Source organism: Streptomyces achromogenes subsp. achromogenes (genome assembly GCF_000720835.1).
In the GTDB taxonomy this organism is placed as follows: domain Bacteria; phylum Actinomycetota; class Actinomycetes; order Streptomycetales; family Streptomycetaceae; genus Streptomyces; species Streptomyces achromogenes.
In genome coordinates, this window is sequence record NZ_JODT01000055.1 from 1 (window position 1) to 56,374 (window position 56,374).

48 protein-coding genes, 1 tRNA gene and 5 pseudogenes (1 of these 54 cut by a window edge) are annotated in these 56,374 nt (G+C 70.7%); 21 read left to right on the top strand and 33 right to left on the bottom strand.

Annotated elements, in window-relative coordinates; genetic code table 11:
* Positions 1-719: 719 nt before the first annotated feature.
* The 11 genes from IH25_RS0135330 to IH25_RS40995 all read right to left on the bottom strand — a co-directional run bounded on the left by IH25_RS0135330 (position 720) and on the right by IH25_RS40995 (position 11,169).
* The gene (locus tag IH25_RS0135330; RefSeq protein ID WP_030620578.1) at positions 720-1,625 is read right to left on the bottom strand and encodes an alpha/beta hydrolase; all 906 of its coding nucleotides are present in this window, start codon (positions 1,623-1,625) and stop codon (positions 720-722) included.
* A 181-nt stretch (positions 1,626-1,806) separates the two neighbouring features.
* Positions 1,807-2,991: a kynureninase gene (gene kynU, locus IH25_RS0135335; protein ID WP_030620581.1), complete on the bottom strand. Its 1,185-nt coding sequence runs from the start codon at positions 2,989-2,991 to the stop codon at positions 1,807-1,809.
* Entirely contained in the window at positions 2,984-3,832 is an 849-nt protein-coding gene (locus IH25_RS0135340) for a tryptophan 2,3-dioxygenase family protein (protein ID WP_030620583.1), read from the bottom strand. Before IH25_RS0135340 ends, kynU begins: the two co-directional genes overlap by 8 nt.
* A gap of 155 nt (positions 3,833-3,987) precedes the next feature.
* The gene (locus tag IH25_RS0135345) at positions 3,988-4,401 is read right to left on the bottom strand and encodes a DUF3151 domain-containing protein (RefSeq protein ID WP_030620585.1); all 414 of its coding nucleotides are present in this window, start codon (positions 4,399-4,401) and stop codon (positions 3,988-3,990) included.
* A gap of 170 nt (positions 4,402-4,571) precedes the next feature.
* Positions 4,572-5,594, bottom strand: coding sequence for a class II fructose-bisphosphate aldolase (gene fbaA / locus IH25_RS0135350; protein WP_030620589.1), 1,023 nt, complete (start codon positions 5,592-5,594; stop codon positions 4,572-4,574).
* 141 nt (positions 5,595-5,735) lie between these two features.
* Complete coding sequence (pyrE, locus tag IH25_RS0135355) at positions 5,736-6,287, bottom strand: orotate phosphoribosyltransferase (protein WP_030620592.1); 552 nt, start codon at positions 6,285-6,287, stop codon at positions 5,736-5,738.
* A gap of 10 nt (positions 6,288-6,297) precedes the next feature.
* Positions 6,298-7,086: an aldose epimerase family protein gene (locus tag IH25_RS0135360; RefSeq protein ID WP_030620593.1), complete on the bottom strand. Its 789-nt coding sequence runs from the start codon at positions 7,084-7,086 to the stop codon at positions 6,298-6,300.
* A 41-nt stretch (positions 7,087-7,127) separates the two neighbouring features.
* Positions 7,128-8,006, bottom strand: a complete 879-nt coding sequence (locus IH25_RS0135365; protein WP_030620595.1) for an SRPBCC family protein — start codon at positions 8,004-8,006, stop codon at positions 7,128-7,130.
* Between the two features lie 183 nt (positions 8,007-8,189).
* On the bottom strand, positions 8,190-9,824 hold the full coding sequence (locus IH25_RS0135370) for a polyamine aminopropyltransferase (RefSeq protein WP_030620596.1): 1,635 nt from the start codon (positions 9,822-9,824) through the stop codon (positions 8,190-8,192).
* Positions 9,825-9,935: 111 nt separating this feature from the next.
* A complete protein-coding gene (locus IH25_RS0135375; protein ID WP_030620599.1) occupies positions 9,936-10,478 on the bottom strand; it encodes a DUF2617 family protein in 543 nt (180 codons plus the stop codon).
* 325 nt (positions 10,479-10,803) lie between these two features.
* Positions 10,804-11,169 (bottom strand): hypothetical protein, encoded by a 366-nt coding sequence (locus IH25_RS40995; RefSeq protein WP_037656274.1) that lies wholly within the window; start codon positions 11,167-11,169, stop codon positions 10,804-10,806.
* Positions 11,170-11,311: 142 nt separating this feature from the next.
* Between IH25_RS40995 and IH25_RS0135385 the strand changes: the two genes are divergently transcribed.
* The gene (locus IH25_RS0135385) at positions 11,312-12,496 is read left to right on the top strand and encodes a pyridoxal phosphate-dependent aminotransferase (protein ID WP_030620605.1); all 1,185 of its coding nucleotides are present in this window, start codon (positions 11,312-11,314) and stop codon (positions 12,494-12,496) included.
* A 66-nt stretch (positions 12,497-12,562) separates the two neighbouring features.
* Here the strand turns inward: IH25_RS0135385 and IH25_RS0135390 are convergent, their stop codons facing one another.
* Both IH25_RS0135390 and clpB read right to left on the bottom strand, forming a co-directional pair.
* Positions 12,563-13,096, bottom strand: coding sequence for a YbjN domain-containing protein (locus IH25_RS0135390; RefSeq protein WP_030620608.1), 534 nt, complete (start codon positions 13,094-13,096; stop codon positions 12,563-12,565).
* A 198-nt stretch (positions 13,097-13,294) separates the two neighbouring features.
* A complete protein-coding gene (clpB, locus tag IH25_RS0135395) occupies positions 13,295-15,892 on the bottom strand; it encodes an ATP-dependent chaperone ClpB (protein ID WP_030620611.1) in 2,598 nt (865 codons plus the stop codon).
* A 113-nt stretch (positions 15,893-16,005) separates the two neighbouring features.
* On the opposite strand from clpB, the gene IH25_RS0135400 reads away from it, so the two are divergent.
* On the top strand, positions 16,006-16,419 hold the full coding sequence (locus tag IH25_RS0135400; protein WP_030620614.1) for a pyridoxamine 5'-phosphate oxidase family protein: 414 nt from the start codon (positions 16,006-16,008) through the stop codon (positions 16,417-16,419).
* Between the two features lie 145 nt (positions 16,420-16,564).
* Here IH25_RS0135400 and IH25_RS0135405 read toward each other — a convergent pair whose 3' ends face one another.
* Positions 16,565-16,900: a Rieske (2Fe-2S) protein gene (locus IH25_RS0135405; protein WP_030620617.1), complete on the bottom strand. Its 336-nt coding sequence runs from the start codon at positions 16,898-16,900 to the stop codon at positions 16,565-16,567.
* 346 nt (positions 16,901-17,246) lie between these two features.
* Between IH25_RS0135405 and IH25_RS0135415 the strand changes: the two genes are divergently transcribed.
* Entirely contained in the window at positions 17,247-18,251 is a 1,005-nt protein-coding gene (locus tag IH25_RS0135415) for a helix-turn-helix transcriptional regulator (RefSeq protein ID WP_078844586.1), read from the top strand.
* Between the two features lie 15 nt (positions 18,252-18,266).
* Here IH25_RS0135415 and IH25_RS0135420 read toward each other — a convergent pair whose 3' ends face one another.
* Together IH25_RS0135420 and IH25_RS0135425 are read right to left on the bottom strand one after the other, a co-directional pair.
* Complete coding sequence (locus IH25_RS0135420) at positions 18,267-19,307, bottom strand: helix-turn-helix transcriptional regulator (protein WP_030620626.1); 1,041 nt, start codon at positions 19,305-19,307, stop codon at positions 18,267-18,269.
* Between the two features lie 205 nt (positions 19,308-19,512).
* Positions 19,513-20,619 carry a sugar ABC transporter substrate-binding protein gene (locus IH25_RS0135425; protein WP_030620629.1) on the bottom strand — a complete coding sequence of 369 codons (1,107 nt, stop codon included), beginning with the start codon at positions 20,617-20,619 and terminating at the stop codon, positions 19,513-19,515.
* 291 nt (positions 20,620-20,910) lie between these two features.
* On the opposite strand from IH25_RS0135425, the gene IH25_RS42910 reads away from it, so the two are divergent.
* On the top strand, positions 20,911-22,359 hold the full coding sequence (locus tag IH25_RS42910; RefSeq protein ID WP_051754364.1) for a PA14 domain-containing protein: 1,449 nt from the start codon (positions 20,911-20,913) through the stop codon (positions 22,357-22,359).
* 54 nt (positions 22,360-22,413) lie between these two features.
* Here IH25_RS42910 and IH25_RS0135435 read toward each other — a convergent pair whose 3' ends face one another.
* From IH25_RS0135435 to IH25_RS0135455, 5 genes and pseudogenes are all read right to left on the bottom strand, one after another.
* Positions 22,414-22,881 (bottom strand): heat shock protein transcriptional repressor HspR, encoded by a 468-nt coding sequence (locus IH25_RS0135435; RefSeq protein WP_030620635.1) that lies wholly within the window; start codon positions 22,879-22,881, stop codon positions 22,414-22,416.
* Between the two features lie 5 nt (positions 22,882-22,886).
* The gene (dnaJ, locus tag IH25_RS0135440) at positions 22,887-24,053 is read right to left on the bottom strand and encodes a molecular chaperone DnaJ (protein WP_030620638.1); all 1,167 of its coding nucleotides are present in this window, start codon (positions 24,051-24,053) and stop codon (positions 22,887-22,889) included.
* Between the two features lie 33 nt (positions 24,054-24,086).
* Positions 24,087-24,758 carry a nucleotide exchange factor GrpE gene (grpE, locus tag IH25_RS0135445; RefSeq protein WP_030620640.1) on the bottom strand — a complete coding sequence of 224 codons (672 nt, stop codon included), beginning with the start codon at positions 24,756-24,758 and terminating at the stop codon, positions 24,087-24,089.
* A pseudogene (locus tag IH25_RS38130) lies at positions 24,755-26,252 on the bottom strand (Hsp70 family protein). Before IH25_RS38130 ends, grpE begins: the two are co-directional and overlap by 4 nt.
* A gap of 94 nt (positions 26,253-26,346) precedes the next feature.
* The gene (locus tag IH25_RS0135455; protein WP_030620643.1) at positions 26,347-27,372 is read right to left on the bottom strand and encodes an MraY family glycosyltransferase; all 1,026 of its coding nucleotides are present in this window, start codon (positions 27,370-27,372) and stop codon (positions 26,347-26,349) included.
* A gap of 200 nt (positions 27,373-27,572) precedes the next feature.
* Between IH25_RS0135455 and IH25_RS0135460 the strand changes: the two genes are divergently transcribed.
* Positions 27,573-29,855 (top strand): (Fe-S)-binding protein, encoded by a 2,283-nt coding sequence (locus tag IH25_RS0135460; protein ID WP_030620645.1) that lies wholly within the window; start codon positions 27,573-27,575, stop codon positions 29,853-29,855.
* A gap of 149 nt (positions 29,856-30,004) precedes the next feature.
* Here IH25_RS0135460 and IH25_RS0135465 read toward each other — a convergent pair whose 3' ends face one another.
* Complete coding sequence (locus tag IH25_RS0135465) at positions 30,005-30,343, bottom strand: antibiotic biosynthesis monooxygenase family protein (RefSeq protein ID WP_030620648.1); 339 nt, start codon at positions 30,341-30,343, stop codon at positions 30,005-30,007.
* Positions 30,344-30,510: 167 nt separating this feature from the next.
* On the opposite strand from IH25_RS0135465, the gene IH25_RS0135470 reads away from it, so the two are divergent.
* On the top strand, positions 30,511-31,491 hold the full coding sequence (locus IH25_RS0135470; protein ID WP_030620651.1) for a Yip1 family protein: 981 nt from the start codon (positions 30,511-30,513) through the stop codon (positions 31,489-31,491).
* Between the two features lie 74 nt (positions 31,492-31,565).
* Here IH25_RS0135470 and IH25_RS0135475 read toward each other — a convergent pair whose 3' ends face one another.
* A complete protein-coding gene (locus tag IH25_RS0135475) occupies positions 31,566-32,069 on the bottom strand; it encodes a phosphoribosyltransferase (protein WP_030620654.1) in 504 nt (167 codons plus the stop codon).
* A gap of 13 nt (positions 32,070-32,082) precedes the next feature.
* The gene (gene dcd, locus IH25_RS0135480) at positions 32,083-32,658 is read right to left on the bottom strand and encodes a dCTP deaminase (protein WP_030620657.1); all 576 of its coding nucleotides are present in this window, start codon (positions 32,656-32,658) and stop codon (positions 32,083-32,085) included.
* A 508-nt stretch (positions 32,659-33,166) separates the two neighbouring features.
* Between dcd and IH25_RS0135490 the strand changes: the two genes are divergently transcribed.
* A tRNA-Gly gene (locus IH25_RS0135490) sits at positions 33,167-33,240 on the top strand.
* 89 nt (positions 33,241-33,329) lie between these two features.
* Here the strand turns inward: IH25_RS0135490 and IH25_RS43330 are convergent.
* A pseudogene (locus IH25_RS43330) lies at positions 33,330-33,728 on the bottom strand (tyrosine-type recombinase/integrase); the annotation flags it as partial.
* Positions 33,729-33,983: 255 nt separating this feature from the next.
* On the opposite strand from IH25_RS43330, the gene IH25_RS0135500 reads away from it, so the two are divergent.
* From IH25_RS0135500 to IH25_RS0135510, 3 genes are all read left to right on the top strand, one after another.
* The gene (locus tag IH25_RS0135500) at positions 33,984-36,182 is read left to right on the top strand and encodes an MMPL family transporter (RefSeq protein ID WP_030620664.1); all 2,199 of its coding nucleotides are present in this window, start codon (positions 33,984-33,986) and stop codon (positions 36,180-36,182) included.
* 94 nt (positions 36,183-36,276) lie between these two features.
* Positions 36,277-37,479, top strand: a complete 1,203-nt coding sequence (locus IH25_RS0135505) for a sensor histidine kinase (protein ID WP_030620667.1) — start codon at positions 36,277-36,279, stop codon at positions 37,477-37,479.
* A gap of 21 nt (positions 37,480-37,500) precedes the next feature.
* The gene (locus IH25_RS0135510; RefSeq protein ID WP_030620670.1) at positions 37,501-38,178 is read left to right on the top strand and encodes a response regulator; all 678 of its coding nucleotides are present in this window, start codon (positions 37,501-37,503) and stop codon (positions 38,176-38,178) included.
* A gap of 320 nt (positions 38,179-38,498) precedes the next feature.
* Here the strand turns inward: IH25_RS0135510 and IH25_RS40305 are convergent.
* Positions 38,499-38,726, bottom strand: a pseudogene (locus IH25_RS40305) (tyrosine-type recombinase/integrase); the annotation flags it as partial.
* A 392-nt stretch (positions 38,727-39,118) separates the two neighbouring features.
* Between IH25_RS40305 and IH25_RS38140 the strand changes: the two are divergent.
* The 4 genes from IH25_RS38140 to IH25_RS0135530 are packed head-to-tail and all read left to right on the top strand — an operon-like array spanning position 39,119 to position 42,617.
* Positions 39,119-40,816 (top strand): YwqJ-related putative deaminase, encoded by a 1,698-nt coding sequence (locus tag IH25_RS38140; protein ID WP_037656277.1) that lies wholly within the window; start codon positions 39,119-39,121, stop codon positions 40,814-40,816.
* A 19-nt stretch (positions 40,817-40,835) separates the two neighbouring features.
* The gene (locus IH25_RS0135520) at positions 40,836-41,312 is read left to right on the top strand and encodes an SUKH-3 domain-containing protein (protein ID WP_030620673.1); all 477 of its coding nucleotides are present in this window, start codon (positions 40,836-40,838) and stop codon (positions 41,310-41,312) included.
* Positions 41,313-41,322: 10 nt separating this feature from the next.
* The gene (locus tag IH25_RS0135525) at positions 41,323-41,694 is read left to right on the top strand and encodes a YwqJ-related putative deaminase (RefSeq protein ID WP_342447394.1); all 372 of its coding nucleotides are present in this window, start codon (positions 41,323-41,325) and stop codon (positions 41,692-41,694) included.
* Positions 41,691-42,617 carry an SUKH-3 domain-containing protein gene (locus tag IH25_RS0135530; RefSeq protein WP_030620678.1) on the top strand — a complete coding sequence of 309 codons (927 nt, stop codon included), beginning with the start codon at positions 41,691-41,693 and terminating at the stop codon, positions 42,615-42,617. Before IH25_RS0135525 ends, IH25_RS0135530 begins: the two co-directional genes overlap by 4 nt.
* Before the next feature lie 354 nt (positions 42,618-42,971).
* On the opposite strand, the gene IH25_RS0135535 is transcribed toward IH25_RS0135530, so the two are convergent.
* Together IH25_RS0135535 and IH25_RS0135540 are read right to left on the bottom strand one after the other, a co-directional pair.
* Complete coding sequence (locus IH25_RS0135535; protein ID WP_051754365.1) at positions 42,972-43,376, bottom strand: hypothetical protein; 405 nt, start codon at positions 43,374-43,376, stop codon at positions 42,972-42,974.
* A gap of 151 nt (positions 43,377-43,527) precedes the next feature.
* Complete coding sequence (locus tag IH25_RS0135540) at positions 43,528-43,971, bottom strand: DUF7144 family membrane protein (RefSeq protein WP_037656279.1); 444 nt, start codon at positions 43,969-43,971, stop codon at positions 43,528-43,530.
* A 792-nt stretch (positions 43,972-44,763) separates the two neighbouring features.
* Between IH25_RS0135540 and IH25_RS0135545 the strand changes: the two genes are divergently transcribed.
* Positions 44,764-46,377 carry an RICIN domain-containing protein gene (locus IH25_RS0135545; protein WP_030620684.1) on the top strand — a complete coding sequence of 538 codons (1,614 nt, stop codon included), beginning with the start codon at positions 44,764-44,766 and terminating at the stop codon, positions 46,375-46,377.
* An 84-nt stretch (positions 46,378-46,461) separates the two neighbouring features.
* Here IH25_RS0135545 and IH25_RS41845 read toward each other — a convergent pair.
* Together IH25_RS41845 and IH25_RS42695 are read right to left on the bottom strand one after the other, a co-directional pair.
* Positions 46,462-47,589: pseudogene (locus IH25_RS41845) on the bottom strand (non-reducing end alpha-L-arabinofuranosidase family hydrolase).
* 63 nt (positions 47,590-47,652) lie between these two features.
* Positions 47,653-48,624: pseudogene (locus IH25_RS42695) on the bottom strand (endo-1,4-beta-xylanase); the annotation flags it as partial.
* A 387-nt stretch (positions 48,625-49,011) separates the two neighbouring features.
* Here IH25_RS42695 and IH25_RS0135555 point away from each other — a divergent pair.
* The 3 genes from IH25_RS0135555 to IH25_RS0135565 all read left to right on the top strand — a co-directional run bounded on the left by IH25_RS0135555 (position 49,012) and on the right by IH25_RS0135565 (position 51,228).
* Positions 49,012-49,365 carry a hypothetical protein gene (locus tag IH25_RS0135555; protein WP_030620687.1) on the top strand — a complete coding sequence of 118 codons (354 nt, stop codon included), beginning with the start codon at positions 49,012-49,014 and terminating at the stop codon, positions 49,363-49,365.
* Between the two features lie 163 nt (positions 49,366-49,528).
* On the top strand, positions 49,529-50,374 hold the full coding sequence (locus IH25_RS0135560) for an RNA polymerase sigma factor SigF (protein WP_030620689.1): 846 nt from the start codon (positions 49,529-49,531) through the stop codon (positions 50,372-50,374).
* Between the two features lie 350 nt (positions 50,375-50,724).
* Positions 50,725-51,228: a MarR family winged helix-turn-helix transcriptional regulator gene (locus IH25_RS0135565; protein ID WP_030620692.1), complete on the top strand. Its 504-nt coding sequence runs from the start codon at positions 50,725-50,727 to the stop codon at positions 51,226-51,228.
* Positions 51,229-51,461: 233 nt separating this feature from the next.
* Here IH25_RS0135565 and IH25_RS0135570 read toward each other — a convergent pair whose 3' ends face one another.
* Positions 51,462-51,908, bottom strand: a complete 447-nt coding sequence (locus IH25_RS0135570; RefSeq protein ID WP_030620695.1) for an anti-sigma regulatory factor — start codon at positions 51,906-51,908, stop codon at positions 51,462-51,464.
* A 239-nt stretch (positions 51,909-52,147) separates the two neighbouring features.
* Positions 52,148-53,320 (bottom strand): PP2C family protein-serine/threonine phosphatase, encoded by a 1,173-nt coding sequence (locus IH25_RS0135580; protein ID WP_030620698.1) that lies wholly within the window; start codon positions 53,318-53,320, stop codon positions 52,148-52,150.
* A gap of 200 nt (positions 53,321-53,520) precedes the next feature.
* Here IH25_RS0135580 and IH25_RS0135585 point away from each other — a divergent pair, with 200 nt between their 5' ends.
* The gene (locus tag IH25_RS0135585; protein WP_030620700.1) at positions 53,521-53,955 is read left to right on the top strand and encodes a MarR family transcriptional regulator; all 435 of its coding nucleotides are present in this window, start codon (positions 53,521-53,523) and stop codon (positions 53,953-53,955) included.
* A gap of 346 nt (positions 53,956-54,301) precedes the next feature.
* Here IH25_RS0135585 and IH25_RS0135590 read toward each other — a convergent pair whose 3' ends face one another.
* Complete coding sequence (locus IH25_RS0135590) at positions 54,302-54,514, bottom strand: hypothetical protein (protein WP_030620703.1); 213 nt, start codon at positions 54,512-54,514, stop codon at positions 54,302-54,304.
* A 496-nt stretch (positions 54,515-55,010) separates the two neighbouring features.
* Between IH25_RS0135590 and IH25_RS0135595 the strand changes: the two genes are divergently transcribed.
* Positions 55,011-55,214 carry a cold-shock protein gene (locus IH25_RS0135595; protein ID WP_030620706.1) on the top strand — a complete coding sequence of 68 codons (204 nt, stop codon included), beginning with the start codon at positions 55,011-55,013 and terminating at the stop codon, positions 55,212-55,214.
* Between the two features lie 179 nt (positions 55,215-55,393).
* Positions 55,394-56,374 carry the 5' portion of a DEAD/DEAH box helicase gene (locus IH25_RS0135600; protein WP_030620710.1) on the top strand. Its footprint extends 513 nt past the window's final position, so only the first 981 of its 1,494 coding nucleotides appear in the window; its start codon is at positions 55,394-55,396; its stop codon lies off the right edge, out of view.

Sequence of the window (56,374 nt, forward strand, 5' to 3'; positions counted from 1 at the left end):
GGGGGGGGGGGGGGGGGGGGGGGGGGGGGGGGGGGGGGGGGGGGGGGGGGGGGGGGGGGGCCGCGCCGGTGAGGGGGAGGACTATGGCGGCGGTGAGGAGGGCGGGAAGCAGGACGCGGAGGAGGGTGCGGCGGAGGGGGTGGGGGTTGCGGTGCGTTTCCCCGTGCGGGTGCGTTGTGGGGGTGTTCCCCGCCCGCACGACCCGTGCGGGTTTCGTCGCCGGATGCGGGTGGCCCCCGTGAGGGGCGTTCGCCTCCGGCGGCTGCGGGTCCGTCGTGGGAGGAGTTCCCGCCCGCATCACCCGTGCGGCAATCGTCGTCGCGTGCAGGTGGCCGCCCTGGTGAGCGCTCGCCGTCGGCGGCTGCGGGAGCGTCGTGTGCTTGCCCTCCGGGCGGGCCGGCCGTGCGGGAATCGGTGCCGGGCGCGGTACACCCCCACGGAACCCCACCACCATCGGCGGCTGCCGCAAGGCTGTCGGCTCGCCCTCCGCCCGCACCGGCCCTGCGGCAAACGGCGTCAGACGCGGGACGCCCCCGCACAGCCCCATAACCGTCAGCGGCTGCGCGAGCGTGGTGGGTCGCGGGCGGGTCCCCATGGTGGCTTCCTTTCCGGTCGCCCGGCCATCGGGCTCGACTGGGAAGGAAATTACGGAGCGGGGGGTGTCGCCGGCGTCCCGCCAGGGAGCTGTTGTGGCGCGTAGCTCTCAGGTACTACGGGTATCACCAGGCGAGTTGGGCGATCTCCTCCGCCACCACCGCGCAGGCGTCCGCCGCCGGGTCGATCAGCGGGAAGTGGCCCACGTCCTCCAGCAGCGTCAGCCCGACCACCTCCCCCGCCTTGGCCGCCGCCTCCGCGTACGACTCGGCCACCTGATGCGGCACCACAACGTCGGACCGCCCCTGCACCAGCGTCGTGGCGATACCCGTCGGCAGCAGCAGCGCCGGATCCGCGTACCGGACGCGTTCCGCGAACGCGCTTTGCCCGCCCAGCAGTTGCCGCGCCGCGTGGTCGCACACCTCCAGCTTCTCCGCCACCTCGAAGTCCGCGATCGGCGCCAGCGCGACGACACCGCGCAACGGCGCCGGACCCTCGGTACGCCATGGCGCGTCCGCCGGGAGCACATGCCGGGCCGCCGCCCACAACGCCAGGTGGCCGCCCGCCGAGTGCCCGGTCAGCACCGTACGACCGGTGTCCACCTGCGGAACCGCCTCACGGGCCAGCGAGGGCAGGGCGTCCAGGGCCGCCGCGACATCGTCGAACGTGTCCGGCCAGCGCCCGGCGGGGGGCACACTCCCCTCACCACCGGCACCGCCCCCGCCTTCCTCGCCGCCCCTCCGGTACTCGACGTTGGCCACCACGAACCCCCTGCGGGCCAAGTAGGCCGCGAACGGAGTGACATGGCGCCGGTCGTAGCGCGCTCGCCACGCACCGCCGTGCAGGACGACGACCAGCGGGGCGGGGGTCGCGGGGGCGGTGGCCTCCCGGCCGGGACGGGGAGCGTAGAAGTCGATCACCTGGTCGGGGTGGTCACCGTACGCGGCGGTGACGTCGGGGTCGACCGGCGGGTGCGAGAAGGCCGACTCCTCTTCGGCGGCGGCGCGGGCTGCTGCGGCGTCGTCCGGCATGCTCCAACCTCTCAGCTACGGAACGGGGGTGGCGGACCAGGTGGGAAACGGCCGTTGGCCGGGACGGTATCAGGCCGGTGACGTGCGGGGACACGGGCATTTCCCCCACGTCGGCGGGAGGCGGAGGAACCGGTTCGCGCCCCGCACCCGGGTCCCCGAACCCGTCACCCCGCCCGCGTCCCTAAGCCAGCTCCTCCCCCAGCACCCGCGCCGCCCGCTCCACATCACGGAATCCCACATACAGCGGTGTGAAGCCGAAGCGGAGGATGTCCGGGTGCCGGAAGTCGCCCACGACACCCCGGGCGATCAGCCGTTTCATCACCTCGCCCGCGTCCGGGCAGCGCAGGGCGATCTGGCTGCCCCGCTCCGCGTGCCGTTCGGGGGTCACGCACTCCACCCGGCCCGGCTCGGTGTACGCGCCCACGCACCGCAGGAAGAAGTCCGTCAGCGCCAGGGACTTGGCGCGGACGGCGGTGACGGACACCCCGTCCCACACGTCGAGCGCGGCCTCCAGCGCCAGCAGGGAGAGGATGTCCGGCGTGCCGACCCGCCCCCGCACGGCGCCCGGTGCCGGGGCGTACTCGGGGCTCATCCCGAACGGCTCGGCGTGGGAGTTCCAGCCGGGCAGCGGGGAGTCGAAGCGGTCCTGCAACTCCTCGCGGACGTACAGGTACGCCGGTGAACCCGGGCCGCCGTTCAGGTACTTGTAGGTGCAGCCGACCGCGAGGTCCACGCCGTGCTCGTCCAGGCCCACCGGCAGGGCGCCCGCGCTGTGGCACAGGTCCCACACCGCGAGGGCACCGGAGGCGTGGACCGCGGCGGTGAGCGCCGGGAGGTCGTGCAGCCGGCCGGTGCGGTAGTCGACATGGTTGAGCAGTACCGCGGCCGTACGGCCGGACAGCGCGCCCGGCACCTCGGCCGGGGTGACCGGGCGCAGGGTGCGGCCGGTCAGCCGGGCCGCCGAGGCGGCGATGTAGCCGTCCGTCGGGAACGTCGTCGCGTCGACCAGGAGCTCGTCACGGCCGTCGCCCGCCATGCGGACCGCCGCGACCAGCGCCTTGAAGACGTTGACGCTGGTCGAGTCGCCCACGACGATCTGGCCGGGCGCCGCGCCCACCAGCGGGGCGATCCGGTCGCCGACCCGCTCGGGCGCCGTCCACCAGCCGCTCTCCTCCCAGGAGCGGATGCGCAGCTCGCCCCACTCACGGCGGACGACGTCCGCCAGCCGGCCGGGCACGTGCGCGGGCAGGGCGCCGAGGGAGTTGCCGTCCAGATACACGACGTCGTCGAGGACGAACCGGTCCCGCAGGGAGGCGAGTTCGTCCTCCGCGTCCAGCTTCTCCGCGTGCAGGGGCAGCTCAGACATGGGACCTCGCCGTCCACAGCTCGGGGAACACGTTCTTGCGGGCGCGCTTCTCCAGCCAGGCCACGCCGGCCGAGCCGCCCGTGCCGGGCTTGGCGCCCATCGCGCGCCGGGTGGCCACCAGGTGGTCGTTGCGCCAGCGCCACACCAGCTCCGCCACGTCCGTCAACGCCTCGCCGAGCCGGGCGAGTTCGCCGTTCTGGTCGCCCGCGTAGACCGCGGTCCAGGCGGCCTCGACGGCCTCGGAGGGCTCGTACCGGGCGGAGACGTCCCGGTGCAGCACGGAGTCCGGGATCGGGTGGCCGCGGCGCGCGAGGAGCCGTAGCACCTCGTCGTACAGGCTCGGCTCGTGCAGCGCCTTCTCCAGTTCCGCGTGGACGCGCGGGGCGCCCTGGTGCGGTACGAGCATGGAGGCGGACTTCTCGCCGAGCAGGAACTCCAGGCGCCGGTACATCGCCGACTGGAAGCCGGAGCCCTCGCCGAGCGCGCCGCGGTAGGCGTTGAACTGCGCCGGGGTGAGCTGGCCGAGCGGCTTCCAGGAGGCGTTCAGAGCCTCCAGCTCCCGCACGGAACGTTTCAGCGCGGCGAGCGCGACCGGTACATCGTCCGAACGGAGCGCATGGGCGGCCGTCTCCCACTCGTGCACGATCACGGTGAACCACAGCTCCATGACCTGGGTGGTCACCAGGAAGACCATTTCGCCGGGGTCGTCGGAGAGGGTGTGCTGGAGGTGGGTGAGGACGTCGGCCTTGACGTAGTCCTCGTACGGCGTCGTCCCCGCGAAATCCAGGTTCGGGGTCTCGGGCTCAGCGGCCTGGTGAGGGTGGTGAGCCTGTTGGGACATCGCTGTCTCCTGTGTCACTCCGGGTAGCGGTCCGCCCCTGCCGATGCCGGCACGGGGGCCCCGGTCCCCACCCCGCCATCCTCCGCAATGCCCCGGAGGACGGCAAGGCCCGCCTGCTGCCAGACGGGCCACACCGGTGACGTGCGCGCCGCCGGTCAGCCCAGGGTCTGGGCCGCCGTCGGCGAGGAGTCCTTCAGGAACTGGGAGCAGCGCTCGTACTCCTCCTGCTCGCCGATCGCCTGGGCGGCGCGGGCGAGGGCGTGCAGCGCGCGCAGGAAGCCGCGGTTCGGCTCGTGCTCCCACGGGACCGGGCCGTGGCCCTTCCAGCCGTTGCGGCGCAGGGCGTCCAGGCCCCGGTGGTAGCCGGTACGGGCGTAGGCGTACGACTCCACGACCGAGCCCCGCTCGAACGCGTCGTCGGCCAGCTGGGCCCAGGCGAGGGACGAGGTGGGGTGCTGGGCGGCGACCTCCGCCGGCGCGGTACCGGCCGCGAGGGCCTCACGGGGCTCCGGGTCGTCGGGAAGGTGGGTCGGGGGCGGTCCGCCGAGAAGGTTCTGGTGAATCGTCATGGGTTCAGTGTGGCCCACGGGGGCGTACGGGGGCGCGCCGCAGGGGGTACGGAGAGCTGCCGCACCCGGACCTCCCGGCGCCCCCTCCGGCGGCGGAGCCGTCACCCTGCCGTAGGCACACGACGGGCCCGGCGGCAAGGACAGCCGCCGGGCCCGCCATGGGGTACCGCTTACTTGATCTTGTTGCCCGCCGAGCGCAGGTGCTGCGTGGCCTGCACGACGCGCGCGGCCATGCTCGCCTCGGCCAGCTTGCCCCAGGTGCGCGGGTCGTAGGCCTTCTTGTTGCCGACCTCGCCGTCGACCTTCAGGACGCCGTCGTAGTTCTGGAACATGTGGGCGGCGACCGGACGCGTGAAGGCGTACTGGGTGTCCGTGTCGATGTTCATCTTTACCACGCCGTTCTCCAGCGCGGTCTGGATCTCCTGCTCGGTGGAGCCGGAGCCGCCGTGGAAGACGAAGTCGAACGGGGACTCCTTGCCGAACCGGGCGGCGACGCCCTCGTTCAGCTCCTTCAGCAGCTCGGGACGGAGCACGACGTTGCCCGGCTTGTACACGCCGTGCACGTTGCCGAAGGACGCGGCCAGCAGGTAGCGGCCCTTCTCGCCCAGGCCCAGGGCCTCGGCGGTGCGGATGGCGTCGTCGACGGTGGTGTACAGCTCGTCGTTGATCTCGTGGGTGACGCCGTCCTCCTCGCCGCCGGTGGGGGTGATCTCCACCTCGAGGATGATCTTGGCGGCGCGGGCCTGCTCCAGCAGCTCCTGCGCGATCTCCAGGTTGTCGGCGAGGGTCTCGGCGGAGCCGTCCCACATGTGCGACTGGAACAGCGGGGTGAGACCGGCGTCGACGCGCTTCTTGGACAGCGCGATCAGCGGACGCACGTACCCGTCGAGCTTGTCCTTCGGGCAGTGGTCGGTGTGCAGGGCGATGTTGACCGGGTACTTCTCGGCGATGACGTGCGCGAACTCGGCGAGCGCGACCGCGCCGGTCACCATGTCCTTGCTGTACTGGCCGCCGAGGAACTCCGCACCGCCGGTGGAGATCTGGACGATGCCGTCGCTCTCGGCCTCCGCGAAGCCGCGCAGCGCCGCGTTCAGGGTCTGCGTGGAGGTCACGTTGATGGCCGGGTAGGCGAACTTGCCTGCCTTCGCCCGGTCGAGCATCTCGTTGTAGACCTCGGGGGTTGCGATGGGCATCTGTCCGCTCCTTGTGTTGCGGGTAGGGGTTCTGCGTTACGGCCCTGACCTAGACCTGGGGGGCGACATCATCGTCGGCCCCATCTTCCCAGACATGACCTCATGGTCCACGCGCCGGTCAAGACCGGAACGTCCGGATCGTCAGTCCAGCCCCAGTTCGTCCTTCGAGAAGGCGAAGCGGTAGGGAACACCAGCGCCCGCTTCGATCTTCTCTGCGGCTCCCGTGGCCCGGTCCACGATCGTGGCGACGGCGACGACCTCCGCGCCGGCCTCCCGCACGGCCTCGACGGCGGTCAGCGGAGAACCGCCGGTGGTGGAGGTGTCCTCGACCACCAGGACCCGGCGGCCCGCGATGTCCGGGCCCTCGACGCGCCGCTGGAGCCCGTGCGCCTTGGCCGCCTTGCGGACCACGAACGCGTCCAGGCGACGGCCGCGCGCGGCGGCGGCGTGCAGCATGGCGGCGGCCACCGGGTCGGCGCCCATGGTGAGCCCGCCGACCGCGTCGAACTCCAGGTCCGCGGTCAGGTCCAGCAGCACCTGGCCGACCAGCGGGGCGGCCTCGCCGTCGAGGGTGATGCGGCGCAGGTCGACGTAGTAGTCGGCCTCCAGACCGGAGGAGAGGGTCACCTTGCCGTGCACCACGGCCTTGTCCTTGATCTGCTGCAGCAGCGCGCCGCGCACGTCGTCCGTCATGCCGACCAGCTTAGAGCCGACGCCAGCTCCAGGTCGTACTCGCCTCCAGCGGCTCCAGCGGGGTGACCAGGCGCGGGAGGGTGTTCAGGCCGTTGGGCGGACCGGTCTGCGGTTCCACGCAGACGGCCTCGGCCTGCTCGTCGTAGACCACCACCCACTCCTCGCGGCTCGCCACCTTCAGCTCCAGCCGGTCCGGCCAGGTGAGGGTGACGTCCACGCCGCCGGGCATGCCGAAGCAGTCGTCCCAGGGGCCGGGCCGGGGGTCGGTCCGGTTGCCGGTGGGCAGGTGGTCGGCGCCGCGCTCCTCCTGCCAGGCGGGCGCGAAGTCCAGCCGTACGTCCGCGCCGTCGAGGTTCCGGTTGAACCACGGGTGCCAGCCGAGCTGCGCCGGGAAGGAGTCGCCGTACGCCTCCACGGACATGGTCAGGGTCAGGCCGTCCCCGGTGAGCGCGACGACCTGGGTGACGCGCCCGGGGTGCGGCCACGGGTCGGTCAGCTCGTACGTGATCACCGCCTCGTCCGCCGAGACGCGCGCGGTGCGCCAGGCGGCGTCGCGCGCGGTGCCGTGGATGGCGTGCGGCGGGGAGTTGAGCGGCATCTGGCGGACGGTGCCGCCGTCCAGGAAGCGGCCGTCGCGGATCCGCCCGCACCAGGGCACCATCGGGAAGCAGCCGTAGCGGGGGCCCTGCCGCAGCAGTTCCAAGGAGCCGATCCTGAGCCCGCTGATCCGGCCGCCGTTCGCGGGGCTGACGCGCACTTCCGCCTCACCTGCGGTCAGCGTGATGTCTTCGTTGCTCACGGGACGACACTACTGGGGCGCGGCGGGTGTGGGGGTGCCGGTCAGCGTCGTCGGCGCAGGGCGCGGGTGACCACGATCGCCGAGGCCACGGCGAGGGCCGCGGCGGGGGCCGCCCAGCGCAGCGCCGGGTTCCCCACGACCGTCTGGGGGGCGGGCACGGGGGCGTACCGGCCGCGCGGCGGGGCGTGGTCGACCTCCTCGGCGCTGCGCCCGATCATCGTCCGCCGCGCGTGCGCCGCCTCGGCGGGCGGTTCCCCGGTATCGGCGAAGCCCTCGGCGAGCACGTCGGGGTGCGCGGGGCCGGTGCCCTCGGGGTCCACCGTGTCCTCGGTGCCTTCGGTGTCCTCGGTGCCTTCGGCGTCACCGGTCCCGGTGGTGTCGTCGTCCGCGTCCCGGTCCAGGGAGGGCGGCGGGACCTCGGTGTCGAAGACGGAGCGGCGGGGTTCGCCCGCCGGCACGGACCCGTCACCCGCCCCCTCGGACTCGTCACCCGCCGACGGCTCGTCCGCCGCGAGCGCCTCCAGGAAGCGGCTCAGCAGCCTCGTCGTCGCCGACGTGACCGTCTCCGCGGGGAGTTCCGTGATCCGGCCGGACGCGGTCGCCGTGCCCTCGGCCGTGACCGTGCAGCCGTCCTCGGCGGCCACGAGGCGCAGGGTCAGGGACAGCTTGACCGCGCCGGAGCCCCGGGCCTCGGTGGCGTCGGCCTCGACACCGTACGTACCGTCGCCGCGCGGGGTCACCCGGGCCGTGCCCCGGTAGGTCACGGAGTGTCCGCCGACGCGGAGCTTCAGGCGGCCGGTGACGGGTTCGGCACCGGCGTCCTGTTGCAGCCCGGGGACGGCGCGGGCGACGCGAGCGGGGTCGGTCAGGGCGGCGCCGAGCCGGTCGGTGGAAGCCTGGACGAAGACCTGGTGCTCCATGGTCCGGGAGCCTACCCACTCGCGGCCGGAACTCACCCGGGCAGGCGGACGGCTCCGCGCCCGGCCCCCCGTTTGCCCACGCGCCACCGGTCCACCCGGCGGGAAGGCCGCCGCCGGCCTCCCTGGACGGCGTCTCAGTACGGCTCGGTACGGCGGCCCGGTAGCGCGTCTGCGTGCGGCGGCTCAGTACCGCGGATGCACCAGCGTGGATGCCCGCAGCCCGTCGATCCGGGTGCGGTCGGCGGCCCGCGCGGCCTCCGTCAGCCGGGCCTGGGTCAGCGTGCCCGGCCGCCAGGTGCCCAGACTCAGGGGCGGCGGGGTGCGGCCCGGGGCCGCCAGCAGGAAGCCCCAGTCGTGCGGGGCCCGGGACGCGCCCGCCGGGCGGTCGGGGCCGGGCGCGAAGCCGCTGTCGTGGCCCGGCACCCGGTACGGGGACACGCCGAAGCCGGCCGCGCGGAGGGTCGCGGCGACGGTCCAGTAGGCGCGCGGCCGGGTGGTGACGGGACCGGCGTGCACCACCAGGCGGCCCCGCGGGGCCAGCACCCGGCGCGCCAGGCCGTAGAACTCCTGGGAGTACAGCTTGGCGCTGGCGGTGATGCCGGGGTCGGGCAGGTCGGCGACCACGACGTCGTACGCCCGCCCGCGCGCCCCCCGCAGCCAGGTGAGCGCGTCGGCGGTGGTGACGTGGAGGCGCGGGTCGGCGAAGGCGTGCGCGTTGGCGGCGGCGAGGCCGGGGTCGTGGCGGGCCAGCTCCACCAGGCCCGGGTCCGGCTCGACGAGGTCGAGGCGGTGTACGTCGCGGTGGCGCAGCACCTCGCGGGCGGCCAGTCCGTCGCCGCCGCCGAGGATCAGCACGCGCGCGTGCGGGCCGGTCAGGGCCGGGTGGACCAGGGCCTCGTGGTAGCGGCGCTCGTCCCGGCCGCCGACCCGGAGCCGGCCGTCCAGGAAGAGGTCGAGCGGCCGGCCGCGGGTGCCGCCGGCCAGGACGATCTCCTGCACGCCGGTCCGCACGGCCACCCGGACGTCCCCGCCGTACACGGCGTGCCGGGCGGCCCGTTCGAAGTCGCCGGCGAGGGCGGCGGCACCGGCGAGGACGCCGAGGACGACCAGGCCGGTGCACAGCAGCAGGCGGCGGGCGCGGCGGCCGAGGTCGCGCCGGAACAGGCCGAGGACCAGGGCGCCGCCCGCGACCACGTTGACCGTGCCGGTCAGCAGCGCGCCGGTCAGCTGGCCGAGGAACGGCAGGAGCAGGAAGGGAAAGGCGAGGCCGCCGACCAGGGCGCCGACGTAGTCCGCGGCGAACAGGTCGGCCACCGCGCCGCCCGCGTCCTGCCGCCGGACACGCTGGATCAGTTCCATCAGCAGCGGCACCTCGGCGCCGATGAGCAGGCCGATGGCCAGGGAGAAGGCGACCAGCAGGCAGCGCGGTCCGGCGGCCCAGACCCCGCCCCAGCCGGCGGTCCAGGCGAACACGGCGTACAGCGCCATGGCGCTGCATCCGCCGACCAGGGCGAGGACCGCCTCGACCGCGACGAAGCCGGCCGCCGCGTGGCAGCGCAGCCGTTTGGCGCCGAGGGAGCCGATGCCCATGGCGAACACCATCACGGACAGCACCACGGACGCCTGGGTGACCGAGTCGCCGATCAAGTACGAGGCGAACGCGACGAGTTCGAGTTCGTACACCAGTCCACAGGCCGCGCAGACGAAGACGCACGCGAGGACCAGGAACCGCCCGGTGCCGGGCCGGACGGGCAGCCGTGCTGGGCTCGTCCAGGGGGGCGGGGCGCCCGGGGGCGCGGGGGCGTGCGGTTCGATCACGCTGCGACGTTACGTCACATCCCGGGCACGCTTCGTCACCCACACGTGTGGATCCGGGGGCGGTTGACGCATTGCGGGTTTATGTCGCCGGAGAAGGCGTAAGCCCGGCGTTCAGTTCTGCCGCGCCACCCGCGCCCGCCCGCCGGCCCGCGCCCGCTCGCCGACCCGGGTCCGGGTGGCCACCAGTTGCCCGTCCTGGGGATAGGCGTGCCAGGTGCGCCAGTGCACCTGGCCCTCGTGCCGCTGGGCCAGCATCGCGGTGAAGGCGTGCGGGCTGCCCGGGAAGACGCCGGCGAGGCCGTGCGGATGGTCGGAGACGAGGGCCAGCAGTTCCTGGGCGCGGCCTGCGAACGAACCGGGGGTGAGCACCTCGACCCGGGCGGCGAACTCGTACTCCCAGTCGCCGACCCGCTTGGCGACGCCCAGCGGCAGCGGGGTGCTGGAGCCCGGGATGCACGCGACCGTCTCCGAGCAGATGCCGCGCTCCTCCTCCAGGAGCACCTGGTGGGAGGCGCCGAGCAGCCGCAACTGGAGCTTGGAGCCGGTGAGTTCGAGGTCGAGGGTGGCCAGGGCGGGCAGCGGTTCACGGCCCAGCGCCCAGGCGAGGTCGGCAGCGCGCGTATCGGTATAGGAGGTGTTCAGGGTCGTGAGCATGAATCGGCTCCGCTAACACGCAATGGGGGGAAATCGGCCAATTTCAGCCCAGCCGACCCGGCCGGATTGGGGAGTCAGGGGGCTTTCGAGGGGCTGCGTTGGCGTTTAGAGGGAACCATGAACATGGCTGCCGCCACAGGGTTTTTACCCAACTTCGTTGGGTTTCCATCCCTCGGGGGGCTCACAGCTCACGTGTTCCACTACGGCGTGCGCCGGTCGTGAATAAGACACGCCGGGCGCCTACCGGATCTCTGTCCGGCGGACGCCCGGCGCGGTGCGGCCCGGATGCGCTTCCCCCTCGCTCCGGAAGGCCGGCTGCCCCGTGTCAGCCGCCTCCCCCGCATCCGCCCCCGCCACCGCCGCACGACGAGCCGCCGCCGCAGGACGAGCCGCCGCCGCAGGACGAGCTCCCGCCACAGGAGTGCCCGCCGTGCCCGTGTCCCCCGTGGTGCCCGCCGTGGTGCCCCGACGAGCCGGAGTCGCCGCCGGCCCACCAACTGCCCGACGCCGAGCCGCCGTAGGCCGCGGCCGACGACGAGGAGGCCGACGAGGACGACGACGCCGACCCGCGGTACGCCCGGTTGCGTCCGCGGCCCCTGCCGGGCGCCGGCCTCGTCCGCCGGTTCCCGCCGGCCCGGCCCAGCGCGATGAACGCCACCAGGATCACCACCAGGATGATGCCCACGATCATGGCGTCACCCTCCTTCCGTTCCCCCGAAGCGGCCCCCCGTGGGCGCCTCGCCGTGTCACCGCCTCTCGCGCGGTGCCGGGGAGATGCCCGGCCGTGCCGGCGGCCAAAGCGGAGTTGAGGAACTCCAGAGCTTGAGCGCAGGATGACGGGCATGACCTCCAGCGCACGCCCTCACCTCAACCGCCGGCTCGCCGAGTTCGGGACCACGATCTTCGCCGAGATGTCGGCGCTCGCCGTGGCGACCGGGTCGATCAACCTGGGCCAGGGCTTCCCGGACACCGACGGTCCCGAGGAGATCCGGGAGGCCGCCGTGCGGGCGCTGCGCGACGGGCGCGGCAACCAGTACCCGCCGGGCCCCGGCGTCCCCGAGCTGCGCACCGCGATCGCCGCGCACCAGCTGCGCCGCTACGGACTGTCCTACGACCCCGACACCGAGGTGCTGGTCACGGCGGGCGCGACGGAGGCGATCGCCGCCGCGCTGCTGGCGCTTGTCGAGCCCGGGGACGAGGTGGTGGCGCTGGAGCCGTACTACGACTCGTACGCGGCGAGCATCGCGATGGCGGGCGGCCGGCGGGTGCCGGTGACCCTGCGGCCGCACGAGGGCCGCTTCCGGCTGGACCTGGACGAGCTGCGCGCGGCCGTCACCGACCGCACCCGGCTGCTGCTGGTCAACACCCCGCACAACCCGACCGGCACCGTCCTCACCCGCGCCGAGCTGGCCGCCGTCGCAGAGCTGGCGGTGGAGCGGGATCTGCTGGTGGTGACCGACGAGGTCTACGAGCACCTGGTCTTCGACGACGCCGAGCACCTGCCGCTCGCCACGTTCCCGGGGATGCGGGAGCGCACGGTGAGCATCGGGTCGGCGGGCAAGACCTATTCGTTCACGGGCTGGAAGGTCGGCTGGGTGACGGCCGCGCCGGAGCTGGTCGGCGCGGTCCGCTCGGCCAAGCAGTTCCTGACCTACGTCGCCTCCGGCCCCTTCCAGTACGCCGTCGCCGAGGCGCTCGCGCTGCCCGACTCCTACTACGAGGAGTTCCGCCGGGGCATGCTGGCCCGCCGGGAGATCCTCGCGGAGGGGCTCACGGCGGCCGGGTTCGAGGTGTTCCGGCCGGCCGGCACGTACTTCATCACCACCGACATCCGGCCGCTCGGCGAGAAGGACGGCTTCGCCTTCTGCCGGGCCCTGCCGGAGCGGGCGGGCGTGGTGGCCATCCCGAACGCGGTGTTCTACGACGACCGGGAGGCGGGGGCGCCGTTCGTGCGGTTCGCCTTCTGCAAGCGCGAGGAGGTGCTGCGCGAGGCGGCGGAGCGGCTGCGGGCCATGTGAGCGGCCATGCGGACGCGGCGCCGCGTCCGGCCGGGAGCGTGGCCCCCGGCCGGTGCGGGGACCGCCTTACTCGGCGTCGCCCTCGGACTGCTCGCCCTCGGCGCCCTCCGGGTCCAGGCCGAGCTGCTCCACCAGCCACTTGTCGAACTCGATCGCGGCCCGCACCCAGCTGACCGTGGAGGAGACGAAGTGGTTGATGTCGACGCCCGTGCCGATCAGCATCTGGGCCTCGCCGATCAGCCGGACGGTGCCGTCCTCGTGGGTGTGGGTGTACACCTTGGGCCACAGGGTGCGGCGGTTCCACTCGTCCACGGTCTCCAGCAGCCGCGGCTTGTCCTCGATGGCGTGCGGGCGGTCGAAGAAGGTCCGCACCGAGAAGATCGCCTGTTCGGGCTCGTCCCCGCGGAACATGAAGTAGGTGCGGAACTGCTCCCACGGCGCGACGAGGTCACCCTCCTCGTCGACGACGTACTTCAGCTCCATCTGGTCGAGAAGCTGCTTCACCAGGTCCTGATCCGGGAGGACGGGGCCCGCCGGTCCTTGGGGCTGCGGTTCGGGCTGGCCCCCGAAGTTCGGAATCGAGGACGGGTCGATGCTCACCGTGTTTTTCCCTTCATGCGGATGCCGCCATCCTCCCCCATGCGGGGAGGGGCGTGGCAAGCCCCGACCCACCGCTCAGCCCTGAGCTGAAGGGCCGTGTCCGACACGCCCGGTCCGGGGCCGATGGATCGGGTGGGACCGCCCGGCCCCGGACCGAGGGGCCGGGCCGCATCCCTCGGCCCCGGGCCGGAGGGCGCGTCAGAGCGTCTTGCCGGTGGCCGGGCCCACCAGCAGTCCCTCGCCGAAGCGGTCCACGCGGACCGTGTCGCCGTCCTTGACCTCGCCGGACAGGATCTCCTTGGCCAGCCGGTCGCCGATGGCGCTCTGCACCAGACGGCGCAGCGGGCGGGCGCCGTAGGCCGGGTCCAGGCCCTCCTCCGCGAGCCAGGCCAGCGCCTCGGGGCTGACCTCCAGGGTGAGCCGTCGCTCGGCCAGCCGCCGGGCGAGCCGGTCGATCTGGAGCCGGGCGATCCGCTCCAGCTCGGGCTTGGTCAGCGCCGAGAAGACCACCAGGTCGTCCAGCCGGTTGAGGAACTCGGGCTTGAACGAGGCCCGCACCACCTCCAGCACCTGCTCCCGCTTCTGCTCCTCGCCGGTCAGCGGGTCCATCAGGAACTGGCTGCCCAGGTTGGAGGTGAGCACCAGGATCGTGTTGCGGAAGTCGACGGTGCGGCCCTGGCCGTCGGTGAGCCGGCCGTCGTCCAGCACCTGGAGCAGGACGTCGAAGACCTCCGGGTGGGCCTTCTCCACCTCGTCCAGCAGCACCACGCTGTACGGGCGCCGCCGCACGGCCTCGGTGAGCTGGCCGCCCTCCTCGTAGCCGACGTAGCCGGGGGGCGCGCCGAGCAGCCGGGCCACGCTGTGCTTCTCGCCGTACTCCGACATGTCGATGCGGACCATGGCCCGCTCGTCGTCGAAGAGGAAGTCCGCGAGCGCCTTGGCCAGCTCGGTCTTGCCGACACCGGTCGGGCCGAGGAAGAGGAAGGAGCCGGTGGGGCGGTCGGGGTCGGCGATGCCGGCCCGGGAGCGGCGCACGGCGTCCGAGACGGCGCGCACGGCCTCGCCCTGGCCGATCAGCCGCTTGCCGATCTCCTCCTCCATGCGCAGCAGCTTCTGCGTCTCGCCCTCCATCAGCCGGCCGGCCGGGATGCCGGTCCAGGCGGCGACCACGTCGGCGATGTCGTCGGCGCCGACCTCCTCCTTGACCATGGTGTCCCGGGCGGCCTCCTCCTCGGCGGCGGAGGCGGCCTCCAGCTCCTTCTCCAGCTGCGGGATCTCGCCGTAGAGCAGCTTGGCCGCGGTGTCGAAGTCGCCGTCGCGCTGGGCCCGCTCGGCCTGTCCGCGCAGGTCGTCCAGCCGCTCCTTCAGCTCGCCGACCCGGTTGAGGGACTGCTTCTCCTTCTCCCAGCGGGCGGTGAGGCCGCGCAGCTCCTCCTCCCTGTCGGCGAGGTCGCGGCGCAGCTTCTCCAGCCGCTCGCGGGAGGCCGGGTCGGTCTCCTTGCCGATCGCCAGCTCCTCCATCCGCAGCCGGTCGACGGAGCGCTGGAGCTCGTCGATCTCCACCGGGGAGGAGTCGATCTCCATGCGCAGCCGGGAGGCGGCCTCGTCCACCAGGTCGATGGCCTTGTCCGGCAGGAAGCGGGAGGTGATGTACCGGTCGGACAGGGTGGCGGCGGCCACCAGCGCGCTGTCGGCGATCTGCACCTTGTGGTGGGCCTCGTAGCGGCCCTTCAGCCCGCGCAGGATGGCGATGGTGTCCTCGACGGACGGCTCGGCGACCAGGACCTGCTGGAAGCGGCGCTCCAGCGCGGGGTCCTTCTCGATCCGCTCCCGGTACTCGTCCAGGGTGGTGGCGCCGACCATGCGCAGCTCGCCGCGGGCCAGCATGGGCTTGAGCATGTTGCCCGCGTCCATGGCCGAGTCGCCGCCGGCGCCGGCGCCCACGACGGTGTGCAGCTCGTCGATGAAGGTGATGATCTGGCCGTCGGAGCCCTTGATCTCGGCGAGGACGGCCTTCAGCCGCTCCTCGAACTCGCCGCGGTATTTGGCGCCGGCCACCATCGCGCCGAGGTCGAGCGCGACCAGCCGCTTGTCCTTCAGCGACTCGGGCACGTCGCCCTTGACGATCCGCTGGGCGAGCCCCTCCACGACGGCGGTCTTGCCGACGCCGGGCTCGCCGATGAGGACCGGGTTGTTCTTCGTACGGCGGCTGAGCACCTGGACGACCCGCCGGATCTCCTGGTCCCGTCCGATGACCGGGTCCAGCCGGCCCTCGCGGGCGGCGGCGGTGAAGTCGGTGCCGAACTTCTCCAGGGCCTTGTACTGGCCCTCGGGGTCGGCGGTGGTCACGCGGCGTCCTCCCCTGGCCTTCTTGAAGGCCTCCAGCAGCTTCTTGGCGTCGGCGCCCTGCCGGGTGAGCAGTTCGCCCGCGGCACCGCCCTGCGCGGCGATGCCGATCAGCAGGTGCTCGGTGGACAGGTACTCGTCACCCAGCTCCCTGGCGCGCTCGCCGGCGTCGGCGATCACGGCGAGCAGCTCGCGGTTGGGCTGCGGCGGCGCCACGGTGGACCCGGTCACGCTGGGCAGCCCGGCCAGGATCCGCTCCGCGCCGGAGCGTACGGCGGCCTGGTCGGCGTCGGCCGCGGCCAGCAGGTCGGTGATGTTCTCGTTGTCCTGCCCCTGGAGCAGAGCCAGCAGCAGGTGGGCGGGGGTGAGGTCCGGGTGCCCCCCGGTCACGGCGCGATGGCTCGCGGCGTTGATCGCGTCCCGGCTCCTGTTGGTCAGCTCGGCGTCCACGTCTGCGTTCTCCTCCTCGACCGCTTCCCAGTGCTGACTTAACCAGCGTACACAAAGTTGAGTCTATTCCACTCAAGCTTCGAACGGGAGTACCGAGGGGCTAGGTTGCGCGCATGACCAGGAACTCCATGGACCCGACCGCGCCCGCCGAGTCGTACGCCGCCTTCTGGCGCGAACGGCATCTGTGCACCCTGACGACCCTGCGCCCGGACGGCAGTCCGCACGTGGTGCCGGTGGGGGTGACGTACGACGCCGGGGCCGGGCTGGCCCGGGTGATCACCAGCGGGACCAGCGCGAAGGCCCGGTACGTGGCGGCGGCCGGCGAGGCGGGCGCCCGGGTCGCGGTGTGCCAGGTGGACGGCCGGCGCTGGGCGACGCTGGAGGGACGGGCGCGGGTGCGGACCGAGCCGGAGCGGGTGGCCGAGGCGGAGCGGCGCTACGCCGAGCGCTATCAGCGCGCACCCCGGCCGAATCCGGCGCGCGTGGTGATCGAGATCGAGGTCTCCCGGCTGCTCGGCAACGCCTGATGAGCGGCGATTTTCAGCCAGCATGGAAATGTCTGCATACCTCGATATTTCCCCGCAAACGGCAGCGGCGTCACCGTGTTCAGGTCACGGTGACGCCGCTGCGGGGGGAAGCACCTGAGCGATCTTTTACGACGGGGGAATCGCGTCAGGCACTGCGGGGGGTGGCCGAGATGGTCCTCAGGTCGGACTCCACCGGCTCGGACAGCCGGTGGTCCCGCTGGTCCAGGTTCACAAAGATCATTCCGTACCGGATGGCGCACCGCACCGGCTGCGGGGCACCACGCGGCCTGCGCAGGCACCGGTACGCCCGCACGTCGCCGTCCTCGTCCCGGGTGACGACGACCGGTTCACCGAACACGGTCACCATCAGCGAATCACCGCTGTGGGGGATGGCGGTGACCAGGTCGATGAAATGCCAGCCGGACCGGTAGGCGGTGGCCATTTCGCGACGGAAGGAGCGGTCGTCGGGTGGAGTGGTCATGACTCCACGGCCCAACTGCTGTCCGCCGGGGGGACCCACGAGCTGTCGCCCGGGACATCGGACGCCACGATCACCCAGCTGCTGTCACCGGCGCCGGCGCCAGCAGCGGCCTGTACGCGCCAACTGCTGTCCTGCGCGACAGCATCCTTCGTCCCCGCATGACCGGTCAGTGCGCCGAAGGCCAAGGCGGCGGAGAAGGCGGCGACAAGCGCCGAGCGAAGCATTGTCTTATGCATAGTCGGCTTCGTCCTCATGTGAAGGTCACCTCTCCCCCGTCCGGATACGACGATGGCCCATTCCGGCACGTCATGGCCACACAAACGATGCATCATGTTCCTGCACGTTCATGACCCTGGGGGGTGGAGATTTGGCGATAAACGAGATTAAACGGACACATCCCCACGGGCTGACCGACCTGTGCGAGGAAGGGAGCCGTCTCTACGGGAATGCTCTCCGGACGGGGCGCATAGCCCGTGCCGACGTGGAAACCGCACCCTGCCTCATGGAGTTCGCCCTCCTCCACCCCGATCCCGACGACCCCAACTGGCTGCGCCCGGTGCCTCCGACGATCGCGCTGGCCCAGCGGCTGAACCCGATCGAGCAGGAGATCACCCAGCGGCGCCGGGAGTCCATCGAACTCGCCGACGCTTTCGAGCCGTTCATGCACATCAGTGCCCAGCCGACGGCGACCACCCACTCGATCACCGTGCTGGAGGGCCTCGACCGGATCAACGCCGCGCTGGATCTGGCCACCTCCCAGTGCCAGAGCGAGATGCTCACGGTCCAGCCGAGCCGCCGACGGCTGGAACACACCCTCGCCAAGGCCCTGGAGCGCGACCGCCCGCTGATCGAGCGGGGCTGCCGCATCCGCACCCTCTACCAGCACCCGGCCCGCTACAGCCCCGAGACGCTGGCCTACGTGGCCCAGTTCGCCGACGGCAAGGTGGAGTACCGGACGATCGACGAACTGGCCGAGCGGCTGATCATCTGCGACGAGACGGTGGCCTTCATCCCCACCCGGGACGACGGTGAGGTCGCGCTCGAACTGCGCCACCCCGGGCTCGTCCGCTATCTGATCAAGGTCTTCGAGTTCATGTGGGCCCGTGCGGTCCCGCTGAGCGCCGGCGCCCCCTACGAGACCGCCTCCGACGGCATCACCGAGGTCCAGCACTCCATAGCCAAGCTCCTGGTCGAGGGGCACGTGGACGAGGCCATCGCCCGCCGCCTCGGCATGAACGTGCGCACCTGCCGGGCCCACATCGCCAAGCTGGCCCACGCCCTCGGCAGCGGCAGCCGCGCCCAGCTCGGCTATCTCATCGCCCAGTCCGGCATCCTGGACCGCGACCACTGAACCGGCCCGCCCGGATCAGCCCGCCGGGGGTTCCGGGTCCGCGCCGGCCAGCGCCCCGGCCGGCCGGGGCGGGCGGTGGCCGTCCAGGCCCACCTGGGCGATGCGCACGCCGAGCTGGGTCCGGCTGGCCGCGCCCAGGGTCTCCGACAGCCGGGCGATATGCGCCCGGCAGGTACGCACGCTGATGCCCAGCCGCTCGGCGATCACCGCGTCCTGATGCCCCTCCGCCAGCAGCGCGGCGATGGACTGCTCCCGGTGCGAGATCCCCTCGATACCGGTGTCCGGCAGCGGTGCCGTCAGCGGGATGGCCAGCCGCCACAGCCGCTCGAAGACCGTCACCAGATACTCCACCAGCGCCGGGTGGCGCAGCTCCAGGGCCATCGTGCGGTCGGTGTTGGCGGGGATGAAGGCCACCGTGCGGTCGAAGAGGATCAGCCGGTCGATGACCTCGTCCAGGGTCCGGGCCTCCACCGTGTCGCCCATCAGCTCCAGGTAGTTCAGCAGCCCCTGCCCGTGCCGCGCCACATGCGTGTACAGGTCGCGCATGCGCACGCCCCGGCCGCGCAGCGCCAGCGCCCGGTGCAGCCCCTCGGTGAGTTCCGCCTCCCGCCGGATGCCGCCGGGCTGCACGGTGAGCACCTCGGTGGTGCACGCCTCGGTCGCCTCGTCCATCGCGGCCTGGATGCGGGCCAGCCCGTCCAGGACCCGGATGGCGCTGCCCTCGGCCGGTGCCGCCAGGGTGTCGCGCTGCCGGCCCAGGCCCGCGTACCACTCGAACGCGGCCACCGCCGAGCCCACCCGCCGCTGGCTCGCGCTGACCTCGTCGTAGACCCCGCGCAGCAGCCGGGTCATCACCTCCTGCGGGGAGGTCGGCACCAGCCAGTCCATGTCGTCGGGATCGGGATGCAGCAGCGCCAGGTCCAGCAGGCAGGGCACGGGCTCGGCGTCCGAACGCGGCACCCGCCCCCGGCGCACGGCACGGGAGTACACCCGATCCCCGGCCTCACACAGCCGGTCGGCACCGTGAGGATGCTCCTCCGCCCCGTGCCCGGCCATCGCCCATTTCACCCCCGGTGTGCTGCCACTTCCGCAGCGCAACTATGCGCGGCGCCGACCGGGTCCGCAACACGGGTACCCCGACGTCGGCGTCCGAGTGGTCCCGTTCCGCCCGGGTTCGGGGTGGCGCTCGGCCCTGCACATCACACCAGGACGGCGGGGGCGCACCGGCGGCTTCCGCACCGCCGGTCACCCGCCGGACCGGTTACTTCAGCCCGATCGCCGCGCAGGCCGTCCTGTACTTGGCGGTGCAGATGTCGCCGGCCGAGTAGATGCCGTCCGCGATGACCGTGTCCTTGATGGTGCGCTTGGTCAGCGCGCTCACCTGGAGCAGCCGCGCCGGGATGTCCTTGGCGGTGGGGCTGTCCACCCGGTCCCGGGTGAGGGCGTCGAACTGGATGTCCTTGCCCTGGACGCGCATCACGGCCATCTGCGCGGCGGCCTCGGCCTCGTCCGGGTAGGACTTGTAGACGCTCATGTACTGCTCGCCGGCCACGACCCGCTGCACCGCGTCCAGGTCGGCGTCCTGGCCGGTGACCGGGGGCAGACTGGTGACGCCGGCCGCCTTCAGGGCCTTGATGACCCCGCCCGCCATGCCGTCGTTGGCGGAGTAGACACCGTCGATGCCGGCCTTGCCCAGCTTGGCGATCGCCTTGGCCATGTTCGCCTCGGCGTTCTCCGGCTTCCAGTCCGTGGTGTCGTAGCTGTCGGCGATCGTCACCTTGCCGTTCAGCTCGGAGAGCGCGCCCTGCTTGAACTGCTTGGCGTTGGGGTCGGTGGGCGAGCCGTTCATCATCACGATCTTGTCGGAGACGTTGGCGGTCCCGCCCAGCGCCTCCAGCAGGGTCCGGCCCTGCACCTCGCCGACCAGCTCGTTGTCGAAGGAGACGTAGGCGTCGATCGGGCCCTCGGCCAGGCGGTCGTAGGCGATGACCGGGATGCCCGCGTCCTTGGCCTTCTGCACCTCGCCGGCGATGGCGTGCGCGTCCACCGCGTCCAGCAGGATGACGTCCGCCTTGGCGTCGATCATGTTCCGCAGCTGCTCGGCCTGGCGGGCGGCGCTCGCCTCGGCGTTGGCGTACTCGACCTTGCCCTTGTTCTGGGTGAGTTCGGCGACCTTGCGCTTGATGATGGGGTAGTCGAACTTGTCGTAGCGGGTGTTCGCCTTCTCCGGCAGCAGCAGGCCCACGGTGATGTCGTCGCCCTTGGTCGGGCTCGCGCTCGCCCCGTCCCCCGTCGCGTTCAGCACGCCGCAGCCGGCGAGCGAGAGGGTCATCGTGGAGGCGGCCACGGAGAGGGCGATACGACGCATTCGGGGGCTCACTTCAGGTGTGGTACGGAGGGGTGCTGCGCTACGACCGGATGTCTGAAAAGACAACGCGGCGCGCACACCCGGCGTCAAGAAAAATCACTTAACGAGTGCGCAACACCACGCTCAGCTCCGCTGTGAAGGTCACGCGAAACCACCTGCAACGGGTCTTTACCCACCCTCCACCTCAAGGGAGTTCACGCGGCGGGCCAGACCCGTACAACCAACCCGCTTCACCACGAGTCGTGATCGCCGACGGCTTCAGGCCGCGCTCCGACTCGACCAGAGGAACGAATGAATCCAGCCAGACGCGCTACCGCCACGGCGGTCGTGCTCGCCGCCGCCGGTGCCCTGCTGAGCGCCGTCGCCCCGGCCGCGTCCGCCGCCGTGACCTGCGCCTCCCCCACCTACCAGCGGCAGTTCTTCGCGAACACCGCCTTCTCGGGCACTCCGAAGAAGACCGACTGCGACGCGGCCGTGGCCGAGAAGTGGGGCACCGGCGCCCCGGCCACCGGCCTGCCCAAGGACAACTTCGGCGTCCGCTGGACCGTGACCCGCGACTTCGGCTCCGGCGGCCCCTTCGCCCTGCCCGTCACCGCCCAGGACGGCATCCGGGTGTACCTGGACGGCAGCCGCAAGGTCGACCTGTGGAAGAACGTCTCCGCGACCCAGAAGAAGACCGTCAACATCACCGTTCCGGCCGGCCGGCACACGCTCCGCGTGGACTTCGTCAACTGGACCGGCGCCGCGGACGTCTCCTTCGCCTACACCCCCCGCACCACGCCCGACGTGGACAAGGTCAAGCCGCTGGTGCCGGCCGGGGCCTCGGTGTCGTACGACCCCGCGACCGGCCGGGCCAGGGTGAGCTGGGCGAAGAACAAGGAGATGGACCTCGCCGGTTACCGCGTCTACCGGCGGACGGGCGACTCCCCGTTCAAGGCCGTGCCGCTGGCGACGACCACCGCCACGAGCTACACCGACACCAGCCTCCCGGTGACCGGCGAGACCTTCTCCTACGAGGTCCGCGCCTACGACAAGGCCGGCAACGAGTCCGCGGGCACGGCCGACAAGTCCGTCACCACCGCCGACCGCACCGCGCCGGGCGCACCCTCCGGCCTGAAGGTCACCGACGCCTCCGAGCAGAACGGACTGCGCCTCGACTGGAGTCCCGTGCCCGGCGCGGCCTCCTACCGGGTCTACCGGGCGCCGGACACGACCGGCACCTACACCCTCCTCGGCAGCGCGGCCGAGGCGTCCTACCGGGACGCCACGGCGGCGGTGGGCACCGCCTACGCCTACCGGGTGACCGCGGTGGACGCGGCGGGCAACGAGTCGGCCCGGTCCGCCGCCCTCACCGGCACGCGCCGGGACGACACCCCGCCGCCGCCCGTCACCGGGCTGAAGGCCACCCCGACCGAGGACGGCTTCGAGCTGACCTGGGACAGGAACCCGGCGCCCGACCTGCTGCGGTACACCGTCTACGCGGGCGAACTCCTCAGCGACGGCGAGGAGAGCGTCTGCTACGCCTCCGAGACCGCCTGGCTGAACCCCGACACCACCACCTACCGGCACACCACGGTCCCCGACGGCGAGCAGCGCTGCTTCTACGTCGACGCCGTCGACGTATCCGGGAACTCCCACTACAAGCTGACCGGCGAGGCGAACGTGGTGGTCGCCACCGAGCTGGGCACGCCGACGGAGGAGCCGGGCACCGAGCCCGCCCCCGGCGGCACCGGAGCATAGAAGAAGAGGGGCCCGGCAACCGGGCCCCTCTTCCCACGCGCCCGTAGGCGCCGTTCAGTCCTGCTGCTGCCGCTTGGGCCGCCACACCACCAGCGCGCTGGTCTGCTGGACCTCCTGGTACGGCACCAGGTCGCGCCGGTAGGAGGCGTGCACCGCGGCCTCGCGCTGCCGCATCGCCGCCGCCGCGCCGTCCAGGGCCGCCTCCAGCTCCGCGACCCGGGACTGGAGCGCGGCGACCTGGTTCTCCAGCTCGATGATCCGCTTGATGCCGGCCAGGTTGATGCCCTCGTCCTGCGACAACTGCTGCACCTGACGGAGCAGTTCGATGTCACGGGCCGAGTAGCGCCGCCCCCGGCCGGCGGTGCGGTCGGGGGAGACCAGGCCCAGGCGGTCGTACTGGCGCAGCGTCTGCGGGTGGAGTCCGGAGAGCTGGGCCGCCACCGAGATGACGTAGACCGGTGTCTCATCGGTCAGTTCGTACGGTGAGAAACCCCCGCGCTGGCGGGAACGACGGCCATCCATCTCTCTCAAGCTCCCTTCGCGGCCTCGAACAGCTCCGCCCGCGGGTCCTCGCCCGCGGTCGCCTCGCGATACGCCTCCAGCGCGTCACGAGCCTTCCCCGACAGGTCCTTGGGAACACGCACCTCCACGGTGACCAGCAGATCGCCGCGGGTGCCGTCCTTGCGGACCGCTCCCTTGCCCCGGGCCCGCATCGTACGGCCGTTCGGGGTGCCCGGGGGCAGTTTCAGGGTGACGGGCGGGCCGCCCAGCGTCGGCACCCGCACCTCGCCGCCGAGGGCCGCCTCGGGATACGTCACCGGCACGGTGACGGTGAGGTTGTCGCCCTTGCGCCCGAACACCGGGTGCTCCCCGACGTGCACGACCACGTACAGATCGCCGGCCGGGCCGCCCCGCTCGCCGGGCGCGCCCTTGCCGCGCAGCCGGATGCGCTGGCCGTCGGTCACCCCCGCGGGGATGCGGACCTGCATCGTCCGCGACGACTTGGCGCGCCCGCTGCCCTTGCACTCCTCGCAGGGGTGCTCGGCGATCAGGCCGCGGCCCTTGCAGTCGGGGCAGGGGTCGGTGAGCGAGAAGCCGCCGCCGGAGCCCCGCGCGACCTGTCCGGTGCCGACGCAGGTCGGGCACACGCGCGGCGTGCCGTTCTTGTCGCCGGTGCCCGAACAGGCCTTGCAGGGCGCCTGGGAGGACATCCGCAGCGGCACCGTGGCGCCCTCGATGGCCTCCGTGAAGCTCAGCGTCACCTCGGACTCGACGTCCTGGCCGCGCCGGGGCTGGGTCCGCGGACCCGTGGCGCCGCCCCGGTTGAACAGGCCCCCGAAGACGTCACCGATTCCGCCGCCGAAGCCTCCGCCCTGGGCGGCGCCGCCGAACAGGTCGCCCAGGTCGAAGTTGAAGGAGCCGCCGGCCGCGCCCGGTCCGGGGCGGAAGCCGCCGTTGCCGAACAGCGCGCGCGCGTCGTCGTACTCCTTGCGCTTCTTGGGGTCGCCGAGGATGTCGTTCGCCTCGGAGATCTCCTTGAAGCGCTCCTCGGCCTTGGCGTTGCCCTTGTTGGCGTCCGGGTGGAACTCGCGGGCGAGCTTGCGGTACGCCTTCTTGATCTCGGCCTCGGTGGCGTCCTTGGGGACGCCGAGGACCTTGTAGTAGTCCTTCTCGATGAAGTCCTTGGTGCTCATCCCCGACGTCCCTCCTTCCCCTGTGTTGTCACGTCAGCCCTCGTCCGGGCCACCGTTCTCCTTGTCGCCGTCCGCCGCGGTGTTCTCCTCGGCGGCGTCCTCCGCCTGGTCGCCCTTGACGGTCTGCGCACCGGGCTGCGGCTCGGCCACGGCCACCCGCGCGGGGCGGATGGTGCGCTCGCCGATGCGATACCCCGGCTGGAGGATCGCCACGCAGGTCGTCTCCGTGACGTCCGGCGCGTAGCTGTGCATCAGGGCCTCGTGGATCGTCGGGTCGAAGGGCTCGCCCTCCTTGCCGAACTGCTGCAGGCCCATCTTGGCCGCGACGGTCTCCAGCGACTCGGCCACCGACTTGAAGCCGCCGACCAGTTCGCCGTGTTCCCGTGCCCGGCCGATGTCGTCGAGCACCGGGAGCAGCTCGGTCAGGAGGTTCGCCACGGCGATCTCCTTGACCGCGGCCCGGTCGCGCTCGACGCGGCGGCGGTAGTTCTGGTACTCGGCCTGCAGGCGCTGGAGGTCCGCCGTGCGCTCGCCGAGCGCCGTGCGCACCTGGTCCAGCTGGGCGACCAGGCCGGCGTTCTCTGCGGTCCCGTCCCCGGCCGGGGCCGCCCCCTCCTCGGGGGCGGCCTTCGGCTCGGCGTCGTCGGAGGTGGCGCCGGAGGGGACGTCGGGCTTCTCCTCGAAGCCCGGGGTCTCCTCCGTCACGCGGCACCGTCCTTGCGCTCGTCGTCCACGATCTCGGCGTCCACGACGTCGTCGTCCTTGGCGTCACCGGCGGCGGCGCCGCCGGCGGCCTGGGCGCCCTGGGCGTCGGCGTACAGGGCCTGGCCCAGCTTCTGCGAGACGGCCGCGACCTTCTCGGTGGCGGTGCGGATCTCGGCGGTGTCCTCGCCCTTGAGCTTCTCCTTCAGCTCGGCGACGGCGGACTCCACCTCGGTCTTGACCTCGCCGGGGACCTTGTCCTCGTTGTCCTTGAGGAACTTCTCGGTCTGGTAGACGAGCTGCTCGCCCTGGTTGCGGGTCTCGGCGGCCTCGCGGCGCTTGTGGTCCTCCTCCGCGTAGCGCTCGGCCTCCTCGCGCATGCGGTCGACCTCATCCTTCGGGAGCGAGGAGCCGCCGGTGACGGTCATCTTCTGCTCCTTGCCGGTGCCGAGGTCCTTCGCCGTGACGTGCATGATGCCGTTGGCGTCGATGTCGAAGGAGACCTCGATCTGCGGGACGCCGCGCGGCGCCGGCGGCAGACCGGTCAGCTCGAACATGCCGAGCACCGACGAGCACGACGTGGTCGATGTCGTTGATGGAGATGCCGGCGTCCTTGATGACGTTGTGGAACGGCGTCTTGCAGCGCTCCAGCAGGTCGGCCGTCAGCTGCTGGAACTGGGCGCGGGTGAGCTTCTCGTCCAGGTGCAGCGGGCCCTCGGCGGACGCCGTGATGTACGGCAGGTTGATCGAGGTCTCGGTGGAGGAGGACAGCTCGATCTTGGCCTTCTCGGCGGCCTCGCGCAGGCGCTGGAGGGCCATCTTGTCCTTGGACAGGTCCACGCCGTGACCGGACTGGAACTGCTTGACCAGGTAGTCGACGACGCGCTGGTCCCAGTCGTCACCACCGAGGTGGTTGTCGCCGTTGGTGGCCTTCACCTCGACGACGCCGTCACCGATCTCCAGCAGCGACACGTCGAAGGTGCCGCCGCCGAGGTCGAAGACGAGGATCGTCTGGTCGTCCTTGTCGAGGCCGTAGGCGAGCGCCGCCGCGGTCGGCTCGTTGACGATGCGCAGGACGTTCAGACCGGCGATCTCGCCGGCCTCCTTCGTCGCCTGGCGCTCGGAGTCGTTGAAGTAGGCCGGGACGGTGATGACCGCGTCCGTGACCTTCTCGCCCAGGTAGGCCTCGGCGTCCCGCTTCAGCTTCTGCAGGATGAACGCGGAGATCTGCTGCGGGTTGAAGTCCTTCCCGTCCAGCGCGATCTTCCAGTCGGTGCCCATGTGGCGCTTGACGGACCGGATGGTCCGGTCGACGTTGGTGACCGCCTGGCGCTTGGCCACCTCGCCGACGAGCACCTCGCCGTTCTTGGCGAAGGCGACGACGGACGGCGTGGTCCTGGCGCCCTCGGCGTTGGTGATGACGGTGGGCTCGCCGCCCTCCAGAACGCTGACGACGGAGTTAGTCGTGCCCAGGTCGATGCCGACCGCACGTGCCATGGTTGATTCCTCCAGCTGACTTGAGTGGAACAGGCTCAAGTGTGCCCGAGGAGACCCGCGGGGTCAACAGACCTGAGTCAATCGGACTCAACTCTTATCCGCTTCTTACACGCAAGTGCCCGCTGACCTGCGTAGATGCCGTACGAGGGGGCTGCTGGACAGGCGCCCGAAGGAGTACGAGGACCACCACGGCGACGGCGACCGCGCCGGCCACCCAGAGCGCGGCACCCTCCCCGGTCCACCCCGCGTGCACCAGTACCCCCACCAGCACCGAGGAGAACGAGGCCGCCCCCACCAGGACGACCGCCCCCGGCGGGGTGAGCCCCAGCCGGCGCAGCCGGTGCGCGAGGTGGTCCGGGCCGCGCCGCAGCAGCGGGCGCCGGGCGGTGGTCCGGGCGAGCACCACGAGCAGGGCGTCGGCGACGGCGACGGCCCCCAGGCAGAACACCACCGCCGCGCTCGGCCCGAGCGCGTACCCCGCGCGCGTGAAGACGACGGCGGAGGACAGCACGAACCCGGTGAACAGCGAGCCGCACGCGCCGAGGCCGATGCGCGCGGGATGCCAGTTGTGCATGAGGAAGCCGGTGAGGGCGGCGGCGACCACGCTCAGCAGCACGGCCAGGCCGTCCATCACCTCCGCCGCGGCGCAGGCGCCCACCCCGAAGGCGGTGACCACCCCGACCGTCCCGGCCAGCCCGTCGGCGTGGTCGAGCCCCCGGAAGACGAGGGTGGTGAGCACGATCCAGCCGACGGCCAGCAGCCCGCCGGGCAGGCCGGTGTCGTCGTAGGGCACCACCCAGACCGCGGCCACGGCCGTGCCGGCGGCGAGCACGCGGGCGCGCAGCCGCCACACGTCGGCCACCAGACCCAGGGCGGCGATCGCGGCGGCGGCCGTCAGCAGTTCCCCGACCCCCTCCCCGAGCGGGGCCACCCTGCTCCACTGCCCCACCCCCGCGACCAAGCAGGTGACGGCCACGACGGCGAGCCCGCCGAGCAGGGGGAGGGGACGCTGCCGACGCCGGTCGAGGATCCCGGCCCGCAGGGCGGGCGCCCGGAGCGCCGCGGCGAGCACGGCGGTCAGGAGGAGGGCGGCGGTAGCGGCGGCGATCCCGTAGAGCACGGCTCTAAGGTAGGGGCGAAAGTATCAATTCGGTACGAATAACACGATCTGATTGCCTGGCGGCGATCCAGATCACCCCGCGCTCTGCTGCATCCCGACGGAAGATGGGGGTAGTCTCAGACGGACTACATAAGTTACCGCTTAGTAATGTTCGTCAGCCCAGACAGCTCGTTCCGACCGAGGCCGCTTCAGGAGCCCCAATGCAACTCGCCGCGATCATCGTGTCGCTGGTCCTGATCGTGGTCGGCGTGGCACTGTTCGGCCGCGCCCTCCTCCAGATCTACAACCACATGCGGCTGGGCCAGCCGGTACCGGCCGGCACGCGGACCAACGATCCCACACAGCGCACCCTGACCGTGGTCCGGGAGTTCCTCGGCCACACCCGGATGAACCGCTGGGGCATCGTCGGCGTGGCGCACTGGTTCGTCGCCGTCGGCTTCTTCACGCTGCTGCTGACGATCGTCAACGCGTTCGGGCAGCTGTTCAAGGCGGACTGGATCCTGCCCGTCCTGGGCGACTGGGCACCGTACAACGTCTACGTCGAGTTCATCGGCACGATGACCGTGATCGGCATCCTCGTGCTGATCGCGATCCGCCAGCTGAGCCACCCGCGCGACCCGGGCCGCAAGTCCCGCTTCGCCGGCTCCAACTTCGGCCAGGCGTACTTCGTCGAGACCGTCATCCTCATCGTCGGCGTCTGCATCTTCATGCTGCACGCCCTCGAAGGCGCCCAGCACCACGTGGACGGCTACGAGGCCTCGTTCTTCATCTCGTACCCGGTCGTCGCCTGGCTGCGGGAGATGGACCTCTCCACGCTCCAGAACCTCACCTACTTCTTCGCCGGCCTGAAGATCGCGACCAGCTTCATCTGGATGATCACGGTCTCGCTGAAGACCGACATGGGCGTGGCCTGGCACCGCTTCCTGGCGTTCCCGAACATCTGGTTCAAGCGCAACGCCGACGGCTCCACCGCGCTCGGCGCGCTCCAGCCGATGACCTCGGGCGGCAAGCCGATCGACTTCGAGGACCCGGGCGAGGACGACGTCTTCGGCGTCTCCCAGGTCGAGCAGTTCTCCTGGAAGGGCCTGCTGGACTTCTCCACCTGCACCGAGTGCGGCCGCTGCCAGTCGCAGTGCCCCGCCTGGAACACCGGCAAGCCGCTCTCCCCCAAGCTGCTGATCATGTCCCTGCGGGACCACGCGCACGCCAAGGCGCCGTATCTGCTCGCGGGCGGCGGCAAGACCACGGAGGGCGAGGAGAAGGCGACCGAGGAGCAGCTCGCCTCGGTGCCCGCCGCCGCGCTGGCCGAGGCCGAGCGCCCGCTGATCGGCACCGCCGAGGAGAACGGCGTCATCGACCCGGACGTGCTGTGGTCCTGCACCACCTGCGGCGCCTGCGTCGAGCAGTGCCCGGTGGACATCGAGCACGTCGACCACATCGTGGACATGCGCCGCTACCAGGTGATGATCGAGAGCGCCTTCCCCTCCGAGGCGGGCACGATGCTCAAGAACCTGGAGAAGAAGGGCAACCCCTGGGGCCTGGCGAAGAAGCAGCGCCTGGAGTGGACCAAGGAGGTCGACTTCGAGGTCCCGGTCGTCGGCAAGGACATCGAGGACCTCACCGAGGTCGAGTACCTGTACTGGGTCGGCTGCGCTGGCGCCCTGGAGGACCGCGCCAAGAAGACCACCAAGGCCTTCGCCGAGCTGCTGCACATCGCGGGCGTGAAGTTCGCGATCATGGGCGGCGACGAGAAGTGCACCGGTGACTCCGCCCGCCGCCTGGGCAACGAGCCGTTGTTCCAGGAGCTCGGCATGGAGAACGTCATGGCCCTGAACACGGCGTTCGGCGAGGAGCTGGACGACGAGGGCAAGGTCACGCCGGAGTCGAAGAAGCCGAAATCGGCGAAGAAGATCGTCGCCACCTGCCCGCACTGCCTGAACACGCTCGGCAACGAGTACCCGCAGCTCGGCGGCGACTACGAGGTCATCCACCACACCCAGCTGCTCCAGCACCTGGTGGACGAGGGCAAGCTGATCCCCGTCACCCCGGTCGAGGGCATCATCACGTACCACGACCCCTGCTACCTGGGCCGCCACAACAAGATCTACACGCCCCCGCGCGAGATCATCGGCAAGGTCCCGGGCCTCAGGAACGAGGAGATGCACCGCCACAAGGAGCGCGGCTTCTGCTGCGGCGCCGGCGGCGCGCGGATGTGGATGGAGGAGCGGATCGGCAAGCGCATCAACAACGAGCGCGTCGACGAGGCCCTGTCCCTCAACCCGGACATCGTCTCCACGGCCTGCCCGTTCTGCCTGGTCATGCTCACCGACTCGGTGAACGGCAAGAAGAACGACGGCAAGGCCAAGGAGTCCATCCAGGTCGTGGACGTCGCCCAGCTGCTGCTCGACTCCGTCAAGACGCCGGCCGACCCGGCGGGCGAGGCGGAGACCGAGAGCGCACCGGAGCCGGAGCCCGTGAAGTAGCCCCGCTCCCCCCGGCGTACGGCGCCCCCTGCTTCGCACAGGCAGGGGGCGCCGTCGTGTTTCCCGGCGGGATCCGTGACCGGGGCGCCGGTATCAGCTACGGGTCCGGCTCGGACACCCTCGGAGCCGGTATCCGCGGCGGCCGGGGCTCAGGCGCCCTTGGGGCCGGCCTGCTGGACCACGTCGAAGGACCACAGGGTCGAACCGGAGGCGGCCGGCTTCGGACGCTCACCGCCCTCACCGCCGCCCTCGCCGCCCCCTTGGTGCGCGGCCTTCATCGGCCCCTCCATCCAGGCCTGGAAGGACTCCTCGTCCCGCCAGCGGGTGTAGACGAGGTACTGGTCGGTGCCCTCCACGGGCCGCAGCAGCTCGAACCACTCGAACCCGTCGGAGTTCTCCACCGCGTGGGCCCGCGAGGCGAACCGCTTCTCCAGCACCTCCCGCTGCTCGGCGGGAACGGTCAGCACGTTGATCTTCACTACGCTCATGAAGCCATCCTGGACCATGGGACCCCGCCGAACGGCGCGGAACCCCGAGGAAATTGGGGGTGAGGCGCCTGACGGTCCCTTAGGGGATGTCACAGGTCGGCCGCAAAGCCGGGTCAGGTCCCAAGGCCCGGTCACGCCGGCCGTCCGGACCAGGTACGTTCGATGACGTGGCTGGATTCAGGATCGGACGCGGGGGCCGGGACGACCGTACCCCCCAAGGACAGCAGGCGCCCCAGGGACCGTCGTACGGACACGGGCACGGCCCCGCACAGCCCGGCGGACCGGCGTACGGTCAGCCGCCGTACGGCCGCCCGGGCCCCTCGGGTCCCGCGGGCCCCTCGTACGGCTACCCGTCGGCGCCTCAGCCGCCGTACCCGCACCAGGGACAGCCGGGACAGCCCTACGGCTACCCGGGCGCCGGTGCCGACGACGGCCCCGAGTACTTCGGCGACGGCGGCCACCCGGGCGGCGGGCACGGCGGGCACGACCCCTACGCGGCGAACCAGCCGGGCCACACCCAGGCGTTCTCCATCGACGAGGCCGCGAGCTACACGCAGGGGGCGACCTACCACGCCGGTTCCGCTCCCGCGCCGACCGCCCCGATCGGCCCGCCGCTGCACTGGAAGGACCTGCTGAAGGGGATCGTGCTCGCCCCGAACGAGACGTTCCTGCGCATGCGGGACTACACGATGTGGATCCCCGCCCTCATCGTGACCTTCCTCTACGGCCTGCTCGCCGTCTTCGGCTTCGACGGCGCCCGTCAGGACGCGATCAGCGCGACACTGTCCAACGCGGTGCCGATCGTGCTGGTGACGGCGATCGTGATGGTGCTGGGCCTGTTCGTCCTGGGCGCGGTCACCCACACCCTGGCCCGCCAGCTCGGCGGCGACGGCGCCTGGCAGCCCACGGTGGGCCTGTCCATGCTGATCACGGCCCTCACCGACGCGCCCCGGCTGATCGTCGCCATGTTCTTCGGCGGCGACGCCGGCTTCGTCCAGATCCTCGGCTGGGCCACCTGGATCGGCGCCGGCGCCCTGCTGACCCTGATGGTCTCCCGCTCCCACGACCTGCCCTGGCCGAGGGCACTGGGGGCGTCGGCGATCCAGCTGATCGCGCTGCTGTCGATCGTGAAGCTCGGCACGTTCTAGGTACCGGCGCACAGGAAAGGGGCCCCTGCGGGGGCCCCTTTCCTCTGTCCGCTCCTGTGTCCGCGCGCCGGAGGCTAGGCGTCGAGCACCTGCCCGGTCCGCTTCACGACGGGCGGCTCGACGCTCCAGGGGAAGTTGATCCAGTCGTCGGTCCGCTTCCACACGTACTCGCACTTCACCAGCGAGTGGGACTTCTCGTAGACCACCGCGGAGCGCACCTCGGCGACGGTGTCCAGGCAGAAGTCGCGGACGAGCTTGAGCGTCTTGCCGGTGTCGGCGACGTCGTCGGTGATCAGGACCTTCTTGTCGGAGAAGTCGATCACGTTGGGGACCGGGGCGAGCATGACCGGCATTTCGAGCGTGGTGCCCACACCGGTGTAGAACTCGACGTTCACCAGATGGATGTTCTTGCAGTCCAGGGCGTAGGCGAGGCCGCCGGCGACGAAGACACCGCCGCGGGCGATGCTCAGCACGATGTCGGGCTCGTACCCGTCGTCGGCGATGGTCTGCGCCAGTTCCCGGATGGCGGTGCCGAACCGCTCGTAGGTCAGGTTCTCCCGCACGTCTGCGCTGCTCATGCTGTAGTCGCCCTCACACCTGGGTCCGATGGAAATTGAGGAAGGACCGCGAGGCGGTCGGCCCGCGCTGCCCCTGGTACCGCGAGCCGTAGCGCTCACTGCCGTACGGGGACTCGGCGGGCGAGGTCAGCCGGAACATGCACAGCTGCCCGATCTTCATGCCCGGCCACAGCTTGATGGGGAGCGTGGCGAGGTTGGACAGCTCAAGGGTGACGTGTCCGCTGAAGCCGGGGTCGATGAATCCGGCGGTGGAGTGCGTGACCAGCCCGAGCCGTCCGAGCGAGCTCTTCCCCTCGAGTCGCGAGGCGAGGTCGTCGGGCAGCGTGATGACCTCGTAGGTGGAGGCGAGCACGAACTCCCCGGGGTGCAGGATGAACGGCTCGTCCCCGTCGGGCTCCACCAGCCGCGTCAGGTCCGCCTGCTCGATGGAGGGGTCGATGTGCGGGTAGCGGTGGTTCTCGAACACCCGGAAGTAACGGTCCAGCCGCACGTCGATGCTCGACGGCTGCACCATGGATTCGTCATAGGGATCGATCCGTACCCGCCCGGCGTCGATCTCGGCCCGGATGTCCTTGTCTGAGAGAAGCACGTAGCGAGGATACGCAAGGCGCGCGGAACCATCGCAATCACGACGGCGCCGCGCGCTCCCTGTCACGCCCCGGCTACGGCCGGTACCGCGTTGCCCTCCCGCCTACCGCTTCTCCAGAACGACAGGCACCGCGCTCCGCAGCCGGGCGCATCGCGGACACCGCACGAGCCGGCCGGGGCCGAGCCGCTCGGCCTGCTGCATCGGGAACGAAGCGGTGCTGAAGACGTGCCCGTCCGCGCAGCGGACGACGGTGCGTTGCATCAAGTCCCTCAAGTCCCTTCCCCAAGAGCCGCGTCCGGCGTTCTACCCGGACGCCAAAAGCCACATTACGGGATCAAAGAGACGACGCTCCAGGCGGCACTCCGGCCCCCACGGTACGCCCCAACTCACGCCCCTCACAGCCGGATCCCACCCCGAACCCCGGCTCCGGCCCACCGCACTCCCGCGATGATGTAGAGTGAGCGAGCGTCCGGACAAGGGACTCCGCGAACCCCATGTCCGTACATAAGCGGGTGTAGTTTAATGGTAGAACATCAGCTTCCCAAGCTGAGAGCGCGAGTTCGATTCTCGTCACCCGCTCCATGACAAACCCCCAGGTCAGAGGCCCGGGGGTTGTTTGTTGTCTGGACCACTGGGCAGGCCGCGCACCACATCCGCACCACAAGCGGCGGCTAGCTGCCGGTGGGCTTCTCCTTGTGGTGCGCGCTCTTGTCGGTGTGGTGCTTCGCACGCTCGGCGCGGGCCATGTCGTCCAGGCCGGCGGCAACGTCGCGCTGCCGCTCCTCGTCGGAGTGCTGGTAGATCAGCGCGGCCTTCTCGGACGACTGCCCGGCACGGACCATCGTGTCCTTGAAAGTGGCCTGGAACGGGGAACGGTGCCCCCTTCTCGCCGAAGAAGACCAAGCCGTCAGGCTCATCTCGGTGAACCAGGCGAGGTGCTGTCTCAACTCCTCGCGCAGGAAGGCCGGGGATACGACGACTCGGGCGCCCGCGTCGGACCTGGTCCGGCCCGGAGCGCGCTGGACGTTGGTCCGCTCAGGATCGGCGCGAGGGACACGGATGACGAGGTGGTATGTCTCCGCGCCGGTGGGGCACCGGATGGCGCGATGCCTGGGCGGAGGAGTCGGAGTCGTACGGGGCCGGACGTACTGGGCGGTCACCTCCACACCCCGGTCTCCGTCCTCATCCTGAACCGTCTACTGCGATCGCGGTAGACGCGAGTGTCTGCGTCCGGGCAACGACGAGAGACCGGTGGAATGCGAGCGTGAGGGTGGGCCGGGTCTGCTGGTCCGGCTCGTGTGGCGTACCTCTGGAAAGGCCCGTCGATGTCCCCTCTCGCCCGTTGGTGCCATAGGCATCGGCTCACCGTCGTCCTGGCCTGGGTGGGCCTGCTGATCGGTCTCGGCGCCGCGGTCGGCATGGTCGGCAGCGACTTCGGCAACAGCCCGACCTCGCAGAACACCGACTCCGCCAGGGCCACGGCCCTGCTGCAGAGGGGCGCCAGCAGCGCGGCGGGCAAGAGCGGCCGGGTCGTCTGGCAGGTCAAGGGCGGGAAGGTGACCGACTCCGCCGCCGAACAGCCGATGGCCGACGCCGTGAGGAAGATCGGGGCCGCTCCCGGTGTCGCCTCCGTGAGCAGCCCGTTCACGGCGGCCGGGGCCCGGCAGATCAGCAGGGACGGTACGACGGCCTACGCGACCGTGTCATTCGAGCAAGGCGTCAGCGACGCCCGGATCGCGCGGGTGAAACAGCTCGCCACCGCCCCGGAGTCGGCAACGCTGCACATCGCGCTGAACGGGCAGGCGTTCACCGTCAATCCCGAGCCGAACGCGGTCGCCGACACCATGGGCATCGCCCTCGCCTTCGTCGTGCTGCTCTTCGTTTTCCGGGCGGTGTGGGTGGCCGCGCTGCCCATCATCACGGCCATCGCGGGCGTGGGCACCTCCGCGGTCACGGTGATGCTGCTCAGCCACGTGATCACCCTGTCCGACACCACGCTGACCCTCGGTTCGCTGATCGGTCTGGGCGTGGGCATCGACTACGCCCTGTTCATCGTCAACCGGCACCGCTCCCACCTGATGGCGGGCATGGGTGTCGGCGAGTCGATCGCCAAGTCCCTCAACACCTCCGGCCGTGCGGTGGTCTTCGCCGGGCTCACCGTCGTCGTCGCCCTGCTCGGCATGCTCACCCTGAACGTCGGCATCATCAACGGCATGGCCATCGGCGCCGCCGTCACCGTGATCCTGACCGTACTGGCCGCCATCACCCTGCTGCCGGCGCTGCTCGGCCTGATCGGCCCGCGGGTCCTCAACCGCCGTCAGCGGCGGGCTCTGGCCGGCCGGCGCACACAGGTCGCACCCGAGGCGGGGCCGAGTCCGTGGGGCCGGTGGGCCGAGCGCGTCCAAACCCGGCCGAAGACGTTCGGTGTGGTCGCCCTCGTCGTTCTGGCGGTCCTCGCTCTGCCGACACTCACCCTGCGCCTGGGCGCGTCCGACGACGGCAACCTGCCCACGACCTCGACCAACCGGCAGGCGTACGACATGATCGCGAAGGGTTTCGGGCCCGGTTTCAACGGTCCGCTCGTCCTCGCCGCCGAGGCGCCCACCGCCGCCGACAAGGCGGCCGAGGCCAGGCTGGCGAGGGCGATCGAGCAGGTCGACGGCGTCGCCGACGTCAGCGCCGTCCCCATGCAGAAAGGGCAGGACGTCGGTGTGATCTCCGTCGTCCCGACGACCTCCCCGCAGTCGGCGGAAACATCCGACCTGATCGACCACCTGCGCTCCGACGTCATCCCGGCGGCCGAGCAGGGCACCTCGATGAAGGTCTACGTCGGCGGCCCCACCGCCGGCAATGACGACTTCGCCTCCGTGCTGATGGGCAAGCTGCCGCTGTTCGTGCTGGTGATTGCCGCGCTCGGCTTCCTGCTGCTGACCGTCGCCTTCCGCAGCCTTCTCATCCCGGCCGTCGGCGCCCTGCTGAACGTCCTCAGCATCGGTGTTGCGTTCGGCGCGATCGTCGTCGTCTTCCAGTACGGATTCGGCGCCTCGCTCCTCGGCCTCGGCGCCGCCGGGCCCATCGAGTCGTTCGTGCCCATCCTCGTCGTCGGCATCATGTTCGGTCTTTCCATGGACTACCAGGTGTTCCTGGTCAGCCGGATGCGCGAGGAGTGGGCACACACCGGGGACAACCAGCGCGCCGTCCGGGTCGGCCAGACCGAGACCGGCAAGGTGATCGCCGTGGCGGCCACCATCATGGTCTGCGTCTTCGGCTCGTTCGTCTTCGGCGGCATGCGGGTGATATCGGAGTTCGGCGTGAGCCTGGCGGTGGCCGTCGCGCTCGACGCCCTGCTGGTCCGCATGGTCCTCGTACCAGCGCTCATGTACCTGTGCGGACGCGCCAACTGGTGGCTGCCCCGCTCACTCGACCGGGCGCTCCCCCGGGTGTCGGTGGAAGGACCGGTGGAGGAGCCGGTGCGGCGGGCCGGTCCCGGCCGTGAGCCGGAGACGGCCGGAACCGGCCGCTGACGTCATCCGCCGAGCGCACGGGCCGGGCCGCGGGAGGCACACCATCCCGACCGGCCCGTGCCGCGCGGTCCGTGTGCTGCCGCATAGTGAAGGAATGCAGGTGACAGCCGTGGTCCAGCAGTGGTTGGCCCGTCACGCGCGGCTGCGCGACGCGCTGCCCGGCGTGCTGGTCGTCCTCGTGGCGGTGGCGGCGGGTGCCGTCGGAACGGGAGGCTCCGGATGGCATGCGCCGCGGTTGGGCGGCGTCACCTGGACGGCGCTGGCCTGCGCGCCCCTCGTCGTCCGTAACCGGTGGCCACTGCCCGTCGTACTCGTCACGTTGGCCGTGGACCTCGTACACATGGCCCGTACGCCGGACTTCTCGCTTTCTCCGGCGGCGAGCCTGGTCGCTCTCTACACGCTCGCCACCCGCAGCAGCCGACGAACCGCATGGGCCGTCGGCGTAGCCGCCACGCTCGTGATCACAGCGGTGTTCGCCGTCACCCACTCCCAGTCACCGGTCTCGGGTGACACCCTCCTCCGCTTCGACCTCGCGATCGCTGCCACGGCGCTGGGCATCGCCAGCCGCAGTCGTCGTCTCCGCCTGGACCGGGCCGAGGCACGCGCGGAACGCGCCGAACGGACCCGCGAGGCGGAGGCCCGCCGCCGGGTCACCGAGGAGCGTGTCCGCATCGCCCGTGAACTCCACGACGTCGTCGCCCATCACATGACCCTGGTCAACGCGCAGGCCGGGGTGGCCCACCACCTGCTGCGCACCGACCCGGAGATCGCCTACCAGGCACTCGCCCACATCAAGGACAACAGCCGCACCGCGCTCGACGAACTCCGCGCCACTGTAGGTCTGCTGCGTCAGCCCGACGACGCGCCGGACTCCCGGGTGCCCATTCCGGGACTGGCCGACCTCGACTCCCTGATCACCAATCTCCGAGCGGGCGGCCTGCCCGTGGAACTGGAACGCACGGGCCTGCCCCGGCCCGCGGCACCCACCACCGAGCTGACGGCCTACCGCATCGTCCAGGAGGCCCTCACCAACACCCACAAACACGCCTCGGCCAACCATGTGAAGGTCACTCTGGACTACGGAACCGACACCTTGCGGATCACCGTCACCGACGACGGACTCCCCGGGACCGCCCAGGACTCCGGCACCGCCCGTGGTCCCGGCACGGGTCACGGCCTGATCGGCATGCGCGAACGCGCCGCCGCCATCGGCGGGACGGTCATCGCCGGCCCCCGGCCGGAGGGCGGCTTCCGGGTTCACGCGGAGCTGCCCCTCGTACTCACTCCGCGCCCATGAACCGCCCTTGAAAGGCTCCCGATGACCATTCGCGTCCTGCTCGCCGACGACCAGGCCCTGCTGCGCGGCACCTTCCGGCTGCTCATCGACACCCAGCCGGACATGGAAGTCGTCGCCGAGGCGTCCAACGGCCGTGAGGCCCTGGAACTGGCCCGGTCGCAGCGGGCCGATGTCGTGGTGATGGACATCCGCATGCCGGAGGTCGACGGCATCGAGGCCATCAGGCTCATCGGCCAGGACGAGGATCTGGCCGGGGTGAAGGTGCTCGTCCTCACCACCTTCGAGATGGACGAGTTCGTCGTCCAGGCCCTGCGCGCGGGAGCGAGCGGCTTCCTCGGCAAAGGCGTCGAACCGGCCCAGCTCCTCGACGCCATCCGCCTCGTCGCAGCCGACGAGGCCCTGCTCTCCCCCGCGGCCACCAAGGGATTGATCGCGCGCTTCCTCGCCCAGCCCTCTCCCGGCAACCTGGCCGGCGGCGAACGGCTCTCCACTCTCACCCCGCGGGAGCGGGAAGTCATGACACTGGTCGCCACCGGTCTGTCCAACGACGAGATCGCCGAACGCCTCTTCGTCACCCCGGTCACCGTCAAGACCCACGCGAACCGCGCCATGGCGAAACTCGGCGCCCGGGACCGCGCCCAACTCGTCGTCATCGCCTATGAGACCGGCCTCGTCCGTGCCGGAGAGGAACGGGCCTGAGCCGGTGGGAAACGGCCCCTCGGGCACCTCTTCTCCATGTGCTCCTGCAAGGGCACCCTTCAGACCAGCACCCGATTTCCCGCCCGGAGCGGCCGTCAGTCGTCGGGACGGGACCCCGCGCCTCCAGGGCGTCGGCGTGCCCATAGCGTGCCCGTAAGACGGGCCAACCAAGGTCACGAACGGTGCGGTCCCTCCCTCCGGGCTCGGCACCAGAGGACGTTTGCCCAGGTCAAAGCCGCCCGGTTTCCCAAGCGCCGTCGCTTCCCAAGCTCAGAGCGCGAGTTCGATTCTCGTCACCCGCTCCATGCTGAAGGCCCAGGTCAGAGACCTGGGCCTTGTTGTTGTGTGCGGCGATCGCGGCCGCCGGCGACCTCTTCTTGCCGCTCGTCGTCAGAGTGCCGCTGGATCAGCGCGGCATTCTCAGAGGAATGCCCGGCACGGACCATCGTGTCCTTGAGCGTGGCGCCGGGTCGGGTCGAGAGCGCGTGCCCGGTGTGGTGAAGGTCGTAGAACCGGGAGCCCTCCGGCATGCCGACGATGCCCCTCGCCAGTGGCGATACGGATGGTGGCATGCGATGGGTCCGGTCGGCGGCCCGTAGATGCCTCGGTGGCGCATGGTCGCATTTCCGGGGATTGCTCCTCCCCGACGGATCGTGACAGGTGGGCCCGTACCTGGTGAGCTCGGTGACCCGGTAGGGAGGCGGTCGAATCACGTGGCCTGAGGGGGCATGGGCTTGCCGGTCAGGCAGGGCGGGCACAAGCACGTGCCTGCCATGCGTTCGGATTGCCCGATATATTTCGTTCAACTCCTTTGTCATGCGTGAGTTGTCTCAACCTCGCACTGAGTCCCCTGTTCCTGTTGGTGGTACGTGCGTACGAAGACTTAACTGTTCTCTGCTGCAGTTGCTGAAGCGCCGAACGCCACGGGGGAGCACGGAACATGGGCATCATGCTGCCGGACATCGTCGACCAGGCACTCGACCTTGCGGGCATCGACTGGCCGAACGTGGACGAGGACGACTACACGGATATGGCGGACTCGCTCCGTGAGTTCGCGGACAAGTTCGAGGGCCACGGCGGCGATGCACGCAAGGTGATCACGCGGATCCTCAGCTCCTCGGAGGGCTGGGCGGTCGACGCCATGGAGCAGCACTGGTCGTACGTGAAGACCAGTCATCTGGAGAAGATCCCGGATGTGGCACGGACGTTCGCGTTCGTGTGTGACCGGATCGCCGAGATCATCATCGCGATGAAGACGAAGGCAGCGGTCGAGCTGACCGTTCTCGCCGGGACGATCGTCGCCGAACTCGCCGCGTCCGGTGTCACCTTGGGTATCTCGGCCGCTGCTGCCGCGGGCGAGGTCGTCCTGATGCGGCAGCTCGTGAAGAGGCTGGTGAAGGAGGCGATTGAGGAGATCGTCGCGGAGATCGCCGCCAAGCTGGCGGAGCCGGTCACGGCGAAACTGGAACAGCTCGCCGCCGATGCGGCGCTCGATCTGGCCGAGAGTGCGTTCCACCCCAGCGGCGGGGGGAGCGGCACTCCGGGTGGCATGACCCTTGCCTCCGCGGGCGGCGGGGGCGGGGGCGGCGGTGCGGGCAAGCGGACCCGTATCGACCACGCCGAGTTCGAGGACGGTGCCGGCAAGCTCTTCCTCCACGGCGGGGACCTCGGCAGCAAGGCCCATATCCATCTGCGCAAGGCGAAGGGCGCGTTCGGTCGGACGAAGGGCCGGGACGGGTTCACCAAGACCTTCGACCACGCCCTGGAGAAGGCGCTCGACGCCGCCACCAAGTCGGTCACCCGTACGGCCAGGCACATCAGCGACGAGATCCCACAGCGCGTGAAGGCAGCCTCCCGGCACCAAAAGGAAATCGACCACAAGATCGGCAAACAGGCTGACGGCATCAACGTGAACAAGGTCGATCCGCGCGGTTCAGCAGGCGGTGGCGGCGGAGGGGGCGGGAACGGCGGTGGCGGCGGAGGGGGCGGCGGGAACGGTCCTCGGCGCATGAACCCGCAGCCCGGCTGGCACGGCAGAAGCGCCGGTCGGATGCGACACTACCGTCGTGACGCCATGCAGGTCGATCACCTCGGCCCGGAAGAGCAGCGTCGGGCGCTGATCCAGGAGGCGAAGGATCTGGCGGACGAAGCACAGAAGGCTCCCAACGGGGCGGACGGGCAGCCTGTGCTGGGCAAGGGCAGAATCAAGCAGGGGTGTTCGGGAGCCTTGCTGCACGAAGGGATCCTGACGGGACACACCAGTGTGTCGAGGCTGAAAAAGAATCCCCAGAACCCGGATCCGCAAGAGAATCTGGATACACATCCCGCCCTGCAGTCCGTCCTGGACGACATCGACCGACAGACACAGGCCGAGGGTGGAAATACGGGTGTCGGGCACGGAAAGTGCGCTGAAGTGGCGCTGATCTCCGACCGACTGCACGCTATATCAGAGCGTGACGGTGTCGACGTACGGACCACCGATGACATCAGAAGGGTGATGGAGGGAGCACAGGTGCATACGCGGCAGATCGGCGACATGAAACCGGACAAGCCTGGATTCTTGAGCCACGGGGAGTACAAGCCGCCCTGCGCCTCCTGCGCGCGCATGCTTCCGCTGATCGGCGTCACCGCTGTTTGACCTGGAAAAGGATAAAACTGTGTCCGCATTGAAGTCGCCCGAGGCAGTTGACGCCTGGCTGGCGAAGGCCGGATGGCACCCGGGCCGTAGGTGTGACGACCTCGCCGCCACCGAGATCGAGGACTGTCAGGCATCATTCCGCAGGGACGGCGGCAGTCTTGACGTCATCCAGCCCGCTCTCGATTTTCTGCGCGAGCATGTCGGCCTTGTGGCACCCCTGCACGACTCTCCCGAAGACACTGTGATGTTCCTTCCGGCCCTCATGTACCGGGGCGCAGCGGAAGACGTTCAAGAACTCGCCGACGGACTGGGGAAAAAGGTCTTCCCCGTCGCGCACGACACGTACGACGGCGGCACGATCCTCACGGACGAAGCGGGGCGGTTCTTCTACCTGCATCACAGCGGTGAATACTTCCTCGGAAATGACAAGTACTCGGCGTTCATGAATTACTCGCGTGGCTATCCGCTCGAACACGCGGAGGACTACTATGCCTGAGCATATTCCGATGACCGCCGCGTCCCTGCTGGTGAACGGCAAGATCTTCAGCCAGACCGACCTCGACGCGGATTCGGACCCGGATCTACATCCTGCGGTTTCCGAGTTTTTTCAGCAGCTTCCTGCCGCGCAGCGGGAACCGTTCATGGGTTACTGCGCGGAGACCGCACTTATCTCCGATCAGTTGTGGGGCTTGGACGAGCAGCTTCCGAGCGGGGGGAGAACGACCCTCGACGATGCGACGGGGCATTTTTCGGGGTCGGCCATAGTGACGAGAAAGATTCGCCCCGAAGGAGATCCGGAGCACGGACGTCATGCGAAACCGTGCCGATCTTGCACAGCTCTGCTGGAGCGTCTCGGCATCGAAGTGGTGGACGAGTGACTCAGCACCACCGGGCTGCGGAGAGGATCGGTTGGACCGCAGGGAGGAACGTCGAGCAAGAGGCGATGCAGGCAGCGCTGCGGCTTGCAGCGATGGCGGAGAGCTACGGAATGTCTCTGTCGCTGTTTCCTGCCGCGAAAGCCTTTCTGAGTGAGTTCTACGGCCTCGATCACCGGCCGGTGGAACCGGGCCGGGAGGTGGCCTCTATCGGGTTTTCCATCGATCCGGAGAAGGCCAGGTTCCAGCTCATCAAGTTGGACCACCTGTCCGCCGGGCTCCGCGTGGCTTTGTTCCCGGTCGGTGTGACCGAAAACGACTCCGTGCTTGCTGTGGGCGAAGAGGGACAACTTCTCTCTTTCGGTCTCGGTGGCTCCTGGCACATGGGGGACTGTGCGCTCGAAGGCATCGAGAACATGATCACCGGGTTGGCTCCGCGCAGGCTTCGCGAAATCGCGCATGCCTGGGACTTGAAGTCGGCGGCGGCCGTCGGTCCCGTTGTCGGAGCCGTGCAGGCAGCGCTGACGGCCGTGTATGTGTTGCACCATCACGGTATTTACAGCGCCAGGAGCGTCTGCCTGACTCTGACCACTCTGCGTGGCAGTGGCATCGAGATTGCCCGGCGGTCGATCGGCATACCGAATGGTCTCCTGGATGAGGCGCTGTCGCCGATCGTTCGTGACGTGGAGGAGATCCTTGCGGCCCACGCCGACGGCGTGGGCTGTGAGGTGAAGCTGACCGTAGAGGTGCCCGGCGTGCATGCGGAAACCTCGCCCGGTCTGGTCAGGTTCTCGGCCCGGTTCGGACATGTGGCCATGCAGACCAACGACGTCGAGGCCAGCCTCCGCGTCGGAGCGGGTGCGCAAACCGGCAGCCTCCACGTACGAGTCGTCGACGCTCTGCGCGGCCTGAAGCAGATGTCATGAGAGGCGGGGCTCTGCTGAGGTGCTTGACATGCGAGCCGAGGTCCCCCGGACCGGGAGGGTCTGCCGGCTGCCGCCGACATGGCACTACGGCGCCGTGCCCACAGCGTGCCCTTGAGAGCGGACAACAACGGTCAGCAGCAGTGCGAACGCACCCTCCCAGGACCGCCACAGAATCGCATAACCGCAGGTCAACAGGGACGCGGTTGTCCAAGCGCCGTCGCTTCCCAAGCTGAGAGCGCGAGTTCGATTCTCGTCACCCGCTCCATGAGAAACCCCCAGGTCAGAGACCCGGGGGTTGTTTGTTGTCTCGACCACTGGGCGGGCCGCGCACCACATCCGCACCACAAGCGGCGGCTAGCTGCCGGTGGGCTTCTCCTTCTCTGGGGTCCTGGTCGCCGACGGATCGTCGATGTCGACGGTGACGACCACACCGGATGTCGACGTAAAGGTGGCTTCCCGGCCTGCTACTTCGATGGTGCGGAACGGATCCACCTCCTCCAGGAAGACCGCCCATACAAGGCCGCGATCGGAATGGACCCGGCCGAAGAAGCCGTCCGAGCCGTACGACCCCTCCCCCGCCCACAGGACGTCACCGTCGGCCAACTCATGACTGCTCAGTCCATCGACACGAGCCACGAGATCCGGATCTTCTGTCAGCAGTTGTTCGACGTCGAGCGCCTCATTGATACGCAGTATCGGATCTGTCCGGGAGACCGACACCGCGTATGCCCTGCCATCGGCGAAGTAAATGCCGTCCACTGCTGGAAGTTCATACTTTCGCCTCACCACAAAAAATCGCCTTCATCAGGTCGTTCCGAAGCCCAGGTGGTGCTGGACCAGACCCTGTAGATCCGTCAGCACCGCGGCACACGCCACACCCGGATGCGTCCGCTACAGCGCCGACGGTGTGTCACCGCCGGGTGGGCTCCGGATGGTGAGAGGCGAGGGCCCAGATCACGAACACGTTGATGGCCATGACGATGATCGACCACAGTGGCTGGTACGGCAGGAACAGGAACTGCGCGATCAGGCTCAGCGATGCCAGGGCGATGCCGACGGCGCGGGCCCAGGAGGCGCGGGAGAGGATGCCCCCGCCCGTGATGGCGGCGATGACGCCGAGGATCAGCAGGATCCAGCCCCAGCCGGTGAGGTTGATCTTGTAGACGTAGTCGCCGATGCGGGCGTAGACGTCGTCCTTGGCGATCGCGGAGATGCCCTGGAAGATCGCCAGAATGCCGTTGACGAGCAGCAGGACGCCGGCGAAGGTGGCGCCGCCGGTGGCCAAGGCGCTGTGTCCGGTGGGGGGCGGGCCGTAACCGCCGGACGGTGCTCCCGGGTGAGACTGTGCGGACATGGTCGCACTCCGTTCTCCCGTGGCGGGCGGCATCCAGGCGGCCCGCCTCACGTGCTTCGACCTTCCGCTCCCCGGCGGCTCGCGGCCACGAGGGCTGAGCCGATCGGGTGATGCGCGCGTGGCGAGCCGTCTCCGGGCAGTCGTGGTCGAGGAACCCGTACGCGCCCAGGGCCCACACCGCGCGCCCGTCCCGGTCCTGGATCACGCTCTCCGCAGCCGTGCCCAGGAAACCGCGCCGCGCGTCCTCGAGTCCCGCGTGTCCCGCGTTGGCCTCCGCGACCTGGCGCTCCGCGGGCTTGGTGTCGGTGGTCTGCGTCCTGTCGAACCCCTCGCGGGCGCCGTGGGAGGGCCGGCGGCCCGGACGGTCGCGGCCGTGACACCCTCACCCGGCCCGTACGTCCGCACGACCGCACGTACTCCACGGTCCGTGGCAGTACCCCGTGGGCGGATCTGAGCCCCTCACCACGTAGAGAAGCTCACACCACGCGGCGCGTCTTCCGCACCAGGTGCAGGGCGTGGGCGGGGCGGGAAAATTCCGTGGCTCTTCGCGGCAACCTTTTCGGCCTCTCGGACCACTCGGTGGTGTCCGGCCAGGTGGCCCGGTCAGACGCACGGCTGAAAGAGAGCACACGCATGCCCCTTGAACGAGAGCACAGAGATGTCACCAGGCCGCCCAGGTCAGCGGTGGTGTCAGGCGCCGGTGGCCGCCGTGCCGACGGCCCCCGCGGTGGTCGCCCGAGGCATCGTGGCCGTCGGTTGCTCGCGCGTCGGGGTTTCTGGGCGGGCCTGGCCATGGTGGTCGTGGCCGGGTCCGCCGTCGTGGTCAGCCAGGCTTCGGCGGAGCAGACCCTGGATCTGAAGAAGTGGTACGTCCTGGTCAACCGCGGCAGCGGCAAGGTGCTGGACGACCGCGGCTTCGCCACGAACGACGGCGCGGCGGTGGTGCAGTGGGCGCGCCACGGCGGGGCCAACCAGCAGTGGCGGTTCATCGACGCGGGTGACGGCTACTACCGGCTGCAGAACCGGAACTCCGGCAAGGTGCTGGACGACCTCGGCTGGTCGAAGACCGCCGGCTCCGCCATCGTGCAGTGGAAGGACCTGAACGGCATCAACCAGCAGTTCAAGCTGGCCAAGTCGTCGGACGGCCACGTGCGTCTGGTCAATCGCTTCAGTGGCATGGCCGTCGGGGTCCGCAAGTCCGCCAAGGCCGACGGGGGCGTCGTCGTCCAGGACCGCGACCGGGGCGGCGCCGCTCAGCAATGGCAACTCGTCCCGGCCGGGAGTGCCGGCACGCAGCCGTCGTCTCCCCCACCCGGTCACACCGGCGCGACGACGCGCTTCATGGGCAGCAGCAGGGTGCTCATCGGCGGCTCGATGACCGACGCCTCGGCGGCCGCCGCGCCGTTCGACATGCGCTACGCCTACGTGCACAGCCAGCCCGCGCCCTCGTCGGCCTACTATTCGGCAGCGCGCTGCCAGGACGGGTGGTCGAACTGGTGGGGCTGCTGGAACGGCAGCACCACGGCGCCTGGCACGTATGTGACCTGGCGGGACACCGAGGTGGCCCACGCGACGTACAAGGGCCGTCCGCGTCCGCAGAAGATGCTCTGGACGTGGTACTCGTTGCGTGACCTCGGGGATCTGGCAGGCGAGGGCGACGGCCCGGGCGAGGTCAAGGCCATCAACAGGGTCGACCTGCTCACCCGGTACCTGAACGACTACCGTTTCTTCCTCCAGAAGATCGGCACGTCGCGCGACGCGATCGACCTCGAGCCCGACTTCTGGGGCTACGTCCGGTCGCTCGGTGATCCGCACCAGGTGGCCGCGCAGGTCTCGGCCGCGAATCCGACCGATTGCGGATCACAGGAGAACAGCGCCGCCGGACTCTCCCGCTGCCTGATGTCGATGGCGCGCAAGTACGCGCCGAACGCCGCCGTGGGACTGCACCTTTCCTGCTTCGACTGGCAGACCAGCACGCAGGCATGCGTCAAGGACTACGCAAGGCTCGGGGCACAGAACGCCGACTTCCTGGTCAGCGATGTGACGGACCGCGACGCGGGCTGGTACGCACAACCGACCCACGGCGGCCGTGACACCTTCTGGACCGATCAGAAGGCCGCCGCCGCGCTGAAGTTCTACAAGACGATGGCCGAGTCCGTGGGCAAGCCGGTCGTCCTGTGGCAGATCCCCGTGGGCAACATGGCACAGAACAACACGCTCAACCATTACAAGGACGACAAGGTGGACTGGTTGTTCGCGCACCTGGACCAGGTGGCGAACGCCCATGTCGCCGGCTTGTTCTTCGGTGCGGGGCAGCAGGAACAGACGTCGGTCGAGTCCGACGGCGGAAACCTGATCCGCAAGACGATCGCCTATGGCGACTCGGGCGGTACGGCCCTCAAGTAGTCGAAGCCGATGAAATGCGCCCCCGTCGAAGAGACGGGGGCGCATTTCATCATCTTCGCGGGCTGAGGATTCCTCAGCGCGCGGTCAGCGCTTCAGGGTGAGGACGCCCGGCCGGTACGGCAGGTTGTCGTAGGGGGTGTCCTTCGGTGTGTCGGGGGACTTGCCCTGGTAGAGGAGTTGCAGGTTGCAGGGGTCGATGGTCATGGTCTGGTCGGGGTTGTCGCGGACCAGGTCGCCGTGGCTGATGTCGTTGGTCCAGCCGGCGCCGCTGTTGGCCTTGCCCGCCGCTCATGACCGTGGTGTACGACGAGCCGAAGGTGCCCGGGAAGTTCCCGATCGGCATGCTCGCCCGGTAGATCTTGCCGTTGTCACCGGCGAAGAACAGGTACATGTTCTTCTCGTCGGCGATCAGGGTCTGCGGTAGCTGAAGGGCCACGGACCCCACTGGTACGCCAGCACCCAGATGTTCTTGGGCGCGAAGTAGAACAGTGTGGGCGCCACCGCTTTCTGGTTCATGCCGGTCTGGCGGGCCGACGCCATGTCCGGCCAGTTCGTGAAGGGGCTGAACGCCATCGAGCCGTAGGACGACCCCGACGCGTACGACGCGTAGACCAGGTGCTTGCCGTTGTACGTCACGTTGGTGAAGTCCTTCAGCGCGGCCCAGCCGTTCGCCGGCTGCGCCAGGGCGCCCGTGGACGACCACCGGTACGTCGACGGAAGAGCGCACGTGCTGCCCCCCGTCAGCGCGGTCGACCTGAAGTTCCAGCGCTGGTTGGCGCCGCCGCCCGCGTCCCAGATCTGGACGGGAGTGCCGTTGGCGGTCCGGCCGCCGGGGGTCTCCAGCGCCCGGCCGCTGGCGACGTTGGTCAGCGTGTAGGAGCCGTCGCTGTTCCGGTGGGCCCGCCAGTGCTGGTGGGCGCCGCCGCCCGCGTCCCAGACCCGCGTCCTCGTCCCGTTGCCCGTCTGGTTGGCAGGCTCCTCCAGTACCCGGCCGCTGGCGACGTTGGTCAGCGTGTAGGAGCCGTCGCTGTTGCGGCCGGCCCGCCACTGCTGGTTGGCGGCACCGCTGGCGTCCCACACCTGGAGCGGGGTGCCGTTGCCGTTGTATCCCGCGGGCTCGTCGAGAACGCGTCCGGCGGCCACGTCGGAGAGCGTGTAGACCGTGCCGGAGGTGATGCCCCCCTCCGCCGTGCCGCCGCCGCTGCCGCCCAGGGCCGTGAGCACCGCGCTGTAGGCGGGCTTCTTGTTGCCGCCCGCGTCGAACAGCAGCGGGTTCTCGTCCGAGCGCCAGGAGTCGCTGTCGCGGATGCCCCACACCGTGATGCCCGTGCAGCGAGCGACGTCCAGGCAGGCCTTGACCGCGTCGGTGTACGCGGTGGCGGACGCCTGGGCGATGTCGAGCTCGGTGACCTGGACGTCCACGCCGAGGGCGGCGAATTTGGACAGGGTGGTCCGGAAGCTCGCCGGAGGGCCGCCGGCGCCGAAGTGGCTCTGGAAGCCGACGCAGTCGATGGGCACGCCGCGGGACGTGAAGTCCTTGACCATCTTGTAGACGCCCTGCGTCTTGGCGTCGGACCAGTTCTCGATGTTGTAGTCGTTGTAGCAGAGCTTGGCCGCGGGGTCGGCCTTCCGGGCGGTGCGGAAGGCCTCCTCGATGAAGCCGTTGCCGAGCACGTCCTGGAGTTCCCAGCTGCGGTGCTGGCCGCTGCCGCCGTCGGCGAAGGCCTCGTTGACGACGTCCCAGGCGTAGACCTTGCCCTTGAAGTGGCTCATCTCGGTCGTGATGTGGTTGTTCATCACGCTGCGCAGGGTGTTGGCGTCGGTGATGGACTTCACCCAGCCGGGCAGCTGCCGGTACCACAGCAGCGTGTGCCCGCGCAGCCGCTGGCCGTGTGCGGCGGCGTGGCCGGCGATCGTGTCGGCCGGGCCGAAGCGGAAGTTCCCGCGGGAGGGTTCGACGGTGTCCCACTTCATCTCGTTCTCGGGGGTGACCATGTCGAACTCCCGGTCGAGAACGGTGGAGTACGTCGAGTCGCCGAGTCTCCCGGCAGCCACGGCCGTACCGAAGTACCGGCCGCTGCCGGCCGCCGCACCGGCCAGGGACGGCGTGCGGGCATCCGGCGTGCGTGCGGCCTGGGCGACCAGGGGCACGGCGGCACCCGCGGCGGCGAGGACCACGGCGGCGGCCAGCACGCGGCGGGTAGCCGGACGGCGGCGATGAGAGCGGTTCTGATCTGACAAGGGCATGTCCTTCTGGCACAACGGGCCGAGATCCGGCCTCGGTTACTCGCCAGTCGCCGCCCCGCGTACAAAGGTTGCCGTGATCGGGGGAAGAGATCATCTGCTCACGGGCGCGTGCGTGTTCGTCGGTGCCACCGGCCCCCTCGACCCGACAGTCGAGACCCCCGGGCAGGTATGCGACCGGGTCCTGGCCGTCGCCCGGGTGAAGGGAACCGCGCTCGCCGCCACGGCCCTCGATTTCCGACGGCGCGAGGAGCACGCACGTGGATGGCCCTGGGCCGGACCTCGTACGTCTGATCCGAGGGCCCCGTTCGGGGGACACCGCGTCTAACCCGCCGGTGCCTGGGCATCGCTGGGACTGACCGTACCGGTTACCCGACAGAAGGAAACCCCGTGTCTCTTCGTACCGTCACGGCGGCCGCCGGCGCCGCCTGCAGTGCCCTGGTCCTGCTGCTGACCGCGCCCGGCTCGGCCTCCGCGGCGACCGGCCAGTTCCGCTACACCTACACCACCGACGAGGGGTACGACGCCGTCGGCTTCCTGAACAACCCCGCGAGCGGCCGGTGCGTCAACCTCCCGACGCCCGCCGCCGGGCCCGGCACGGTGTCGAGGGCGCCGAAGAACCTCACGGACTCCACCGCGACCGTCTTCCTCGACGCCGACTGCGGAGGCGACACCTACTACACCCTGCGGCCTGGCGCGGGAGCGTCCGACCGCCTGCTGCTGCGCTCCGTCGCCTTCTCCTGAACGGCCCGCCGCCCACCGTCGTGATCGTCGCCCGGCCGGTCCCGCCCGGGCGTCCGGAGAAAATTCGGCACGATGGGTGGGCATGAGGTGGTTGTTGCCGGGTAGGCGCGCCCGTGAGGGCCTGCCCACCGGGGGCGGGCGTGGATGGCAGGGGAGGCCTGGGATGACGACGGCACTCGTCGGGACGGCGACCGGCTCCGTTACGGAGCTGCCGGAGATCGCGGACCCGCAGAAGATCGCACCCCAGGACGCCCGCGAGCTGACCAAGACGTTCCTGGACCGGCTCGCCGTGCTGGAGGAGGGCACGCCCGAATACCAGTACGCGCGCAACACGCTCATCGAGATGAACATGTCGCTGGTGCGCTTCGCCGCCCGCCGGTTCCGCAACAGCGGTCAGGACATGGAGGACGTCGTCCAGGTCGGCACGATCGGCCTGATCAAGGCGATCGACCGGTTCGAGATCGCCCGTGACGTGCAGTTCACCAGCTTCGCCGTGCCGTACATCGTCGGTGAGATCAAGCGGTTCTTCCGGGACACCTCCTGGTCCGTCCATGTGCCGCGGCGACTTCAGGAGGCCCGTACCGAACTCGCCAAGGCGAGCGAGGAGCTGCGCAGCCGGCTGGGGCGGGCCCCCAAGGTCTCGGAGCTGGCCGCCCTGATGAACCTCACGGAAGAGCAGGTCGTGGAGGTCCAGATCGCGGCGAACGGCTACAACTCCGCCTCTCTCGACGCCGCGATCACCGGCGACTCCGAGGAGGGCGAGGCGGCCCTGTCCGAGTTCATCGGCGAGGAGGACACCGCGCTGGAACTCGTCGAGGACTTCCACGCCCTCGCCCCGCTCGTCGCCGAACTGGACGAGCGGGAGCGGCGGATCCTGCACCTGAGGTTCGTGGAGGAGCGGACCCAGGCGGAGATCGGCAAGGAGCTGGGCGTCTCGCAGATGCACGTCTCCCGGCTCATCTCCCGCATCGTGGCCCGGCTGCGCTCGGGGATGCTCGCCACCGGGTGAGCCGGCCCCGCCTCCGCGCGGGCAGGCGTACGCCCGTCACGAAGCACGCTCGCTTACCGGACTGCCCGGTCGGGAGCCGCGTCGACGCGGCTGCCGACCGGGCAGTCCCGTGCTCCCGCCGCGACCGCCGAGGGCCCGGTGCCGCCGGCCGCGCGGGCGGCTCGCGCTCCGGCCGCCGACCGTCCCCGCCGACCCTGCCGTCCCTCCCGTCGGACGGATCTCCTCCGGTCGGTTCCGCCCGGCTTCCTACGATGACCCACCGGAGGTGGTTGTCCGGCGGCTCGTCGGGTACCGCGTGTGGATGAAGGTGGTATCGGCATGCGCAGGCCCTTACTGAAAGCGATGTGTTCGTGACTCGTCTCGGCGGCATCGGGGACGACCGGCCGAACGGACCGGGGGACGATCTCCTGGCCGTCGCGCGGGCGATCGCCGATGCCGTGGACGGTCTGGCGCACCTGTGGGCGGTGGCCGCCCAGGGCGCGAGTCTGCGGCTGTCGCCGCACCAATTGCGGGCCCTGCGGATCCTGGAGGCCGAGCCGGGGCTCAATCTCACCGCGCTGGCGGAGGGCATGGAGATAGGCCCGCCGACCGCGAGCCGGCTGTGCGACCGGCTGGAGGCGGCGGGACTGCTGGAGCGGCTGCTGCATCCGCACAAGCGGCGTGAGGTGCAGCTCGTTCTCACGGGGCGCGGCCGGCAGGTGCTGAGCGAGGTGGCCGAGCGCAGATCACGGGCGCTCGCCGTGGTCCTCGCCGGCATGGACCCCGCCGCCCGGGAGGCGCTGAGCCGGGGGATGCGGGCCTTCCTGACCGCTCGGGACGGTACGGGCGCGCGGACCGACGGGGCGCCGCCCTGACCGCGGCGGCCGTGACCGGCCGGGCGGCCTCACCGGGGCCCGCCCCGACGACACCGGTGACGCCGTACCGGCACCCGCCCCCGCCCCCGCCCCAAAGGACACGTGCGGCACCGTCGGTGTCCCGCGCGAAGGCCGCGCGTTCTTCCCGGATGCGCCGGACCACGTCGGTTCCCGGGCCGGTGACCGCCGTCGGCGGGCGGCCGGTTCCCTGTGACGCGGAGGTCCCGGGCCGCTCATGGCGAGCCCGTGCGGGGCGAGGGCACGGCGGAGACCCATTCGGTGATGGTGACGGTGGTACCCCGGCCGGGACGGCTGTCAAGGGCGAATTCCTGGACGAGCCGTCTGGCGCCGCTCAGGCCCAGACCGAGGCCGCCGCCGGAGGTGTAGCCGTCGGTCATCGCCAGGTCGATGTCGCTGATGCCGGGGCCGGTGTCGACGAAGGACAACCGCAGGCCGCACCGGGGGCCGCCCTCTCCCAGCCGGGTGATCTCCATGTGCCCGCCGCCGCCGTGGACGAGGGTGTTGCGGGCGAGTTCGCTGACGGCGGTCACCAGCTTCGTCTGTTGTACGAGTCCGAATCCGAGGTCGGTGGTGATCCGGCGCACGTGCCGGCGTACCTGGGCCAGGTCCGCGTCCGAGCCGATGGGCAGGCAGGCGGCCGAAGCGGGTGGGGCATGCATCACGCACCCTCTTCCGGGTGGGCGGATGGGATGGCCGGGGGGCCGCAGCCCGGCGGGGACAGGGCCCTGTCGACGTCCGGTGCCGTGCCGTACTCCGCCACCTTCATCGTCTCCCTGCTGTGGGCGTCCCCGGCCGGCCGACGGCAAGCCATCCGACAATTATTGCCACGCGGCAAGCATCGAGGGAAAGGTGTACGGAGGCCAACACGCGATCGTCACAACCGGTCGCGGCCCGCCGCTCACGTACCGGCCGGCCTTCCGTGCCAGTCCAGGCACACCACCAGGGCGTCGTCGTCGGGGACGGATTCGCCGCGGTGGCCGGTCAGCTCCCGCAGGATCGCACGCGGCACCTCGGCGGCGGGCAGCAGCCGGGTGGAGTGGATCGCGCGGGACAGGGCCGCGTCCCCGTACGCCTCCCCCTTCGGGGAGGCCACGGCGTGCACCCCGTCGCTGACGAAGACGAGCCGGTCACCGGGCCGGACCTGGAATTCCTGGGCCACGTAGTCGGTCTCCTCGAACATGCCCAGCGGCAACTGGGCGTCGAAGGTGACGTGCTCCACGGTGCCGTCCCGCAGCCGCAGCAGCCGGGGCGAGCCCGCGTCCACGACACCGGCGCGGCCGGTGGCCAGGTCGAAGTCGAACATCAGCACCGACAGATAGCAGCGGCCCCGGTAGTGGGCGTAGACGGCCTGGTCCGCGAGTGCCGCCTGGTCGGCGATGGAGATACCGGCGCGCCGGGCGTTGCGCAGCGCGTTGATGGCGAGGTTCGTCAGCAGCGACGCCTCTATGCCCTCGCCCATGCCGTTGGTGACGTAGAGCATCAGGCGGTCGGCGGTGGCGGACCAGTCGAAGTTGTCACCGAAGATGGCGTACGCGGGCTCCAGTTGCGCCCCCAGCTCGTACTCGGAGCGGGAGCAGGAGCGGCCGGGCAGCAGCTGCCACTGCATCTCGGCGGCCAGCGTGAGCCGGTCCTTGCGGCGCGCCCGCAGATACAGGTCGGTGTCGCGCTCGGCCACGAGCACCTCACGCCCCAGCACATCGGCGAGGTCGGCCAGTTCCGCCTCGAAGCGGCGGACGGCCTCGCCGCCGGGCAGGGTCACGGACAGCACCCCGAGCCGGTCGCCGCGCACACTGACCGGGAGGTGCAGCCGCGCCCGCCCGTCGCGCCGACCCTCGCAGTACGGCCGCTGCGAGCCGAAGGCGCGGCCGGCCGGGCTGTTGTGCACCGGAACCGGCTCCAGGGTGTGCGGCGGGTCCGACACCGGCTGGAGCACGGTCAGTCCGTAGTCGGCCAGGAAGAGCTCGACGTCCTCCGCGCCGTACTGTTCCGTCAGTACGGCACGGGTGGCGCCGAGCAACGCGTCGGGAGCCGCCGTGCGCAGGGCGCGTTCAGCGGCCACGAATCTGTTCATAGGGGAGTAATCACCAATCTTTCGCCGGACAACGTTCGTGCCTCGTCACGAGGCCGGTCTCCCGCGCGCGTCGCGTCGGGCCCCTCGGGGCGCCTGGGGCCCGCGCGCGTGCCTAGTACGCTGAGAGGCGCCCGAGTGCCTGCGAGAGTGTGACCGTGACTGCCTTCCGCCGCCGTCCAGAGCCCGACGAGGTCGCCCGTGTGACCACGACGGCCGTCGAGCTGCTGGAAGTCGTGTGGGGGCGCGCCTCGACCGCGCCCACGTCCGCGTCGCAACTGCGCGTGCTGCACGTCCTGGAGCACCACGACGGCATCAACCTGCGCACGCTCGCCGAGTCCCTGGCGTCCACCCCGCCGTCCACCAGCAGGCTGTGCGACCGGCTCCAGGCCGCCGGTTTCATCGAGCGGGCGGCGAGCCCGGAGGACAGGCGCGAGGTGCGCCTGCACCTCAGCGGCCGGGGCCGCGCCTTCCTCGCCGACCTGCGCTCCCGCCGGGAGGCGGAGTTGCGGAAGGTGCTCGCGGATATGCCCGCCGCCAAGCGGATCGCGCTGCTGGAGGGGCTGGAGGCGTTCTGCGCCACCGCGGCGGCGCAGATACCCGACGACGCCCCGGAGTCCGGCAGCCGGACCGCCTGAACCACCGTTCGCGGTACCGGTGCCACCGTTGCCTCGCGGCGACGGCGGTCGGCACACGGAGCGACCTCCCTCCACCGGAGCATTCCAGGTCCTTCCCCGCGCACGTCCGACACGGTTACTTTGTTGCCTCACGGCTATTGTTGTCAAACGGCAACAGTACGTCCGACAGCCCTTTCACCGACTCGCATACCCCGTGACGGCCCGTTCTGCCGGTGGTTGTGCGCCATGTCTCCGAAAGGGGGTCGCGGCGCACGTCCGGAGCCATCGCGGGAAACCGCGACGCGCGACACCGCCCGGCGCTCATAGGGGCGGACGGTCGGGCAGTCAGGGCCACGCAGCCAGACGGTCAGGCGGCTTCGGACGACCGTCGGCCCGTACGTGCGGCTGTAGCGGCCGTGCGTCCGCCTCCCCGGATCAGGCGGAGGTGACGTGCGGCGCCATGACGGGCGCCGGTACGGCGTGGTGGCCGCGGCGAGCGCGTCAGCCAGTCCTCGACGCGGTCCATGCCGAAGAGCAGCAGTCCCAGGACCGGCAGCAACAGGCTCGCGACGATGGCCATGCTCGGGCTCCTTCCCGGCGGACAGCCCCGGACGGGTGCCCGCACGGGGAGCGGCTACCGGACGCTCGTGTGAACATGCTGTGTGCTTGCCGCCAGACCGTCCCGGGTGACCCATACGGCCGCATGTGGCCTTCGTCTCCCTTCCCGGTCGCGGCGGGTCCGCCGGCGGTCCGTTCCGCCGGCGCCGGGAGCGGCCGGTCACGGGCCGTCGTAGGAGGTCACAGCGCCGCGGGCGGCGGCGGTCGACGGTAATACCGCGCCTCCGTGAACCAATATCTGTGGTGGCAACGTAAGAAATCGACGCGGCGCGCGATAACTATTCCCACGGCCACAGGCGGGGCGGAATTGCGCCCAGCACACGGCCGGTGCCGACGTGCTAGTGTCGTCATCAGTTGCAGGTGTGGTTGCCAGAAGGTTTTTCCGACGGTTGATCATCACGGCGACACGGAATACGCACAGGGCGTATTCCCGACACCGTCTCCGAAGGAGAAATAAAATGGCTAATGGCACCGTGAAGTGGTTCAACGCGGAAAAGGGCTTCGGCTTCATCGAGCAGGACGGCGGCGGCCCCGACGTCTTCGCCCACTACTCGAACATCGCCACCCAGGGCTTCCGCGAGCTGCTGGAAGGCCAGAAGGTGTCCTTCGACATCGCGCAGGGCCAGAAGGGCCCGACGGCCGAGAACATCATTCCTGCCTGACCCGCAGGTCTGACGCATACATCGCAGCTGGGGCCCGCACCTTGGGGTGCGGGCCCCGGCTCGCTTTTTTACCAGGGTGATCCGACCCTGTCATTTTCGGCCCGTTCTCGCGATTCTCTGCGCCGCTCGTACTGCCGCGGAAATTCCTTGATACGCGCCCGCATCGAGGAAGGTTCCGCATGAACCGCACCCGTACCACCAGCACCCGTACCACCCGTACCTACGACCGCTTCGGCGGAAGTGGCGCCGCCGGCCGCTCCGGCGGTGGTCCGCGCCGCTCCGGCGGTTACGGAAAGCGACAGCCCGCGCAGGGCGAGTTCGCGCTGCCGAAGACCATCACGCCCGCGCTGCCCGCCGTCGAGGCGTTCGCCGATCTCGGCATGCCGGAGCCGTTGCTGGCCACGCTCGCCAAGGAAGGCGTGACCGTACCGTTCCCCATCCAGGCGGCGACCCTGCCGAACTCCCTGGCCGGCCGTGACGTGCTCGGCCGCGGCCGTACCGGGTCGGGCAAGACCCTCGCCTTCGGCCTCGCGGCACTGGCCCGTACGGCGGGCCGGCGCGCCGAGCCGCGCCGTCCGCTGGCCCTGATCCTCGTCCCCACCCGGGAACTGGCCCAGCAGGTCACCGACGCGCTCGCGCCCTACGCCCGCTCCGTGCGCCTGCGGCTCGCCACCGTCGTCGGCGGCATGTCCATCGGCCGGCAGGCCGGTGCGCTGCGGACCGGCGCGGAGGTGGTCGTCGCGACGCCCGGCCGGCTCAAGGACCTCATCGACCGGGGCGACTGCCGGCTGGACGACGTCACCGTGACCGTCCTCGACGAGGCCGACCAGATGACCGACATGGGCTTCATGCCCCAGGTCACCGCCCTGCTCGACCAGGTGCGTCCCGACGGCCAGCGGCTGCTGTTCTCGGCCACCCTGGACCGCAACGTCGATCTGCTGGTCCGCCGCTACCTGACCGACCCGGTGGTGCACTCCGTCGACCCCTCGGCAGGCGCCGTCACCACGATGGAGCACCACGTGCTCCATGTGCACGAGGCGGACAAGCACCGCACCACCACCGAGATCGCGGCCCGGGACGGCCGGGTGATCATGTTCCTGGACACCAAGCACGCGGTGGACCGGCTGACCAAGCACCTGCTGAGCAGCGGTGTCCGCGCC

Coding starts and splice junctions, on each gene's coding strand:
- IH25_RS38140 (WP_037656277.1), top strand. CDS start 39,119: ATGGGCATCATGCTGCCGGACATCGTCGACCAGGCACTCGACCTTGCG.
- IH25_RS0135405 (WP_030620617.1), bottom strand. CDS start 16,900: ATGACCACTCCACCCGACGACCGCTCCTTCCGTCGCGAAATGGCCACC.
- IH25_RS0135570 (WP_030620695.1), bottom strand. CDS start 51,908: ATGCATGCCCCACCCGCTTCGGCCGCCTGCCTGCCCATCGGCTCGGAC.
- IH25_RS0135540 (WP_037656279.1), bottom strand. CDS start 43,971: ATGTCCGCACAGTCTCACCCGGGAGCACCGTCCGGCGGTTACGGCCCG.
- kynU (WP_030620581.1), bottom strand. CDS start 2,991: ATGTCTGAGCTGCCCCTGCACGCGGAGAAGCTGGACGCGGAGGACGAA.
- IH25_RS40995 (WP_037656274.1), bottom strand. CDS start 11,169: ATGATCGTGGGCATCATCCTGGTGGTGATCCTGGTGGCGTTCATCGCG.
- IH25_RS0135460 (WP_030620645.1), top strand. CDS start 27,573: ATGCAACTCGCCGCGATCATCGTGTCGCTGGTCCTGATCGTGGTCGGC.
- IH25_RS0135590 (WP_030620703.1), bottom strand. CDS start 54,514: ATGGCCATCGTCGCGAGCCTGTTGCTGCCGGTCCTGGGACTGCTGCTC.
- pyrE (WP_030620592.1), bottom strand. CDS start 6,287: ATGACGGACGACGTGCGCGGCGCGCTGCTGCAGCAGATCAAGGACAAG.
- IH25_RS0135525 (WP_342447394.1), top strand. CDS start 41,323: ATGACCGCCGCGTCCCTGCTGGTGAACGGCAAGATCTTCAGCCAGACC.
- IH25_RS0135560 (WP_030620689.1), top strand. CDS start 49,529: ATGACGACGGCACTCGTCGGGACGGCGACCGGCTCCGTTACGGAGCTG.
- IH25_RS0135340 (WP_030620583.1), bottom strand. CDS start 3,832: ATGTCCCAACAGGCTCACCACCCTCACCAGGCCGCTGAGCCCGAGACC.
- IH25_RS0135330 (WP_030620578.1), bottom strand. CDS start 1,625: ATGCCGGACGACGCCGCAGCAGCCCGCGCCGCCGCCGAAGAGGAGTCG.
- fbaA (WP_030620589.1), bottom strand. CDS start 5,594: ATGCCCATCGCAACCCCCGAGGTCTACAACGAGATGCTCGACCGGGCG.
- IH25_RS0135345 (WP_030620585.1), bottom strand. CDS start 4,401: ATGACGATTCACCAGAACCTTCTCGGCGGACCGCCCCCGACCCACCTT.
- IH25_RS0135510 (WP_030620670.1), top strand. CDS start 37,501: ATGACCATTCGCGTCCTGCTCGCCGACGACCAGGCCCTGCTGCGCGGC.
- IH25_RS0135375 (WP_030620599.1), bottom strand. CDS start 10,478: ATGCTCACGACCCTGAACACCTCCTATACCGATACGCGCGCTGCCGAC.
- IH25_RS0135435 (WP_030620635.1), bottom strand. CDS start 22,881: ATGGATGGCCGTCGTTCCCGCCAGCGCGGGGGTTTCTCACCGTACGAA.
- IH25_RS0135400 (WP_030620614.1), top strand. CDS start 16,006: ATGACCAGGAACTCCATGGACCCGACCGCGCCCGCCGAGTCGTACGCC.
- IH25_RS0135365 (WP_030620595.1), bottom strand. CDS start 8,006: ATGGAGCACCAGGTCTTCGTCCAGGCTTCCACCGACCGGCTCGGCGCC.
- IH25_RS0135415 (WP_078844586.1), top strand. CDS start 17,247: ATGACCCTGGGGGGTGGAGATTTGGCGATAAACGAGATTAAACGGACA.
- IH25_RS0135505 (WP_030620667.1), top strand. CDS start 36,277: ATGCAGGTGACAGCCGTGGTCCAGCAGTGGTTGGCCCGTCACGCGCGG.
- dnaJ (WP_030620638.1), bottom strand. CDS start 24,053: ATGAGCACCAAGGACTTCATCGAGAAGGACTACTACAAGGTCCTCGGC.
- IH25_RS42910 (WP_051754364.1), top strand. CDS start 20,911: ATGAATCCAGCCAGACGCGCTACCGCCACGGCGGTCGTGCTCGCCGCC.
- IH25_RS0135385 (WP_030620605.1), top strand. CDS start 11,312: ATGACGGGCATGACCTCCAGCGCACGCCCTCACCTCAACCGCCGGCTC.
- IH25_RS0135475 (WP_030620654.1), bottom strand. CDS start 32,069: ATGAGCAGCGCAGACGTGCGGGAGAACCTGACCTACGAGCGGTTCGGC.
- IH25_RS0135465 (WP_030620648.1), bottom strand. CDS start 30,343: ATGAGCGTAGTGAAGATCAACGTGCTGACCGTTCCCGCCGAGCAGCGG.
- IH25_RS0135545 (WP_030620684.1), top strand. CDS start 44,764: ATGGTGGTCGTGGCCGGGTCCGCCGTCGTGGTCAGCCAGGCTTCGGCG.
- IH25_RS0135500 (WP_030620664.1), top strand. CDS start 33,984: ATGTCCCCTCTCGCCCGTTGGTGCCATAGGCATCGGCTCACCGTCGTC.
- IH25_RS0135595 (WP_030620706.1), top strand. CDS start 55,011: ATGGCTAATGGCACCGTGAAGTGGTTCAACGCGGAAAAGGGCTTCGGC.
- IH25_RS0135580 (WP_030620698.1), bottom strand. CDS start 53,320: ATGAACAGATTCGTGGCCGCTGAACGCGCCCTGCGCACGGCGGCTCCC.
- IH25_RS0135420 (WP_030620626.1), bottom strand. CDS start 19,307: ATGGCCGGGCACGGGGCGGAGGAGCATCCTCACGGTGCCGACCGGCTG.
- IH25_RS0135425 (WP_030620629.1), bottom strand. CDS start 20,619: ATGCGTCGTATCGCCCTCTCCGTGGCCGCCTCCACGATGACCCTCTCG.